General features: G+C 44.4%; 55 protein-coding genes, 1 tRNA gene and 1 pseudogene (1 of these 57 running past the window's edge). 20 read left to right on the top strand and 37 right to left on the bottom strand.

What is annotated here, in order from left to right; all coding sequences use genetic code 11:
• From apt to recR, 4 genes are all read left to right on the top strand, one after another.
• Positions 1–123 carry the 3' portion of an adenine phosphoribosyltransferase gene (gene apt / locus R7H07_RS08770; RefSeq protein WP_005380615.1) on the top strand. The gene continues 423 nt to the left of window position 1, outside the view, so 123 of the gene's 546 nt are visible here — the last part of the coding sequence; its start codon lies off the left edge, out of view; it ends in the stop codon at positions 121–123.
• Positions 124–131: 8 nt separating this feature from the next.
• Entirely contained in the window at positions 132–2,237 is a 2,106-nt protein-coding gene (gene dnaX, locus R7H07_RS08765; protein ID WP_206959619.1) for a DNA polymerase III subunit gamma/tau, read from the top strand.
• A gap of 82 nt (positions 2,238–2,319) precedes the next feature.
• Complete coding sequence (locus R7H07_RS08760) at positions 2,320–2,649, top strand: YbaB/EbfC family nucleoid-associated protein (protein ID WP_005380618.1); 330 nt, start codon at positions 2,320–2,322, stop codon at positions 2,647–2,649.
• A 30-nt stretch (positions 2,650–2,679) separates the two neighbouring features.
• Positions 2,680–3,279 carry a recombination mediator RecR gene (recR, locus tag R7H07_RS08755; RefSeq protein WP_005380619.1) on the top strand — a complete coding sequence of 200 codons (600 nt, stop codon included), beginning with the start codon at positions 2,680–2,682 and terminating at the stop codon, positions 3,277–3,279.
• 51 nt (positions 3,280–3,330) lie between these two features.
• Here the strand turns inward: recR and aqpZ are convergent, their stop codons facing one another.
• The 3 genes from aqpZ to R7H07_RS08740 form a co-directional block, all read right to left on the bottom strand.
• Positions 3,331–4,029 carry an aquaporin Z gene (gene aqpZ, locus R7H07_RS08750; RefSeq protein ID WP_130545937.1) on the bottom strand — a complete coding sequence of 233 codons (699 nt, stop codon included), beginning with the start codon at positions 4,027–4,029 and terminating at the stop codon, positions 3,331–3,333.
• A 229-nt stretch (positions 4,030–4,258) separates the two neighbouring features.
• Positions 4,259–4,507: a YkgJ family cysteine cluster protein gene (locus tag R7H07_RS08745; RefSeq protein ID WP_017820793.1), complete on the bottom strand. Its 249-nt coding sequence runs from the start codon at positions 4,505–4,507 to the stop codon at positions 4,259–4,261.
• 137 nt (positions 4,508–4,644) lie between these two features.
• On the bottom strand, positions 4,645–4,893 hold the full coding sequence (locus R7H07_RS08740; protein WP_005380625.1) for a GlsB/YeaQ/YmgE family stress response membrane protein: 249 nt from the start codon (positions 4,891–4,893) through the stop codon (positions 4,645–4,647).
• A 188-nt stretch (positions 4,894–5,081) separates the two neighbouring features.
• Here R7H07_RS08740 and R7H07_RS08735 point away from each other — a divergent pair, with 188 nt between their 5' ends.
• On the top strand, positions 5,082–5,522 hold the full coding sequence (locus R7H07_RS08735) for a YcgN family cysteine cluster protein (protein ID WP_206959622.1): 441 nt from the start codon (positions 5,082–5,084) through the stop codon (positions 5,520–5,522).
• 191 nt (positions 5,523–5,713) lie between these two features.
• Complete coding sequence (locus R7H07_RS08730; RefSeq protein ID WP_005380681.1) at positions 5,714–7,393, top strand: mechanosensitive ion channel family protein; 1,680 nt, start codon at positions 5,714–5,716, stop codon at positions 7,391–7,393.
• Between the two features lie 69 nt (positions 7,394–7,462).
• Here R7H07_RS08730 and R7H07_RS08725 read toward each other — a convergent pair whose 3' ends face one another.
• The 10 genes from R7H07_RS08725 to gap form a co-directional block, all read right to left on the bottom strand.
• Positions 7,463–7,747 (bottom strand): putative quinol monooxygenase, encoded by a 285-nt coding sequence (locus R7H07_RS08725; RefSeq protein ID WP_042522508.1) that lies wholly within the window; start codon positions 7,745–7,747, stop codon positions 7,463–7,465.
• A gap of 17 nt (positions 7,748–7,764) precedes the next feature.
• Positions 7,765–8,160, bottom strand: coding sequence for a VOC family protein (locus tag R7H07_RS08720; RefSeq protein ID WP_005380685.1), 396 nt, complete (start codon positions 8,158–8,160; stop codon positions 7,765–7,767).
• A gap of 140 nt (positions 8,161–8,300) precedes the next feature.
• Positions 8,301–8,600 carry a ribbon-helix-helix domain-containing protein gene (locus R7H07_RS08715; protein ID WP_005380686.1) on the bottom strand — a complete coding sequence of 100 codons (300 nt, stop codon included), beginning with the start codon at positions 8,598–8,600 and terminating at the stop codon, positions 8,301–8,303.
• A gap of 136 nt (positions 8,601–8,736) precedes the next feature.
• Positions 8,737–10,314 carry an alkaline phosphatase gene (locus R7H07_RS08710; RefSeq protein ID WP_025767190.1) on the bottom strand — a complete coding sequence of 526 codons (1,578 nt, stop codon included), beginning with the start codon at positions 10,312–10,314 and terminating at the stop codon, positions 8,737–8,739.
• A gap of 386 nt (positions 10,315–10,700) precedes the next feature.
• On the bottom strand, positions 10,701–11,060 hold the full coding sequence (locus R7H07_RS08705; RefSeq protein ID WP_005380688.1) for a hypothetical protein: 360 nt from the start codon (positions 11,058–11,060) through the stop codon (positions 10,701–10,703).
• Positions 11,061–11,315: 255 nt separating this feature from the next.
• Positions 11,316–12,263 (bottom strand): ChaN family lipoprotein, encoded by a 948-nt coding sequence (locus R7H07_RS08700; protein ID WP_064376892.1) that lies wholly within the window; start codon positions 12,261–12,263, stop codon positions 11,316–11,318.
• A gap of 98 nt (positions 12,264–12,361) precedes the next feature.
• Complete coding sequence (rlmA, locus tag R7H07_RS08695; RefSeq protein ID WP_206959624.1) at positions 12,362–13,189, bottom strand: 23S rRNA (guanine(745)-N(1))-methyltransferase; 828 nt, start codon at positions 13,187–13,189, stop codon at positions 12,362–12,364.
• A 96-nt stretch (positions 13,190–13,285) separates the two neighbouring features.
• Positions 13,286–15,322: a methyl-accepting chemotaxis protein gene (locus R7H07_RS08690; RefSeq protein ID WP_086046942.1), complete on the bottom strand. Its 2,037-nt coding sequence runs from the start codon at positions 15,320–15,322 to the stop codon at positions 13,286–13,288.
• Positions 15,323–15,522: 200 nt separating this feature from the next.
• On the bottom strand, positions 15,523–16,407 hold the full coding sequence (locus R7H07_RS08685) for a D-hexose-6-phosphate mutarotase (RefSeq protein ID WP_054576261.1): 885 nt from the start codon (positions 16,405–16,407) through the stop codon (positions 15,523–15,525).
• Positions 16,408–16,563: 156 nt separating this feature from the next.
• Positions 16,564–17,559, bottom strand: a complete 996-nt coding sequence (gap, locus tag R7H07_RS08680; RefSeq protein ID WP_005380697.1) for a type I glyceraldehyde-3-phosphate dehydrogenase — start codon at positions 17,557–17,559, stop codon at positions 16,564–16,566.
• A 337-nt stretch (positions 17,560–17,896) separates the two neighbouring features.
• Here gap and msrB point away from each other — a divergent pair, with 337 nt between their 5' ends.
• Entirely contained in the window at positions 17,897–18,304 is a 408-nt protein-coding gene (gene msrB / locus R7H07_RS08675; protein WP_005380698.1) for a peptide-methionine (R)-S-oxide reductase MsrB, read from the top strand.
• Positions 18,305–18,420: 116 nt separating this feature from the next.
• Here the strand turns inward: msrB and R7H07_RS08670 are convergent, their stop codons facing one another.
• Positions 18,421–19,242 (bottom strand): DUF2989 domain-containing protein, encoded by an 822-nt coding sequence (locus tag R7H07_RS08670; RefSeq protein WP_206959626.1) that lies wholly within the window; start codon positions 19,240–19,242, stop codon positions 18,421–18,423.
• A 101-nt stretch (positions 19,243–19,343) separates the two neighbouring features.
• Between R7H07_RS08670 and R7H07_RS08665 the strand changes: the two genes are divergently transcribed.
• Positions 19,344–19,628, top strand: coding sequence for a YeaC family protein (locus R7H07_RS08665; protein ID WP_005380700.1), 285 nt, complete (start codon positions 19,344–19,346; stop codon positions 19,626–19,628).
• 95 nt (positions 19,629–19,723) lie between these two features.
• Here the strand turns inward: R7H07_RS08665 and ansA are convergent, their stop codons facing one another.
• Both ansA and sppA read right to left on the bottom strand, forming a co-directional pair.
• On the bottom strand, positions 19,724–20,737 hold the full coding sequence (gene ansA, locus R7H07_RS08660; RefSeq protein ID WP_017635822.1) for an asparaginase: 1,014 nt from the start codon (positions 20,735–20,737) through the stop codon (positions 19,724–19,726).
• Positions 20,738–20,901: 164 nt separating this feature from the next.
• The gene (sppA, locus tag R7H07_RS08655; RefSeq protein ID WP_206959628.1) at positions 20,902–22,752 is read right to left on the bottom strand and encodes a signal peptide peptidase SppA; all 1,851 of its coding nucleotides are present in this window, start codon (positions 22,750–22,752) and stop codon (positions 20,902–20,904) included.
• A 224-nt stretch (positions 22,753–22,976) separates the two neighbouring features.
• Between sppA and R7H07_RS08650 the strand changes: the two genes are divergently transcribed.
• Positions 22,977–24,989 (top strand): NADPH-dependent 2,4-dienoyl-CoA reductase, encoded by a 2,013-nt coding sequence (locus tag R7H07_RS08650; RefSeq protein WP_005380708.1) that lies wholly within the window; start codon positions 22,977–22,979, stop codon positions 24,987–24,989.
• Between the two features lie 59 nt (positions 24,990–25,048).
• Here R7H07_RS08650 and R7H07_RS08645 read toward each other — a convergent pair whose 3' ends face one another.
• Positions 25,049–26,365: an MFS transporter gene (locus R7H07_RS08645; protein ID WP_025767195.1), complete on the bottom strand. Its 1,317-nt coding sequence runs from the start codon at positions 26,363–26,365 to the stop codon at positions 25,049–25,051.
• Between the two features lie 173 nt (positions 26,366–26,538).
• Here R7H07_RS08645 and R7H07_RS08640 point away from each other — a divergent pair, with 173 nt between their 5' ends.
• Complete coding sequence (locus R7H07_RS08640) at positions 26,539–27,087, top strand: NAD(P)H nitroreductase (RefSeq protein WP_005380711.1); 549 nt, start codon at positions 26,539–26,541, stop codon at positions 27,085–27,087.
• Positions 27,088–27,190: 103 nt separating this feature from the next.
• The gene (locus tag R7H07_RS08635; RefSeq protein ID WP_158156755.1) at positions 27,191–29,152 is read left to right on the top strand and encodes a DNA topoisomerase III; all 1,962 of its coding nucleotides are present in this window, start codon (positions 27,191–27,193) and stop codon (positions 29,150–29,152) included.
• A gap of 50 nt (positions 29,153–29,202) precedes the next feature.
• On the opposite strand, the gene R7H07_RS08630 is transcribed toward R7H07_RS08635, so the two are convergent.
• Both R7H07_RS08630 and R7H07_RS08625 read right to left on the bottom strand, forming a co-directional pair.
• Complete coding sequence (locus tag R7H07_RS08630) at positions 29,203–29,409, bottom strand: hypothetical protein (RefSeq protein WP_005380717.1); 207 nt, start codon at positions 29,407–29,409, stop codon at positions 29,203–29,205.
• Positions 29,410–29,592: 183 nt separating this feature from the next.
• A complete protein-coding gene (locus R7H07_RS08625; protein WP_206959630.1) occupies positions 29,593–30,282 on the bottom strand; it encodes an SDR family oxidoreductase in 690 nt (229 codons plus the stop codon).
• 271 nt (positions 30,283–30,553) lie between these two features.
• Here R7H07_RS08625 and R7H07_RS08620 point away from each other — a divergent pair, with 271 nt between their 5' ends.
• Entirely contained in the window at positions 30,554–31,477 is a 924-nt protein-coding gene (locus tag R7H07_RS08620; protein WP_025767197.1) for a histone deacetylase, read from the top strand.
• A 193-nt stretch (positions 31,478–31,670) separates the two neighbouring features.
• On the opposite strand, the gene R7H07_RS08615 is transcribed toward R7H07_RS08620, so the two are convergent.
• From R7H07_RS08615 to R7H07_RS08605, 3 genes are all read right to left on the bottom strand, one after another.
• Positions 31,671–31,761: transfer RNA gene (locus R7H07_RS08615), tRNA-Ser, on the bottom strand.
• Between the two features lie 154 nt (positions 31,762–31,915).
• Positions 31,916–33,724 carry a DUF3413 domain-containing protein gene (locus R7H07_RS08610; RefSeq protein WP_005380721.1) on the bottom strand — a complete coding sequence of 603 codons (1,809 nt, stop codon included), beginning with the start codon at positions 33,722–33,724 and terminating at the stop codon, positions 31,916–31,918.
• A gap of 22 nt (positions 33,725–33,746) precedes the next feature.
• Positions 33,747–33,974 (bottom strand): YejL family protein, encoded by a 228-nt coding sequence (locus R7H07_RS08605; RefSeq protein WP_005380722.1) that lies wholly within the window; start codon positions 33,972–33,974, stop codon positions 33,747–33,749.
• A gap of 85 nt (positions 33,975–34,059) precedes the next feature.
• On the opposite strand from R7H07_RS08605, the gene yejK reads away from it, so the two are divergent.
• The 3 genes from yejK to R7H07_RS08590 all read left to right on the top strand — a co-directional run bounded on the left by yejK (position 34,060) and on the right by R7H07_RS08590 (position 37,737).
• Entirely contained in the window at positions 34,060–35,058 is a 999-nt protein-coding gene (gene yejK, locus R7H07_RS08600; RefSeq protein ID WP_206959633.1) for a nucleoid-associated protein YejK, read from the top strand.
• A gap of 82 nt (positions 35,059–35,140) precedes the next feature.
• Positions 35,141–36,469, top strand: coding sequence for an Hpt domain-containing protein (locus R7H07_RS08595; RefSeq protein WP_158156753.1), 1,329 nt, complete (start codon positions 35,141–35,143; stop codon positions 36,467–36,469).
• Positions 36,470–36,573: 104 nt separating this feature from the next.
• Positions 36,574–37,737, top strand: coding sequence for a chemotaxis protein (locus R7H07_RS08590; RefSeq protein WP_158156751.1), 1,164 nt, complete (start codon positions 36,574–36,576; stop codon positions 37,735–37,737).
• A 90-nt stretch (positions 37,738–37,827) separates the two neighbouring features.
• Here R7H07_RS08590 and nhaC read toward each other — a convergent pair whose 3' ends face one another.
• A complete protein-coding gene (gene nhaC, locus R7H07_RS08585) occupies positions 37,828–39,261 on the bottom strand; it encodes a Na+/H+ antiporter NhaC (protein WP_206959635.1) in 1,434 nt (477 codons plus the stop codon).
• A 431-nt stretch (positions 39,262–39,692) separates the two neighbouring features.
• Between nhaC and asd the strand changes: the two genes are divergently transcribed.
• Positions 39,693–40,808 carry an aspartate-semialdehyde dehydrogenase gene (gene asd, locus R7H07_RS08580; RefSeq protein ID WP_005380727.1) on the top strand — a complete coding sequence of 372 codons (1,116 nt, stop codon included), beginning with the start codon at positions 39,693–39,695 and terminating at the stop codon, positions 40,806–40,808.
• 57 nt (positions 40,809–40,865) lie between these two features.
• Here asd and R7H07_RS08575 read toward each other — a convergent pair whose 3' ends face one another.
• Both R7H07_RS08575 and R7H07_RS08570 read right to left on the bottom strand, forming a co-directional pair.
• Entirely contained in the window at positions 40,866–41,729 is an 864-nt protein-coding gene (locus R7H07_RS08575) for an ion transporter (RefSeq protein ID WP_005380728.1), read from the bottom strand.
• Positions 41,730–41,764: 35 nt separating this feature from the next.
• A complete protein-coding gene (locus R7H07_RS08570) occupies positions 41,765–42,403 on the bottom strand; it encodes a YchE family NAAT transporter (RefSeq protein WP_104975506.1) in 639 nt (212 codons plus the stop codon).
• A gap of 650 nt (positions 42,404–43,053) precedes the next feature.
• Here R7H07_RS08570 and adhE point away from each other — a divergent pair.
• Positions 43,054–45,756, top strand: a complete 2,703-nt coding sequence (gene adhE / locus R7H07_RS08565) for a bifunctional acetaldehyde-CoA/alcohol dehydrogenase (protein WP_005380731.1) — start codon at positions 43,054–43,056, stop codon at positions 45,754–45,756.
• 143 nt (positions 45,757–45,899) lie between these two features.
• Here adhE and R7H07_RS08560 read toward each other — a convergent pair whose 3' ends face one another.
• The 3 genes from R7H07_RS08560 to sodB form a co-directional block, all read right to left on the bottom strand.
• Entirely contained in the window at positions 45,900–46,643 is a 744-nt protein-coding gene (locus R7H07_RS08560; protein ID WP_005380732.1) for an SDR family oxidoreductase, read from the bottom strand.
• A gap of 134 nt (positions 46,644–46,777) precedes the next feature.
• The gene (locus R7H07_RS08555) at positions 46,778–47,281 is read right to left on the bottom strand and encodes a VC2046/SO_2500 family protein (protein ID WP_206959637.1); all 504 of its coding nucleotides are present in this window, start codon (positions 47,279–47,281) and stop codon (positions 46,778–46,780) included.
• A 154-nt stretch (positions 47,282–47,435) separates the two neighbouring features.
• Entirely contained in the window at positions 47,436–48,020 is a 585-nt protein-coding gene (gene sodB / locus R7H07_RS08550) for a superoxide dismutase [Fe] (RefSeq protein WP_005396533.1), read from the bottom strand.
• A 285-nt stretch (positions 48,021–48,305) separates the two neighbouring features.
• Between sodB and R7H07_RS08545 the strand changes: the two genes are divergently transcribed.
• On the top strand, positions 48,306–48,641 hold the full coding sequence (locus tag R7H07_RS08545) for a Grx4 family monothiol glutaredoxin (RefSeq protein ID WP_017635833.1): 336 nt from the start codon (positions 48,306–48,308) through the stop codon (positions 48,639–48,641).
• A 74-nt stretch (positions 48,642–48,715) separates the two neighbouring features.
• On the top strand, positions 48,716–49,345 hold the full coding sequence (locus R7H07_RS08540; protein WP_017635834.1) for a DsbA family protein: 630 nt from the start codon (positions 48,716–48,718) through the stop codon (positions 49,343–49,345).
• A 77-nt stretch (positions 49,346–49,422) separates the two neighbouring features.
• On the opposite strand, the gene R7H07_RS08535 is transcribed toward R7H07_RS08540, so the two are convergent.
• Together R7H07_RS08535 and rnt are read right to left on the bottom strand one after the other, a co-directional pair.
• A complete protein-coding gene (locus R7H07_RS08535; protein ID WP_017821192.1) occupies positions 49,423–50,748 on the bottom strand; it encodes a Na+/H+ antiporter family protein in 1,326 nt (441 codons plus the stop codon).
• Positions 50,749–50,776: 28 nt separating this feature from the next.
• Entirely contained in the window at positions 50,777–51,421 is a 645-nt protein-coding gene (gene rnt / locus R7H07_RS08530) for a ribonuclease T (protein WP_005384888.1), read from the bottom strand.
• Positions 51,422–51,762: 341 nt separating this feature from the next.
• Here rnt and motY point away from each other — a divergent pair, with 341 nt between their 5' ends.
• Positions 51,763–52,644 (top strand): flagellar protein MotY, encoded by an 882-nt coding sequence (gene motY / locus R7H07_RS08525; RefSeq protein ID WP_005384887.1) that lies wholly within the window; start codon positions 51,763–51,765, stop codon positions 52,642–52,644.
• Between the two features lie 120 nt (positions 52,645–52,764).
• On the opposite strand, the gene R7H07_RS08520 is transcribed toward motY, so the two are convergent.
• The 7 genes and pseudogenes from R7H07_RS08520 to R7H07_RS08490 form a co-directional block, all read right to left on the bottom strand.
• Positions 52,765–53,199, bottom strand: a complete 435-nt coding sequence (locus R7H07_RS08520; RefSeq protein WP_005384886.1) for a DUF2753 domain-containing protein — start codon at positions 53,197–53,199, stop codon at positions 52,765–52,767.
• A 150-nt stretch (positions 53,200–53,349) separates the two neighbouring features.
• Entirely contained in the window at positions 53,350–53,766 is a 417-nt protein-coding gene (gene gloA, locus R7H07_RS08515) for a lactoylglutathione lyase (RefSeq protein WP_017635317.1), read from the bottom strand.
• 32 nt (positions 53,767–53,798) lie between these two features.
• A complete protein-coding gene (gene nth, locus R7H07_RS08510) occupies positions 53,799–54,440 on the bottom strand; it encodes an endonuclease III (protein WP_005380743.1) in 642 nt (213 codons plus the stop codon).
• Between the two features lie 64 nt (positions 54,441–54,504).
• The gene (locus tag R7H07_RS08505) at positions 54,505–55,197 is read right to left on the bottom strand and encodes an electron transport complex subunit E (protein ID WP_005380745.1); all 693 of its coding nucleotides are present in this window, start codon (positions 55,195–55,197) and stop codon (positions 54,505–54,507) included.
• Positions 55,197–55,829: an electron transport complex subunit RsxG gene (gene rsxG, locus R7H07_RS08500; RefSeq protein ID WP_047103464.1), complete on the bottom strand. Its 633-nt coding sequence runs from the start codon at positions 55,827–55,829 to the stop codon at positions 55,197–55,199. Before rsxG ends, R7H07_RS08505 begins: the two co-directional genes overlap by 1 nt.
• A 7-nt stretch (positions 55,830–55,836) precedes the next feature.
• Entirely contained in the window at positions 55,837–56,883 is a 1,047-nt protein-coding gene (gene rsxD / locus R7H07_RS08495; protein ID WP_033907336.1) for an electron transport complex subunit RsxD, read from the bottom strand.
• A pseudogene (locus R7H07_RS08490) lies at positions 56,883–57,278 on the bottom strand (electron transport complex subunit RsxC); the annotation flags it as partial. The gene rsxD and the pseudogene R7H07_RS08490, both read right to left, overlap by 1 nt.

The raw sequence follows: 57,278 nt of genomic DNA, 5'->3' as shown, positions 1-57,278 counted from the left end.
CAACTGGGTGGTGAAGTTGAGCACGCTGCGTTCGTTATCAACCTACCAGAAATCGGTGGCGATAAACGTTTAGAAGCACTAGGTCTAAACGTGTACAGCATCTGCGATTTTGAAGGACATTAATACATTCAATGAGTTATTTAGCTTTAGCGCGAAAATGGCGTCCTAATCAGTTTGACCAAGTTGTCGGACAAAAACATGTCCTGACGGCGTTGGAAAACGCACTGGCGCAAAACCGTTTACACCATGCTTATCTGTTCAGCGGGACTCGTGGTGTGGGTAAAACGAGTATCGGTAGGCTGTTTGCCAAAGGCTTGAACTGCGAAACCGGCATTACCGCGACACCTTGTGGTAAGTGTGATACTTGTCGTGAAATTGATGAAGGTCGCTTTGTCGATCTTCTTGAAATCGACGCAGCATCACGTACTAAAGTTGAAGACACTCGTGAACTGTTAGACAACGTTCAATACAAACCTGCTCGTGGACGTTTTAAAGTGTACCTCATCGATGAGGTGCACATGCTATCGCGTCACTCTTTCAATGCGTTGTTGAAAACCCTGGAAGAGCCGCCAGAGTATGTGAAGTTCTTACTCGCAACAACTGATCCACAAAAGCTGCCTGTCACTATATTGTCGCGTTGTCTTCAGTTTCATCTGAAACCAATCAGCGTTGATGAGATTCACCAGCAACTTGATTACATCCTAGGTCAAGAGCAAGTTTCAGCAGAGCCAAAAGCGTTGGGTATGATCTCACATGCTGCAGATGGCAGTATGCGTGATGCTCTTAGCTTGACTGATCAAGCAATTGCTTTAGGTAACGGTGCGGTGCAAGCCGATATTGTCAGCCACATGTTGGGGACGATTGATACCGACCAAGCGATTCACTTACTAGAGTCAATCAGCAGCAAGCAACCTCAACAAGCCATGGATAAAATCCAGCAATTAGCAGCAAATGGTGTTGAGTGGGATGGTTTGTTGCAGCAAGTCGCAACACAGCTTCATCGAATTGCGATGTATCAAGCGCTGCCAGCGTCGCTAGACCGAGCGCAGCCAGATGCAGAAAGAATCGAGTTGTTGAGTAAAGCACTAAGTCCGCAAGACGTTCAGCTTTACTACCAAATTGCATTGAAAGGTCGTGAAGATTTGACTCTCTCGCCAAATGGGCGAGTCGGTCTGGAAATGATTGTGCTGCGTATGATGGCGTTCCGCCCATCAAGTAACAGTGGGGCAAATGTTGTTTCCAGTAACTGCGAATCAGCTTCAGCCCCAGTTCAAAGTGCCAGTCAATCAAAGACTGCACCAGCTCGGACAGTAGCAGCTCCTCGAGCTCAGCAGCCGAGTCCAGCACAAAGCACACCACAAGTGGCGCCTCAACCTTCATCCAGTTCACAACCTGAGTATCAAGCGAGTGGATATGAGACGGTTCCACCACAGTATGATATGGCGCCGCCGATGAGTGAAAACCCAGCGCCGCAGCATGAAACGCCACCTCAGCAAATGCAAGAGAGCGTTTCAACACCAGCGCGCGGTGGTCTAAGCGGTTTACGTCACCAATTACGTTCTCAGCGTCAAGGCCTACAACAGAACACTCCTCAAAATGGTGGCTCAAAAAAGCCTAAAGCGGCATCTGCACAACCAGAATCGGTTATCGACCGAGTAGCGCAATTGCATGGCAATTCCGCGCAGGTGTCGCCAAACTCAGCTCCGAAGTCGACGGAGCCACAAGTTGAGGAAGCGTATCGCTGGCGTCCAAGCAAGCCTGTTGAGACAAAAGTAAATACAAAACTGACACCTACGCAGCTCAAGCAGGCACTTGAGCATGAGAAAACGCCTGAAATGGCACAAAAGCTCATCGATGAGTCATTAGAACATAATGAATGGGCGAAGCTCATCAGCTTAATGGAGATCCCTAAGCTGGTAGAGCAACTTGCGCTAAACTCTCATTATAGTAAGGAAGGAACAACCGTTTCGTTACTATTGAGAAGCAGCCAAGCTCATTTGAATACTGATAGAGCTCAAGCCGAATTGCTCAAAGCACTTAATACCGTGTTAGGTGAAGAGTGCCACATGAGCATCGAAATAGGGGAGAGTGGAGAAACACCACTTGAACTGAGAGATAGGCTCTACCAAGAGAAATTACAGCAAGCGCTGAACAGTTTAGAAAACGATCCAAATGTTCAATTTATTGAACGTCGTTTTGCTGCAGAGCTTGATAAAGATAGTGTGCGCCCTATCTAATAATCGAATGGAATGGGGTTGAAAACCCAAAGGTATAACCCCATTAATTGATGCAACACCTCATTAAACCAGAGAGATAAACATGTTTGGTAAAGGCGGTATGGGCAACCTAATGAAGCAAGCCCAGCAAATGCAAGATCGCATGCAAAAGCTTCAAGAAGAAATCGCGAATATGGAAGTAACTGGCGAGTCTGGTGCTGGCCTAGTTAAAGTTACTATCACTGGTAGTCACAGCGTACGTCGTGTTGACATCGATGAAAGTTTGATGGAAGACGACAAAGAAATGCTTGAAGATCTGATCGCTGCGGCGTTCAACGATGCAGCCCGTCGTGTTGAAGAAACTCAAAAAGAGAAAATGGCTTCTGTAACTGGCGGTATGCAACTACCACCAGGCATGAAAATGCCATTCTAATCTGCTGATATTTAATTAAGCGGACTTTTAATGCGTACCAGTCATATGCTGGAGCAATTGATGGAGGCCTTACGTTGTCTACCTGGGGTTGGCCCCAAGTCAGCGCAGCGTATGGCCTTTCATTTGTTACAGCGCGATAGAAAAGGCGGTTTGCAGCTTGCAGATGCGCTGAGTCAGGCAATGACAGAAATAGGTCATTGTACTGAGTGTCGAACCTTCACCGAAGAAGAAGTCTGTCACATTTGTACCAACCCAAAACGCCAAGAAAATGGTCAAATTTGTGTGGTAGAAAGCCCGGCAGACATCGCAGCCGTTGAAGCAACAGGCCAATATTCTGGTCGGTATTTTGTTCTTATGGGGCATTTGTCGCCATTAGATGGTATTGGTCCAAGTGATATTGGATTAGATGTCCTTGATTACCGCTTACGTCGCGGTGATATTACCGAAGTGATTTTGGCGACAAACCCAACAGTTGAAGGTGAAGCCACTGCCCACTACATCGCAGAGCTATGTAAAGAGCACCAAGTTGATGCCAGCCGCATCGCGCATGGTGTGCCTGTCGGTGGGGAGCTAGAGCTTGTTGATGGCACGACGTTGTCACATTCGCTATTAGGTCGACACAGAATTTAATAAAAAGCCGCTGAACTCAGCGGCTTTTTTGATCTTGGGAGTTGGGAACGATTAATCGTTCGATTCTTCACCAAGAAGGTTTTTGTAGATAACCGCACCAAGCACGCCACCCACAATAGGCGCAACCCAGAACAGCCATAGCTGAGAAACCGCCCAGTCACCCACATATACTGCGACTGCCGTGCTACGAGCAGGGTTTACTGACGTATTGGTGACAGGAATGCTGATCAGGTGAATGAGAGTCAAACACAGGCCAATTGCGATAGGTGCAAAGCCTTGTGGCGCACGTTTGTCTGTTGCACCCATAATGACAATCAGGAACATCATCGTCATGACAACTTCAGTCACAAGTGCAGCGATCATCGAGTATTGGCCTGGAGAGTGTTCACCATAACCATTGGCGGCAAAGCCAGAACCCACAACATCGAATCCTGCTTGTCCAGATGCAATAACGTAAAGCACACCACCTGCGATAAGCCCGCCGATAACCTGTGAGATGATGTAGGGAGCAACGTCTTTTGTCTCAAAACGACCGCCAGCCCAAAGGCCAACTGTCACTGCAGGGTTCAAGTGACAACCTGAAATATGACCGATAGCAAATGCCATCGTCAGAACGGTTAAACCGAATGCCAAAGAAACGCCCAACAGACCAATACCCACTTCAGGGAAACCCGCAGCCAACACCGCGCTACCACAGCCGCCTAACACTAGCCAGAACGTGCCAAAAGCCTCAGCCAAATACTTATTCATGTTCTTTCCTGATCTTTAATTAAATGACCCGCTGAACATAGTCGAGAATTGTCAATAAATTGTGAGGGAGATCGCGCGAAAACCGCAAATGGAACGCTATGTGGCAAGAGTTCTCAAGGGTGAGATAAAAAGCAGAGGGGGAAAGTGCTAAATCTTGAGTTTGCTTTGATTACTGCCTCGGAGAGAAACAACCGAGGTACTAACTTTAAACGTGTGGTCTAGAGTCGCATTACGTCAATTGTTCTAATTCAGTGATGTTGTCGAGTGCTTCTTGATTGGTGTTGCCGCATACAATCGGACACGGTTTAAAATCGTGACAGACTTTAGGGCGTTCAGGCTTACCAAATAGCTTGCACAAATTGTCGTCGTTGAGTTGCACACAACGAACACCTGCAGGTTTGCCCTTGGGCATTCCAGGTATTGGTGAAGAGATACTTGGCGCAATACAGCACGCTCCACATCCTAATCGACAATCCATAATGTAAACCTCTTAAAAATTAAGGGGGCAATTATGGTCATTTTGACGTGGATTGGAAGAGTGAAGAAAGAAAAAAATAAAAGGGCGCGCTTAACATTACGCTCCCTTTTTGGTTTTTTGCTTTTAAATCATCGTGATTATTTTAAGAAACGGTTATAAACAAACAACAGAATAAATGCGCCTAGTGTTGCGGTAATGATACTACCAATGTTGACGCCAGTGGCTCCGCCGAAACCGAGAATGCCGCCAAGGAAGCCACCTACAAATGCCCCTGCAATACCAAGTAACATTGTTGCAATCCAACCGCCCCCATCTTTTCCTGGCATGAGCCATTTAGCAAGTGCGCCGGCGATTAAGCCCAAAATAATCCAAGAAATAATACCCATGAAAACTCCTTAATGCCTTCTTGATCAATTGAGTAATGGAAACTTGTTTAAGGATAGAACAGTAAAACGAAAGTAGTTGAATATCTCCACCGTTATGTGGGAAGGATGCAAGATCTTCTCAAAACTTGAACTTTTGCGTTGAGAAGAGTATAAATCGCCCCCTAAATTCCCTTGGTGAGACCTGAAGTATGAGCACTCCATTTTGGCAAAGTAAATCGTTAGAGCAGATGACAGAAGAGGAATGGGAATCTCTCTGTGATGGTTGTGGCAAATGTTGTTTGCATAAGCTTATGGATGAAGATACCGATGAAATCTACTATACCAATGTGGCTTGTAGCTGGCTGAACAGTAAAACGTGTTCATGTAAGGATTACCCAAACCGTTTCACTTCGGGTGAAGAGTGCACCAAGCTGACCCGAGAAGACATCGACGATTTTACTTGGCTGCCACACACGTGCGCTTACCGTCTGTTGGCTGAAAAGCAGCCTTTACCAGAATGGCATCCGCTGATTACAGGCTCTAAGTCCGCAATGCATGCGGCAGGGGAAAGTGTCCGTAACAAAGTCGTTTACGAGATTGATGTGGTGGATTGGGAAGACCATATTTTAAATCATCCCAACCGTTCTTAGTCGAATACAATCAAGCCTTTCATTGATTAAATGAAAGGCTTGTTTGCTATTGGGGCTCCCAACTTTGACGTCTCGCTAACGAAATGCTGCTCAGTTTATTATTTAGTGTTGTAAACTTAGGAGTATGATTTCAACGCTTTACACTTCTATTCCTGATTGTTTTGATCAGGATTGTTTCCTATGAGGTAAACATGACGTTTCATTTCCCCCAGAAACTGCGCCTGACATCTTGGGTGACATTATTCGCACTTGCCGTCATTATGTTCTCCCCAATGGCTGTTCATGCGACTGCTACTGACGATATCCAAGAGCCTTCTGCTGCCGAAATCTCGATTGACAACTTGAACCGAGAGATTGTGGATTTATCCCAAAGCCTCTCGCAAGCGAGTGGCGACGAGCGTGATGCCCTTCAACTGCAACTATTCCAAAAGAATGAAGAATTAAGAAGCCAGTTAGCGTCAGCGATTGAACGTGAAACTATCTCTCGCGACAAGCTGATCTTGCTAGTTAAAAAACAAGAACAATACTCTGAGGACGCGACGAACTATCTATCGGAAAAAATAAAGAAAGTCGTCGAGGATTTAAATAAGGCTAAGGATGAAGAGAAGCTTGCTCTTGTTAATGATTATCGAGAGCTACAGCGTTATCTTGATGTGAGCTTCGATTCGAGCTGGCAAAATCTCGCTTGGTTGAAGGAGCTAGGGGCCCAAAACGAGCGCGCAGAAGCGGAACTAAAAGATAAAATTGATAAACGTATGCGCTTACTGTCTGCTTCAATTGAGTACTTGAGTCAGCAAAGTGAGATCATTGGCTCCCAACTTTCGTCTAGCCCAGAGTCGGAAAAAGCGTCGTTGCAACTTAGTCAGCTCATTACTAAACAAAGGCTAAATATTGCGACAGAAAGCTTACGCAACCTGATTTCAATTGGTGATAAAGTCGGTTTAGAAACGTCTGAATACAAACGCCAAATTTTTGAAGTGACGGGTAATATCACCCATGATTTACTGAATACCAAAGTTGTGTGGTCAATACTGAGTCACTGGTCCAACTCGGCACTGGATTGGTTTGCCGAGAATGCACCGCAGCATATCTTCCAGTTGTTTGTTTTTGCGCTGATTTTATTGATCGCTCGCGGACTAGCTAAGTTAACTCGCAAAGTCGTCCGTAAAGCAGTTGCATCGAAAAACTTAAAACTTTCCCACTTGATGCAGGACTTCTTTATCTCGATGTCCGGCAAATTCGTGTGGGTGATCGGTATCATGGTGGGCTTATCTCAGCTTGGTTTGAACCTAGCGCCAATCCTAACCGGTTTCGGTATTGCTGGTGTGATTATTGGTTTCGCGTTGCAAGACACGTTATCCAACTTCGCGGCGGGTATGATGCTGCTTATTTATCGCCCATTTGATGTTGGTGATTTTGTGTATGCTGGCGGTGTGGATGGCAAGGTAAGCCATATGAGTTTGGTGAACACCACAATCCGTACGTTTGATAACCAAATTATTATTGTGCCTAACAGCAAAATCTGGGGAGATGTTATTAAGAACGTCACGCATGAACGCATTCGCCGCGTGGATATGGTGTTTGGCATTGGCTATGCGGATGACCTCTTAAAAGCGGAGTCAGTATTGTCTGATATCATTACCTCTCACCCTTCGGTACTTCGCACTCCAGAGCCAATGATCAAAGTTCATACATTAAATACGTCTTCTGTAGATTTTATTGTGCGTCCTTGGGTAAAAACGGATGATTACTGGGATGTATACTGGGATGTGACAAAAGAGGTGAAACTACGCTTCGACCGAGAAGGTATTTCGATTCCTTTCCCACAACAAGATGTGCATTTGCATATGGTGGAGAAGCAAGACGCTTAATCACAGGTCCCAACTAGTGAAAGGCACTCTAGATAGAGTGCCTTTTTTGATCTTCGGTTAGCGCTATAGTTACAGTTCGTCGAAGAACACCAGTTTCGGCTCGCATTCTAACAAGTTGTCGATCTGGCTAATCAAAAGAGCAAAGTGTTCTGTTTTACCATGAAGCTCAAATGCTTGTTGGTTTTTAAATTGCTCCTGAAAAACGAAGTGGCATGTATTGTCTTTATCTTGGAACAATTGATAACGAACGCAACCTTCTTCATTGCGAGTAGGTTCAAGCGCTCGGGTAAGTACCTCTTTCAACTCTTGTTCTTTTCCCAGTTGTGCATGAAAGGTAGCCGTCAAGTGAATCATAATGTTTACTCTTTTTGTTATAGGTAACGCCCTTGGCGTTGCAGGAACTCAATTTTGTAACCATCAGGGTCGGTTACAAAAAAGAACGTTGCTAAATGCTTTTGTTGATGGTCAAAGGCTTTGATGTCACCAGTTTCAATGCCGAGAGATTTAATGCGTTTGTGGGCTTGTTCAATGTCCTCCACGCTGACGGCAAGGTGGCCGTAACCTGAGCCGTGAGTGTAGGGCTCACTTTGGTCGTGATTGTGCGTCAGTTCCAATTCAAAGCCAGTTTCTTGGTTGGCTAGATAGGTTAGAGAAAAGCCATCAAAGATGTATTGATCAGCGACTTCTAGTTCAAGTACGTCACAGTAAAATTGTAGAGAGCGGTCCAGATCACTTACTCGGATCATGGTGTGAATCATTTTTGTCATAGGTACTCCTTGATAGTCCGCACAGGTTAGCGATTTCAAAAGGAGTCTGGGTAGTACTCTAGTACGACAAATTAGAAGATGCTCAAGGGTTTATAATACGGATGCATAGCCTAGGATGGTTATTGCTCGGTTGGTTGCTATTAACTGTTAAGTTGCGCAAGTGCTTGACGAGTGGTCTCTTGAGGTTGGCGGGCGTAAGTGAGGCAAGCGCATCGAAGTAAGGAGGCAAAGTTGTTCACTTTACCATTGTATTCGAGTGCTTCTTGATAAACAGTGCTTATGAATTTAGGAACCGTCATGTTTTGAGCACTAGCGATTTCCTCAAGAATTGTCCAAAAGCTCGCTTCAAGTTTTACACTGGTCGCGTGACCATCAATACGGATAGAGCGGGTGATGAACTGATAGTTGTCTTGGGGTTGCTTAGCAAAGATTTCGCACATTTTCTTTATTCATATAATTAAAGACCCATAATTATTGTGGTGTACGATTTAAAACGTCAACTGTTTTCATGCATAAAAAAACGCTCCCTTGCGAGAGCGTTGAAACATCACGAGTTGTGAAGTAAGTGCAAGTTGATTATTTAATTTGTTGCTTCAAGTACTCGCCTAGTTGCGAGTGGTGCATGATTTTTGATACCGGAAGGATAGTTTCTGCAGGTCCCCAAGCAAATACGTTGACAGGAGTATGCGTATGAGTACCCGTCCCCCATACTGTGTTTTGCTTTGTTGCATGCTCACGCGCTAGCAAGTTGCCACGGTCGTTGTAAGGAAAGAAAGCATCAAAGTCATTGATTGTCGGAACGTTCTCTTCGCTTAAGTATTTGTGTCCAGCGAGTCGGTATGGATTTGGTTTACTTGCTAATACGCGTTCTGCTTGCTCAGGCGTAATCGAAAAATCGCTATTTGCGTTCACGACTTCCGCAAACTTCTCTGGAGTTTGCTCTTTCTTATCAAGCGCTTGGAATTCACTGATCATGCCGTAGTAACTTTTCTTTTGGTTGTATAAACCATCGAGGATCTCGAACTGACCAAAGTTGAAGTTTGGCGCGTAATCCTGATTTTTGAATGCTTCGCCGTCGCGTTTTTGTGGTTTAGGCAAGTTTGCTGATGAGTAGCTAAAGCCAAAAGAGCCGGTTTCGTGGTCAGCAGTAACAATGATCAGGGTATCATCACGGCCTTTTGCCCACTCATAAACTGAGTTTACCGCTTCATCGAATTTAAGCATTTCATGCAGCATCGTACCTGCATCGTTACTGTGGCCAGCCCAGTCAATTTGGCCGCCTTCAACCATCAAGAAAAAACCGTCTTTGTCTTTTGAAAGAATGTCGATTGCTTTGGTGGTCATTTCTTTCAGCGATGGCTGCGTGCGTTTTGGATCGTTTTTGCTTTGACTGTAGGCAATACCATCGTTCATGCCCGAGTAAGCAAAAAGTCCAAGTAATTTGTCACCTTTAGCTTGTGTGAGCATATCGCGGCTGAAAGCCAAGTTGTAACCTTGGTCTTGCGCCTCAGTAAGCAAGTTGCGTTCGTCTTTGCGTTTCGATTTTAGGTAGACATTTCCTTCAGTGAGCTTTTCAAGCTGCTCGTATGTCTCTCCCTTGTCGTTTGTCGACTTTGGAATCCAATGACGAAGTCCACCAGACATCATCACGTCTACGCCTGTTTCGAGCATATCCGCCGCAATACTGTTTTCTAGGGAGCGATGTGGTTGATGAGCGGCAAATGCTGCTGGCGTTGCGTGGGTCATACGCGTATCAGAGACGAGCCCAGTTGCTTTACCTTTACTTTTGGCTTTTTCTAAAATAGTTTCGACATGGTTGCCTTGGCTATCAATGCCAATGACTTCAGAAGCGGTAGGGATTCCTGTCGCTAGCATCGTAGCTGAGCACGCAGAGTCGACGACAATTGCGTCTTCTGGATTGGTCAGTGATGATCCAATCACACCTTCTTGAGCGAGTTTGTATAACGCTGTGCTTTCGCCTTTGTAAACCGAGTTAGGTGCGTGTTTTGCGTAGGTCTCGAGTAAACCAACTTGTTGAGGACCCATGCCGTCGCCGATCATCAAAATGACGTTTTTGATTTCAGCTGAGAGTGCATTGAAAGAGAGGGTAGATGCAGCCACTGCCGTAACGATTGGAGATACTAAGCGCTTCATTATATTTTCCTTGTTTATTGAAAGCGCAGGCATTAAAGCAATGATTTATGAAGGTTTTGTGTCGGTAATAAAAGTTTAACCAAATTGTCGTTTTTGTTTGGTTTTGCAGAAAAAATGAGTCGCTCTCTAACGTTCGTTAGTTTGGAAAGAAGAAAGCCCACAAACGTGGGCTTGGATTACGCTTAGGAGTTGAAAGCATGGACTAAAGTTATCCATTCAGTGCCTTCACAAGAAACCTAGTTTAGGGAGCAATAAACGAGCATGTATTATCGGGCCACAAGAGCGGTCGAATTCACTTACGTTTGCATCATATCGTTCTTTGGCTTATTAAATTATGGGCTGCAGTAAGTGTTTGGTTCAAATAGGATTTGTTGTCGTGACGATTATCAGACTAATGCCAATATGATGCCACCAACGGTAAGTGCCGCAGACAGGTATTGACCCGCAGAATATGAGCCATCCTCTTCTTTCTCGATTTTATCAGGGTGATCCATGCCAAGCGCACCATGCGTGAAAGATTCGACCTTTTCACCAACAGATTTATCTTCTGCTTCTATTTTCTTGCTGTCGTGCTCGATTTGTTGCAGAGCGGCAAGTAGCGCTTTGCCCTCGGTCGAAAGCGTCACCTTATTGTGTTCGACTTTCAGAGGCGAAGCACTAGTTTCTTCTTGTGCAATACTTGCTTGTTTAGAGGCGACAGATTGTTTGGCATAGCTATTAACAGAAGTGCTTCCTACTGGATTCATCGAATACTCCTTGGAACATCGACACTCGGTCACTGAGTGCGGGCAAAAAGCAGTTATATTTTTATCGGCGGCAAAGTTTATTTCTGAAGCTATTTGGATAAAAACAGGTCTGCTTTTGCCGCTTCTAGTTTCTATTGGTGATCATTAGCAAAAAATAGACCAGCAGGAAGCAGACCGTTGTCACCCTATGAACTCGGAGCGGTGTGATGATGCAACGCAACGCAACGCAAGGTAGTAACTTAAATTGAAGACCAGCTACTTACATTGAAGATCGTTATTGCGTTTAGTTAGATGTTGATATGCCGCCATGCGGTGAGCATCTTGTACATACCGTACTGGTGGTGCGAGAACCTCTAACTGATAGTCAGTATTATCGGAAAGCACGTTATCTGTTGGGCTAATTACAACCACTTTTAAGCTCGAGTTGCGGCTTAAGATTGATGCTGCCGTACCCAACCCTTGCTCGGTGTGAAACTTGCCTGCAACATGGACAACCTGAGCGCCTGGGTTGTCGTCTAGGTAGCTAACGATAGATTCCGCCATAGTTTCATCCCAAGTAACTTGAGCTGCAAACTGTTTTTCCGTCTGCTCTGGCTTACCGTGATGCATGGATGCCATGAACTTTTCTTTGTACGGACTACTACCAGTGTTGATGGCTTGTGCAATGAACATCCGCTGATCATCATCGAGCTTGTTAATGTAATCTAGCCCTTGTCGACCAATGCATCGGACAATGCTCTTTGGGGCATTTGCTGCAATGACCGGGAGATTTTTCTGCTTAGCAAACTCCACGAGAGGGCGATAGTCGCTTTCATAATTGGGCCAAGCGTTGGCTTGTTTCATTAAGTACTGTTCGCCGATCTCCCCACGTAGGTAAGCGTCAACAACAGGTTGTTTGTCGCGGGTAAATTGTTCCATAGATAACGCGAGTGAGCGGTCGTAGGACGTAAGTTGTTTGAGCATATCGGTTTGAAAGCGATGAACGCCGGCGTGTGTGTGCCATTCACCAATAAGAATGACATCTGCTTGTTGCAGCTCAATTGGCAGTTTGCTTAGAGCGATGTGCTCGCCAGAAGGGGTGTATAGTTGGTAGTCGTAAAAACTAGTGACTTCCGCTGAGGTTGCGTGAGAGTTGGTGTGCGTATATGAAGAGCAACCAGTAAGTAAGCCTGCAAAGAGCAAGCTCAAAGTAGAAAAGCGCATTGAAAAGCCTCCAAAAATGTCCGGATGATATTAATGGAGGCTGAGCAATGAATCAATATAAATGATAACTATTTGCGTTTGTTGTTTTTTTTGACTTATTAATTGAGTGTTTTTTTGCGATATACACGCAACATAAAATCAGCCTCACATTGGAAAAGTGTAGCGGATTTCAACTCTTCACGAAGAGCATCGGTTGCTTTCCATGCGAATGGCGTCATTTGCAATAAATCGATTGCGGCTCCGTTTTTCAAGTCCATAACATAGTTAAGATGCTGCTGGTGCTCTAATTCAAACCCTGCAATATGTTCTGGTTCTTCATTGTGAAGACGAACTTCTTGATAAATGCGCTCACGCAGTTGGTATAAGTGGCGGCTAGCAGGAGTAACCGTGACAACAACGCCGTCGTTTTTTACAACGCGCTGCAGCTCCTCAGCTTTACACGGGGCATAAATGCGCAAAATGGCATCTAAGGATTCATTTGCGAAGGGAAGTCGGTGACTAGAAGCCACACTAAAGTTGCAGTGCGTGTAACGCTTCGCCGCGTAACGAATGGCAACTTTGGAAATGTCTAAGCCATAAATCGTGGCATGGTTCGCTTGTGTTTCTATCGTCTTTTGTACTTGATCTGTGTAGTAACCTTCACCACAACCAATATCTAATAATTGATGGGTGCTCCCCTCAGTGTATGTTGCACACAGCTGCGCCACTTCTTGGCGCATTGGGTTGTAGTAATCTCCTTCAAGGAATCGACGACGAGCTTGCATCATCTCTTTGTTGTCACCAGGATCTTTAGAACGTTTGTGGTGCGCTGGCATCAAGTTAACGTAGCCTTCTTTTGCTAAGTCAAACTGATGATTGTTTTCGCACTTAAACGTTTTTTCATTTAACGCTAGAGCTTGGTGGCATAGAGGGCATTGATAGTTCATGACGATCTCGAACAGAAAGTAGGGCGGCAAATTCTATCAAAAAGCATGGTCTCAAGTGAAACAAAAAGAGCCGACTGGGTCGGCTCTTATTAAGTATTAGTGGAAGAAGTCGACTTGCTCTTTCAAGTTTCGTGCTTGTTGTTGAAGTTCAATGGCACTTTGCGAGGTTTTTGCGCTCGTGTTGCGGCTTTCTCGGTTAAGTTCACTGATAGAATGGGCATTTGCTGCAATTTCTTGTGAAACTTGAGCTTGTTCTTCTGAAGTCGCTGCAATGGCGTCGGCTTGAGAGGCTATCGACTGCACTTGTACTGCGATGGCTTCTAATGCTGTGCCCGCGTCTTGTGCTTTGTCCAAGACCTGGTTTGCACTGCGTTGGCTGTCTGTCATCATATTAACTGCATTATGAGTCGACCCTTTTAGTTTCTCGATAATTTCCACGACATCTTGAACTGAGCTTTGGGTTCGGTGCGCAAGTGTGCGCACTTCATCTGCTACAACTGCGAAGCCACGGCCTTGCTCACCTGCTCGTGCTGCTTCAATGGCGGCATTCAAGGCAAGTAAATTGGTTTGCTCAGCAATTTCATCAATCATTTTAGTGACGGTTTGAATACTCTCGCTATCGCGATTTACTTGCTCGATAGCCGTTGCTGATTGATCCAATTGATCGTTAAGTTGAGCAACGTCGATACATACGCCTTCAACAATCGCGAGACCAGATTGACTATCAGTATTTGCTGAGCGTACGTTTTCCGCAATGCTTTCGACTTGTTGTGCGACAGATTGAGCGGAAGAGGCCATTTCTTCAATCGCTGTCACAACTTGCTCGACTTCTTGTTGTTGTCGGTCGGCTTGGGTCAAATTGCTATGTGCATCGTTGGCAACGCTGGTGGAGTTGCTCTCCACTAAGTCGCTTGTTGAACGGATCTTACCAACGAGTTCATTGAGCTGACTTGCCATACTGGCGACACCCGAGCTCAGGTTCGTAATTTCATTCTTTGATGCTTTACGAGACGCTGGAATGTTCAAGCTGACTTCGCCGCCCGCTAAGCGAGTCATGTATGAGTTTAGAGTCGTGAGAGGTTGTAAGCTGCGATTCAAGAAAAGTGTCAGTACAACAAAAGTAATGATTGCCGCTACCGAAGAAATGATGGCAATGAGTGTGAGAAGCGTGTCGCTACCTTTTGTTACTTCTTTGATAAACGTACCACCTAGCAGTTTCCAGTTCCAACCTGGAACCTCTGTGTAGACAAGATACTTTTCGCCTACGTTACCTTGGTACTCGAAAGGGTAGCGAATTAATCCACTAGATTGTTCGAAAATCTGGCCAAAAGGCTTGTGACCATTGTAGTCGGCGACTTCTAGTATTGACGAATCTGAGCCGCTTTTTGCTGGATGAAGTAGGTATTTACCAAGATTGTTGTCGTCGTTATCAACGATAATGGTGTAACCAGTGTCGCCCCATTTTATCTCTTCGAGTGCATCGAACAAGGTTTGTGTCGCTTGGTCTACTGGTAAGCCAATAAACGATAGGCCTGCTACCTTTCCTGTCGCATCTTTGATTGGGGCATAGTAGGTAATGTAGCGCTCGCCATACAATTTAATTTGAGCGTAATACGGTTGTCCTGCTTTAAGTTGCTGATAACCAGGATGGTTGATGCCTAGCGTGGTTCCGACCGCTCGTTGACCTTGTGGATCTTTTAGGGAGGTGGACACCCGAATAAAGTCGTCACCCAATGGTGCGAATAGCGTTGCTATAGCGCCGGTATCACGAGTGAAACTGTCGACCAACTTGGTGTCATTAATTAAGCTTTCACTGTATTGAGTGATGTTTGGTACTTCATGTCCCATGAAGTCAACCGTGTAATTTTCGACATAGACACCGGCAAGGTAGCCATTGCGAAAAGTAGATTCGAGGACTTTAGCGGTGTGCAGGTAAGCATCGAATTGGCCAGCAATGGTTTTTGCCATTGATTCTACTTTAGATTGGTGTTCTTTCAGTGTGCTTTCCAATAGAACATCGGAAGCGTTGCGGTAAACAAGCGCTGCAATACTGCTGAAAGCAATGAATAGACACAAAGTGATCACCAGTTTCAACTGGAATCCGACACTTTGATTTCGGTATCTCTCTAACATAGACTAATTCCTGATATTTTTATTATTTATGAGTTTTGTATCGGTATGCTATCGGTTTATATGATCAATTTTTTTGATATTTATTAATGAAACCGTCAAAAGTGACCAGTAACCAATAAGTTAGTAAAGATAGGACCATCTAAGCAGAGCTTTTATTACAAAAAAAAGGCCGGGTATCCCCGGCCTTTATATGGTGATTCTTACTGCGCTGAAATGACAGTGACAAGTTCATGTGTCTCACCTGGTTGGAGCGTTTGACCTTGCTCAATACTTGGTGCATGAACAGCAGACTCCACACACAACATGGTTTGATAACCATCGTCAGCCATGTCACCCATGCTTTGCGCACCTTCTGCCCAAGGGTTCCATAATACTGCAGAGTTGTGGCCTTGGTTGTGTACGTTTAGCGTACGATCCAATACCGGGTCTTTTACCAAAATTTTCGCTTCTGGTTGCGTGTAAACGCGATCAATGGTGTCAGTTAGTTGTAGAACATTACCACCTTGGCATACCGCATCAGCTTTCAAGCTATCAATGTACTCGGCACCCATGCCTGTCGTTTGTGCTTGCTTAATGTCTCCAACGTTTAGGTAAGTATGTAATGCGCCAGAGAAGGTCCAAGCCTCGTCATCGATGTTCATGACTTTGAGCGTCACTTTTAGCTCATCGCCCACTTCAATCACCAAACGAGCGTCAAACATATGGGGCCAAATATCGTGGATTTCTTCTGTCGGGAACAGAGCAAGTTCAACAATCACACCGTTATGGTTCTCACGATGTTCAACCAACTCCCATTCTGCGGTGCGGGCAAAGCCGTGAGCTGGAGCAGCAATACGCCCAAACCAAGGCCAACAAATCGGAATACCACCGCGAAGAGCAGCTTTACCATCGAAGACAGCTTTTTCGCTCATCCAGATCAGATCTTCTTGACCTTCAGGCGTGAACGACACGACATGACCACCGTGTAGCGAGATGCCTGCCGTTGCTTTGTCATGAATCACGCGGACGATTTTTATCTGATCAACTTCAACGATAGTGACGTTATCAGATAGCACCGTTAGGGCTGGGAGAGTTTTTAAATCCATGTGTAGTTTCCTATCGCTGGGGGAGAGCTTTTAGACGCGCTTCGCACATTAAATGCAACATCGAGCCTGCATTCTCTCAAATTCCAGATACAAAAAAGGCGACTCTAGAGCCGCCTTTTCTTTAACGAAGTTATTCGCTAATTGCTAACTTTCTAATTACTTAGAGATGTGAGCGATTAGGTCTAGAACTTTGTTTGAGTAACCGATTTCGTTGTCGTACCAAGATACAACTTTAACGAATTTGTCAGTTAGCGCGATACCAGCTTTAGCATCGAATACTGAAGTGCAAACTTCGCCGATGAAGTCTTGAGATACAACTGCATCTTCAGTGTAGCCTAGAACGCCTTTTAGTTCGCCTTCAGAAGCTTCTTTCATCGCTTTACAGATGTCTTCGTAAGAAGCACCGTTAACTAGGTTAACAGTTAGGTCAACTACAGAAACGTTAGCAGTTGGTACACGGAAAGCCATACCAGTTAGTTTGCCGTTTACTTCTGGAAGTACAACGCCTACAGCTTTAGCAGCACCAGTTGAAGATGGGATGATGTTTTGAGAAGCACCACGACCACCGCGCCAGTCTTTAGCAGAAGGACCATCTACAGTTTTTTGAGTTGCTGTAGTTGCGTGAACTGTAGTCATAAGACCAGATTCGATACCGAACTTGTCGTTAAGAACTTTAGCGATAGGCGCTAGACAGTTAGTAGTACAAGAAGCGTTAGAAACGATGTCTTGACCAGCGTAAGTGTCGAAGTTTACGCCGTTAACGAACATTGGAGTAGCGTCTTTAGAAGGACCAGTTAGTACAACTTTTTTCGCGCCAGCAGTGATGTGCTTACGTGCAGTCTCGTCAGTTAGGAAAAGACCAGTTGCTTCAGCTACAACGTCAACACCGATTTCGTCCCATTTTAGGTCTTCAGGGTTGCGCTCTGCAGTAACACGTACAGTTTTACCGTTAACGATTAGGTTACCGCCTTCAACTTCAACAGTACCGTTGAAACGGCCGTGAGTTGAGTCATACTTAAGCATGTATGCCATGTAATCTACATCGATAAGGTCGTTAATACCTACTACTTCGATGTCGTTGCGCTCTTGCGCTGCACGGAATACGAAACGACCGATACGGCCAAAACCGTTAATACCTACTTTGATAGTCATTATAGTTGCTCCACAACTTAATTTCTGATTAAAGATAACTGGTAGTAAAATTACAGAATCCAGTAAACATCTGCAAGTGATAATCGGACTTAACTTGTTTAAAGTCAAAAAAAAGCGACGCTTTTTTTAACAATTCTTTGCAAATGTACGTTTTTTAAACTTTTAACTGATTCTTCTGTAGCCCAGTTGGCGTAATATAACTGGTGAGATAAGTGCTCTTATCAAATTAATTACGCATGGTGTCCTGGTGAGAAAGTATGTGCTACAACTGTTAAGAGAAGCAAGTTTTTTGCTAAAAAAGTCAATACCAAGAACAGTAAATAAGGAGCCGAAAGTCGTGGAACAAAGCGGGAAAAAAGTGACGAAGTCAGATGAACAGTGGCGTGAGCAACTGTCTGATGAAGAGTTCCGTGTTTGCCGAGAGCAAGGTACAGAGCCTCCTTTCAGCGGTAAGCTACTGCATAATAAGGAAACTGGTGTTTATGCTTGTACTTGTTGTAATGCCCCTCTCTTTGTCTCTGATAACAAGTATGACTCTGGCTGCGGATGGCCAAGTTTTGATGCGCCTATCAACGATCAAGCGGTGCGCTATTTAGAAGATCTAAGTCACGGAATGGTACGTACAGAGATTCGTTGTGCAACGTGTGATAGCCATCTAGGGCACGTTTTTGAAGATGGCCCACAGACCACAGGAGAGCGTTTTTGTGTTAATTCTGTGTCGTTAATTTTCAACAAATCAGAATAATAACGACAAAATTGTGCTCGAGATGTTTTATCCTTTCAGGATGATTCATGCTCAACGGTGATCTGAGTGTCGCTCGACTTAAATAAAAACTCCCGCTCATTGCGAGAGTTTTTCGTTTATATCTCACTGGGTATCATTGCTGGGGAATAGATACCTTTCTCTATGGCTTTCGCCACCGATTCGGCTAATTCATCCAACTGCTTATATCGCTCTGGATGACTGAAATTGAACATACGTTGGAGCTGCTTTTCATCAGCAAGCGGTACGTCGAATCTCTTCGCGACCATTGCCCATAGATACGCTTGCTCTTTGTCTCCAAGCCCTTGATGAATACTTGCCATTGACTTGAGAATGACCGGATTGATGTTGTCTTCATCAGATAAAGACAACGCGTTATTAAGAAGCTCCAGGGTTTTCTTGGTATCTCGGTTGGTATAAAAAGTGGCTAATGCATATTGCATCTCAGCATTATTTAATTGGGGAGACCCTTCCATTTGTAAAAATGCGCGACGAGCTTGAGTATCTCCCGTTTGAGACCATAAGAAATACAAAGTAGCCGGGTCTTCTGAGCCTTTTAATTCGTTTACAATGCGCTCTAGCTCATCAATACTGTGTATCAATGCATTAAAGCGTTGTCTTTTGAGAGCACTTTGATCAATAGGGGTGATCTGGGAGGCGAGTTCTAAACATTTCCTATATTCAGCGACCAGACCGTATTCGATGATTTGGTTGGCTTCCGATGGGTTTTTCAATTGCTCAAACCGATGCCAAACCAAATTTGTTCTTGGAATTCGACATTGGCCGTCATCCATATTGAGCTGCTCGCAACGCAGCTCTGGTGTTTTTTGGCACAACTCTTCGGTTGTCACGTTACCTTCAAAACAGCCCGATAGCACAAAACATGCGAGGCTGAGAAGTAACCAGTTTGTTCTTTTCATGGCTTTGCTTGTGATCCGTTACACCAATTCATTTTCGTATTCTTGACTCAGTTTCTTAACCCGTTATGTTCTGTAAATAGAATGTAATAAGAAGGTACACTATGGACGCAGAACAACTATTACAAGCGATGACTCCAGAAGTTTATGATCGCTTAGTCTATGCAGTAGAAACGGGAAGATGGCCTGAGGGTACAACACTTTCTAAAGAGCAGCGAGATTCGTGTATGCAAGCTGTGATGTTGTATCAATCAAAACATAATACTGATGCGCAGCATATGACGGTTGCAGCCGGTGGTGAAATCAGTTTTAAATCAAAACAAGAGCTTAAAAAACAATTCAGCGGAGAAGAGAGCGATATTGTTCGTGTCAATCCGAACATTGATTAATCCTTACGCCTTATTTCTCAAAATTTTATTATTTTGATTTTGAAAGAAAAAAGCCCAAATTGTATTGGGCTTTTTAGATCGTAGAAAGCTTGAACTTACAGGCTCATTTCACCACGCAGTACTTGTTGCATTCTCTCTTTTACTTCTTCGTAAGAAAGGTTTTGGCTTAGAAGGTAGTGTAGTTTTGCCAGCGCCGCTTCGGGCGTCATGTCAAAGCCACTGATAACACCAGAGTCTGCGAGCGCACAACCTGTGGCATATCCGCCCATATTCACTTTACCCGCCAAACACTGAGTCAGGTTGACAACAATAACGCCGCGCTCAGAGGCTTCTTTCAGGTGACCAAGCAGCTCAGGGTTCTGAGGAGCATTGCCGACACCAAAAGTCAGAAGAATCATCGCATTCACGGGCTGACGAAGCGTGTTGCGGATAACTTCGTGTGAAATACCAGGGTACATGGTGATCACACCGATTGGTTGTGGCGTGATGTTGTGAACCTTAAACTCACCTTCTGGTTGTGCACCAACGGTTACGCTGTTGCTAACTTGAATATTGATCCCAGCTTCCAATAGTGGAGGAAGGTTTGGTGAAGTAAAGGCATTAAAACCGTCTGCATGAGATTTTGTGCTGCGGTTACCACGCATCAATTGATTATTGAAGAACAAAGTTACTTCGTTGATCGGGTAGTTTGCCGCAATATGTAGCGCGTTTAATAGGTTTGCTTGGCCGTCAGAACGCAGCTCTGCGAGAGGGATTTGTGAACCCGTTACAATCACTGGCTTACCAAGGTTTTCAAGCATGAAAGACAATGCGGACGCTGTGTACGCCATGGTGTCAGTACCATGTAGGATAACGAAACCATCGTATTTGTCATAGTTGTCACGAATATCATTCGCAATCTGCTGCCAGTCAGCAGGTGTCATATCTGATGAGTCAATCAGAGGGTCGTATTCGTGGATGGTGTAATCCGGCATTTCAGGACGATGGAATTCGGGCATGCTTGCTAATTGCTTTTCCATAAAGCCAGCAACAGGCACATAGCCGTGGTCGGATTTTTGCATTCCGATGGTACCACCGGTGTAAGCGATGTAGATGTGTTTTCTAGTCATCGTTTTTTCTTTCGTGTAGGGGAACAGAGGCGGGGATTATATACCTAAATAACCTTGAGATGCGAGGCTATACGCACAGCATCAGAAAGTCATCTGAGGAGATGCAAAGCCTAATAAAAAGGGCACTTCAAGTAGAAGTGCCCTTTGTAATATTGATGGAAAAACTACTGCACTTGGCAGTTCAAACAAAATGCGTATTGACCTTTAGGATCGTTGAAGCTTTGGAGCAAGCTTGCGTCTTGTTCGAATTGTTGAGCTACGGGTTGAAGACTTTTTGGTAGCAAGCTTGTTGCATCAATACCTAGAGAGACTTTCACCTGTTTCATAAACTCTTGCAGAAATAGTTCAGTAGGTGAAAGAGGCTCTTCTACCCAGTAAATGCCGTAATCGGTCACGTTCGCTAGTTTCGCCGCTAGCTCTACAGCATCATCAAAGTCACCCATTTGATCGACAAGACCAAAGGATAGTGCATCTTGGCCAGTCCAAACTCGACCTTGAGCAACCTTGTCAACTTCCTCTAGAGACATATCGCGATTCTCGCCAACTAGAGAAATAAAGCGCTTGTAACCGTGTTCGATACCTAATTGGAACACTTGAGACGCGCCCTCAGAAAGGCCAGTGGTAATACCGTCACCTGAGAACGGCGATGTGCCAACGCCATCAGTGTTAATACCTAACTTGCTAAAGCCTTTTTCAAACGTGGTGATGACACTAAATATACCAATGGAGCCCGTCAGGGTTGTTGGCTGAGCAACGATTTTGTCTGCGCTCATTGAAATCCAATAACCACCAGAAGCAGCCAAACTCGACATGGATACAACAACCGGCTTACCTGCTTGCTTCAGAGCTTCTACTTCGTTACGAATCACTTCAGAAGCAAAGGCACTGCCTCCTGGACTATCTACTCGTAATACGACCGCTTTCACTTTTTCATCATTGCGTGCTTGACGCAGCAAGCTTGCGACTGTGTCACCACCAACAGTTCCGCGAGGTTGTTGACCGTCCATAATCGCGCCACTTGCTAGAACAACGGCGATGTCGTGCTGAGGTAGTGTGTAATCGGGACGAATCGTTGCAAGGTAGTCGTAGTAACCAATCGCGTTGTAGCTGTCTTTGCCGTCACTGCCAAACTGTTTTGCAAATAGAGTGCGAATGTCTTGGCGTGTCGCAAGTTCATCCACTAGCCCCAATTTGACTGCGAGCTGAGCAATATCGCCATTTACAGACTTCATCTCGTTAATCAGCTCATCCATGGTTGGATTAAGCACTTTCGCATCAATGTTTCGGTTTGTTGTTACGTCATCAACAAAAGCACTCCACAATTGAGTAACCCAACGTGTTGCTGACTCTTTCGCCGCATCGGACATGTCATCACGAATAAAAGGTTCGATAGCGGATTTATAAGTACCTACGCGAAAAACATGAGTAGAAACGTCAAGCTTTTCAAGTAACGTTTTGTAGTACATTGAGTAAGCGCTGTAACCTTTAATCAATACACCACCATCAGGTGCCAGATAAACTTTGTCAGCGTAACTTGCCAAGTAATATTGGCTTTGGTTGTAGAAATCACCTACGGCGTAAACGGGTTTGCCTGACGCTTTAAATTCGTTCAACGCTTTCGCGATGTAACGTAGTTTCGTGAGATTTGTTTCTGGCATGTCTCGTAGTGCTAGCACTAATCCAGACACTTTAGGATCGTCTTTCGCGTAGCGAATAGTATCAACGATATCGAAAAGGACGTTTTCTTTCGGTAGCTCATTACCCAAAAGGGAACCAGCAAAAGAGTCCATTGGGTTTACATAACGTTTTTGTTCGACAATTGGGCCTGAAAGGTTCATCACCAATGCCGATTCTTTTTCGACGACAGGTTGACCGTCTCCGGTATAAGTAAAGGCAAAGTAGAAAACGGCAATCATCAGCAAGAAAATTAGGTTTGCCAGTGCGAGTCTGATGAAAGTGATACTTTTCCATATCCCTTTAAATATCAAACCAATAAATTTGAAGAGTTTTTTCATCTTGTCTCCATAACGAGATAGTTACGCCGAGTCTAACAAAGTATGGGTTCTTATCTCTAAGATCTCAAAAGATAACATTTTTTTAGCTTATCACGACCACTCAACAATTGGCATATTTTCACACGAGATTGATCGGTGTTACAAAAATGTAAACGCTTGTTTGATTTTTTGGTTGAGCAGGCTTAATCTGGTCAGACCATGATAATAACAATGGATGTTAAGTGATGTCTGCCATGTACCCAAACCTATTAAAGCCACTGGACCTCGGTTTCACACAATTACGAAACCGAGTTCTGATGGGATCAATGCACACGGGCTTAGAAGAGCACAAAGAAGGATTACAGAAGCTCGCGGCTTTTTATGAAGAACGCGCGAAAGGCGGTGTCGGACTGATTGTAACCGGAGGTTTTTCTCCTAACTTACGCGGTCGTTTACACCCGTTGAGTGCTGAATTCAGCAAGCCAAAACATGCTAAAGCCCATAAAGTTGTGACAGAAGCGGTGCACAAGCACGGTGGTAAAATTGCGTTGCAAATTCTCCATGCTGGGCGTTATGCAATGCATCCATTCTCGCAAAGTGCATCTGGCATTAAAGCGCCAATTGCAAAGTTTGCTCCGAGTGAAATGAGCGACCGCCAGATAAAGAAAACCATCGACGCGTTTGCTAATAGTGCGGAGTTAGCACAGCTTGCTGGTTATGATGGCGTCGAGTTAATGGGCTCGGAAGGTTACTTGATAAACCAATTCTTATGTAAACGTACTAATATGCGTTACGACGAATGGGGTGGCAGCTATAAAAAACGTATGCGTTTTCCGCTAGAAATTGTTAAAGCGGTACGCAAGGCGGTAGGTGACAAGTTCATCATCATCTTCCGTCTTTCTATGCTGGATCTTGTCGAGCAGGGCAGCACTTTTGAAGACGTTATCGAATTGGCGAAAGCACTTGAAGAGGCTGGCGTCACGATTATTAATACGGGTATCGGTTGGCATGAGGCTCGAATTCCGACTATTGCGACTCAAGTACCACGCGGTGCGTTTACATGGGTTACGGAAAAAGTTAAACCTCACGTTTCGGTTCCTATTATCACTTGCAACCGTATAAATACGCCAGATGAAGCAGAACGTATTTTATCTTCCGGTCATGCCGACATGGTTTCGATGGCGCGCCCATTCTTGGCCGATCCTTACTTTGTTGCTAAAGCCGAACAGGAAAAAGCGCAGCTTATTAATACGTGTATTGGTTGTAATCAGGCGTGTCTAGATAACGTGTTTAAAGGTAAGCGCGCCAGTTGCTTAGTGAACCCTCTAGCGTGCTATGAAACCGAAATTGTTGTTGAACCAGCCTTTAAAAAGAAAAACATTGCAGTTGTTGGTGCTGGACCTGCGGGCTTGGCTTGTGCGACCACACTGGCTGAACGTGGCCATAAGGTTGATTTGTTCGAAAAGAACGACCGCATCGGTGGTCAGTTCCGTCTTGCGATGCAGATCCCTGGTAAGGAAGAGTTTCGAGAGACGATACGATATTTCGCTAACCGTATTGATGAAACAGGCGTGAATCTGCACTTATCGACGGAAGCGAACTATGACTTACTCACAGAATACGATGAGATAGTGATGGCATCGGGTGTTGAGCCACGTAAAGTCAATATTGATGGAATTGATAACCCAGAGAAAGTCGTCGACTATCAAACTCTCATTCGAGACAAAACGCCAGTCGGTGAGAAAGTGGCTATCGTTGGTGCTGGTGGCATTGGCGTAGATGTCGCGACCATGCTCACAGAGCCAGTTGGACAAACGTTGGATGACTGGTTGCATGAATGGGGAATCGACAAGGAGATGTCTCAGCCGGGTGGTTTATATCCTTACCCTGATGCAGTCAGCGATAAAGAAGTCTGGGTACTTCAGCGTCGTAAAGGTCGTGTAGGTAAAGGTCCGGGTAAAACGACAGGTTGGATCCATAAACGTACCCTTGAAAAACGGGGCGTACATTTAGTCGGTGGCGTGTCTTACGATAAAATTGATGATCAAGGTTTGCACATTCATGTAGACGGAAGCGCGCAGGTACTTAATGCAGACAAAGTGATCATTTGTGCTGGACAAGAGTCTGTACGTCCGTTTGAAGATAAATGGTCTGAACTTGGAGAGAAGATTCATATCATTGGCGGAGCTGACCATGCGGGTGAACTTGATGCTGTGCGTGCGATTCGTCAAGGTGTTAAATTGGCGGTAAAACTCTAGCCTTTTAATGTGTATTTACCATAAAAGCTGCGCTTTGAGCGCAGCTTTTTTGTATAGAACTAGTCACTGATATCTGGCAGTTGTTTGGCCATTACCACGCCAGCAAAAGTAATAAAAGAGAACACTAACACCACAGCTGAAAGGCTCAAGAAGTTCGACATAACACCAAGAGAGCTCATTAGAAGCAGCATTATCCCAACCACTGTGTTACTCACGGCTACATAGCTCGTCCGTTTGTCACCTTCTGCGATATCAACTAAATAGGTTTTTCGTCCGACTCGTATTCCGTCGTGGGCAATACAAACACAAAAGTAAAGCAGAGGAATCACGAATAGGAAGCTTTGGCTAGCGGTGACCCATGTATCGTAAACAAATAACACAACACCAAGTAGCGCGCTCATCATTGCGCCTATGACCATCACACTGCGGCTGGAGCGATCGGACATTCTTCCCCAGAAAGGACCTGACACAAAGGAGGCTAAGCCACTCGCAAACATAAAGAGAGCTAGCACCCAGAGCTGTCCACCCAGAGATTGCTGTGCCAGCACAACGTAGTACGGTGCACTCAGCGCAGAACATAAAAATAGTGTCCGCGTGATAACGAATCGACGAAAGGTCACGTCTGTCTTAAGTAACGCGAGTTGTTTAAATGCTTCGAGGACGCCATTTCGACCACCATCTACCTCACCGGCATACTCATTAATTCGCGCATATACGAATGCCGCGATGAGCCATATGACGCCCGCTAAGCCTAAACTCAGACCGTAAAAGCGCTCTGTCGGCTCTACGTCCCATAACCAGGCTAGTGCCAGAAGGCTAGCGAAAAGCAGCGTAACCAGGCCAGCAGCGCTTGAAGACCAGCCGTTGACTTGACCTCGTTGGTTTTTAGGGATGGTTTTGCCCAATACATCTTTTGATGCGACGGAATTTAAACCGCGTGAGAGGCTGAAGATCACAAGACATGCAATCACACCATAACCCGCAGCTGCTCCTGTTAGAGTTAATGCGACCAATCCGATTGCAAATATGGAAAGAGCCTGCAAGATGCTGCCAATTACCCAGACCCATTTTCTTACTGGAATGCGTCGGATGTAGTGCGCGATGCTAAGTTGTGGGATAAGGGATCCTGACTCACGAATAGGAACCAGCCAACCAATTAAGTAAACCGGAGCCCCGAGACTTTGTAGTATCCACGGCAACGTGACTTTAGGATTGATTAACGCATCGCCGACTTTCGTTAAAAACTGAGCGAGAATGATTTTAAGAAAGTTGCCGGGAACTTGATGACAAGCTGATTCAGGAATCGCCTTACAGGCACGGGCATCTTCGTCATTAACGATCTTTTCGTAAATGCTGTTTTGTTTGTCCTTGTTCATCAACCTGCCTATGTTCAACTTATTCATTTCGCGAATAAATTAACATTAAACCCAGATTGATGTTAAGTGAAGCACGTTATCAAGCCCACAGAAAACCGGTTGTTATTCGCAGGAGCAGATTGTGCTAAAGTGGCGTAAACAAAATAACAACGATATTCAATAAGGATTCTTTCATGGACGCTCTCGATCTTTTGCTCAATCGCCGATCTATCGCGAAGTTATCCGCGCCTGCACCAGAAGGTAAAGCACTTGAGAACATCATTCGTGCTGGCCTTCGTGCGCCTGACCATGCGGGATTAACCCCTTGGCGTTTCGTTATCGCACAGGGCGATGGTTTGAAAAAACTGTCAGATATATTGGTAAAAGCGGCAGAAGCTGAAAATAGTGATGAAGCGGTGGTCGAAAAGGTAAAGAATGCCCCATTTCGCGCACCAATGGTGATCACGGTGATTGCTAAAGTAACAGAACATGAGAAAGTACCAGCACTAGAGCAACACTTATCTGCGGGATGCGCTGTACAAGCGATGCAAATGGCAGCTGTAGCGCAAGGCTTTCAAGGGTTTTGGCGCTCAGGTAAGTGGATGTTCCATCCAGAAGTTCATCAAGCATTTGGTTTAGAGGGTGACGATGAGATTGTTGGTTTCTTGTACTTAGGCACGCCTGGTTGTACACCGATGAAAGTTCCTGAGCGTGACCTTTCTCAGTTTGTTGAATTCCTATAACTAAAAACTTAAATAAACTGACTGTTTATTTATACAGTTTTTCTTGATTTATTAGGGCTACATTCGATAATGTGGCCCTAATTATATTTATTTCCAAAACGTTATGTCTCGTCTGTTTATTGCTGAAAAACCAAGCTTAGGCCGTGCGATTGCCGCTGCACTGCCAAACCCTCAAAAGAAAGATCAAGGATTCATCCGCTGTGGGAACGGGGATATCGTTACTTGGTGTATCGGCCATTTGCTCGAACAAGTCGAACCTGACGCTTACGATGAGCGTTATAAGAAGTGGAATATGGCAGATTTACCAATTGTTCCGCAGCAATGGCAGCTCAGACCGAGGAAAAGCGCAAGTAAGCAATTAACAGTGATTCGTAAATTGCTCAAAGAAGCTAACGAAGTCATTCATGCAGGAGACCCAGATCGAGAGGGTCAGCTGTTAGTTGATGAAGTTCTGGACTATTGCAAGTTATCTAAAACCAAGAAGGAATCCACACAGCGTTTGCTGATTTCCGACTTGAACTTACCTGCGGTTAAACGCGCACTCAGTTCTATGCGCAGTAATCGCGAGTTTATCCCACTTTCAGTTTCTGCATTGGCCCGCTCTCGGGCTGATTGGCTGTATGGTATGAACATGTCTCGTGCTTATACCTTGCTTGGTCAAAAAGCAGGGTATCAAGGTGTTCTCTCGGTAGGGCGAGTGCAAACGCCAGTTCTTGGCTTAGTGGTGCGTCGTGATGAAGAAATCGAAAACTTTGTCCCGAAGGACTATTTTACCCTACATGCTCTGATCCCATATCAAGATGCCAATGGTACTTTTGATATTCGTGCTCGTTGGAAGCCAAGTGAGGCATGCAAGCCTTGGCAGGACGAAGAAGGTCGAGTATTAAACCGTAAGTTGGTAGAAAATGTTGCAAACCGTATTGCAAATCAACCCGCAAAAGTGACAGAGTCGGAACAAAAGCAAACCAAGCAATCAGCACCATTACCTTATTCGTTATCTGCTTTACAGATCGATGCCGCGAAGCGCTATGGTATGAGTGCGCAACAAGTACTAGATACTTGTCAGGCATTGTATGAAAAGCACAAGCTGATCACTTACCCGCGTTCAGATTGTCGCTATTTGCCGATGGAACACTACTCACAAGCAGGGACGGTGACAACTGCTATTGCGAATAACGCAAAAGAGTTGCAAGTTGCCGTTCAGGGAGCAGACTTAACATTAAAGTCCAAAGCCTGGAACGATAAAAAAGTGGATGCACACCATGCGATTATCCCTACACCGAAGCAAGCTAATGTGAATGCGCTTTCCGGCAATGAGATGAAAGTGTATCAATTGATTGCGCGCCAGTACCTCATGCAGTTCTATCCGGCGGCGGTTTACGCAGAAGCGAAATTGGTTTTCGATATCGCTAGTGGTACGTTTGTCGCGAAAGGTCGTCAGTTAGTTTCGCCGGGTTGGAAAGCGCTAATGGGCAAAACTGACAAGGAAGATGAAGGTATTGATGCCGTGCCACCGCTACCCGAAGGCACCGTGTTAACTTGTCGTGAAGGGGAAATAAAAGACCGAAAAACCGAGCCACCAAAGCATTTTACCGAGGCATCGCTGTTGCAAGCGATGACCGGGATCGCCCGTTATGTTGCGGATAAAGAACTGAAAAAAATCCTTCGTGACACTGATGGGCTAGGCACGGAAGCGACTCGCGCTGGTATTTTGGACACGCTGTTCAAACGCCAACTGCTTACGCGTCAAGGTAAGTCAATTCTCAGTTCTCCTGCGGGAAGAGGTCTCATTCATGCCTTGCCAGAAGATTCAACATACCCTGATATGACGGCTCATTGGGAGCACCAGTTACAAGGTATGGCAGAGAGAAATCAAGCATATCAGCCGTTCATGCAAGCACTGGAACAACGCATTGATAGCTTGATGGCACAAGTAAAAGCAGGGCCTATCCCTGATTCGTTACGTCATCTACCCAAGGTGGAACGTCCTGCGTTTAAACGTAAAAAGCGCAGTTATTCAAAGAATGGTGGCGCGACTAAATCTCGTTCAACCAAAGGTAAGTAGGCATAGGACAAGCGCGGCGTAATTAAACACCGCGCATGCTTGAAAATAGATTACTCGAACAGGTCACCGTGGTTTTGGATCGCGCCTCTTACTTCACCTTGAGTTAACACGCGTTTGTCCAGTACCTCTTTCACCTGGTTGCCCAAGTCAACTAATGTATCTCGATTCGCTTGAGTTTGGCGTTTACCAGCACTTCTCAAGCAGTAATTTAGTTCGTGCTCTTCGCTAAAATTAACCAAATCCCTATCTGCTGCCATCGAGCTTTCTCCTTATTTGTTCTACTTTTTCCTAAGTCTGGATTGGATGTAGATAAATTCAAGTTAGATTGCGCGAATTATGCTGGTGGATCACTGATGAACATTATGTTTGCCAACCAAGTCACGATTATGAAGCCTGGCTTTGATGGTATTTGGTTTAGTGATGGTTGTGTCTTAATGCTGCTACCAAGGTAACTCAGTACCATCGTAGTTAATAAATCGACCTGAAAGCTGCGGTGTGCTCAGCTCTATCACGTTCGCTAGGCCTTGCGCGGAGGTTTGCGTATCTATCAAAGCATTTGGCCCGCCCATCTCCGTTTTTACCCAACCAGGGTGAAGCGCTAAAACGGTAAATCCTTCAGGTGTTAAATCATTACTTAAGCTTTTCACAACCGAGTTAAGCGCCGCTTTCGATGAGCGATAAATATAACCGCCACCGGACGTATTTTCGGTCATGCTCCCCACTTTTGATGAGATACAAGCAATCTTTTTTATCTTGCCTTGTTGTAAGCGAGGGTAACAGTGCTCAACCAGTTTTAACGGTGCAATGGTGTTTACTTCGAAGGCTTTACGCCATTCTTCTACGTCAGTGTTTCCAAAGCCATATCCCTTGGGGCCGTAATATCCTGCATTATTGATGAGTAAGTCGATGGCAGGGAGTTTATCGGCAAGCTTAGCGACTTGTTCGTAGTGAGTGACATCCAGTTCGTGCAAAACCAGATTACTGAATTGTGAGGCTAGAGTTTGTAGTTCTGAACTGTTCTCTAAGGAACGGCTAGTAGCATGTACTTGGTGGCCTTGCTTCAGGTACAGCTCAGTTAAGCTAAGGCCAATGCCGCGATTTGCTCCGGTAATAAAGACGGTTTGACTCATACAAACACCTATGTTTTTTTGATTTCAGTTGAAAGTCATTGTGTTAGTTAAGCACAATAAAATCAACCAACCACCACGCACCAACAACAAGAGATGAAAATAGGGATAGGGCACAAAGAGAGCCAAACAGTGCGCCGAGAATAGCAAAGAAAGTAGAATTCATATGTATATTAAATCTAATTGATATTGAAAATCATTATCAATTAAATTGCGTTTTATTCAACCCTTTAAGTTGATACTATTTCGTTACCATTGTTATTAAGAATTTCTCATGCTGCCATTTATCTACCACCCGATTTATTCTCAACTTGAGTTGCCAGAGGGGCATCGTTACCCAATTATGAAATACCAGTACCTCTATGAATCGGTATTGGTGCATATGGAGAAAGATAACTGGAAAGAGCACACGCAGTTTTTCCAGCCCGAAGCATTAACTGTTGGGGAAGTAAAACGTGTTCATGACGAGGAATACGTCGAGTTACTTGTTAGTGGAAACATGCCAGCTGCGAAGATGCGCCGAATAGGTTTTCCTTGGAGTGAGTCTCTCATTACCAGAACGCTAACTTCAGCAGCGGGCACGGCTCTGACCGCAAAAAAGGCACTTGAGTACGGTGTGGCCATTCATTTGAGTGGTGGGTATCACCACGCACACAAAGAGTTTGGCAGTGGTTTTTGTTTATTTAATGACTTAGTGATCGCGGCCAGGCAAGCGCTCGAAGTCGAGCATGTCGATAAAGTATTGATCATTGATAGTGATGTTCACCATGGGGATGGAACAGCAACTTTATGTGACGATGAGCCAGATATCATCACGCTTTCTTTCCACTGTGATAAAAACTTCCCAGCGAGGAAGCCTCAGTCTGACCTCGATGTGCCTATGGTGCGAGGAACAGGTGATGAGGATTTTTTAATGGCGTTTAAAGAAGTGGTCGATATGGCACTTAATCTTCATCGCCCTGATTTGGTTATCTACGATGCTGGTGTCGATATACATCAAGACGATGAGCTTGGATATTTTGATGTGTCGACGCAAGGGATTTTAGAACGTGATAGATTTTTAATGCAAACAGTGAAATCTCGAGGTATCCCTGTCGCAGCTGTCGTTGGAGGTGGATATCGAACGAATCATGCTGACCTCGTCCCAATTCATTTGCAGCTTATCAATGCCGCTAAAGAAGTCTTTATTGATGAGTAGATACAACTAGATGTAAATATCAAATTGATTCAACACTGGAACGAAAGGAAAGGGCATTAATTTTTTGTGGGTTCTTTCGGAGTGTGGCGGAGTGCTTAGTTGCGTTCAAGAAGTGATAAGTGATTTGTACAAATCTTTTAAGTCTGGAGATGCGAAAAAGCCCGCTAATTTCTTAGCGGGCTTTTTCTAAAAGTGGCGGAGAGATAGGGATTTGAACCCTAGATACGCTATTAACGTATGCCGGTTTTCAAGACCGGTGCTTTCAACCACTCAGCCATCTCTCCGTTGTTGAGGCGCATAATATAAGGCTTTGAAAATGTTGTAAACCCCTAGTTGAACTGATTGGATGTTTACTGCGCAAATTTGTGGTTTGTGTTGTTTAAATAAACAAAAACTCCCCAAAAAGGGGAGTTTGAATAGTATATGGATTGCTAGGTATTAATCGTTTTTAGAATAAAAACGCTGTAACTCAGTTAAACCTTGCATCAAAACTGGCAACTTCGGTGCATCATCTCTAAGTCGTTTGTAGTTTTTGTCATACAGCTTGTAGTTGCCAAACTTATCGATCACTGTGGTTTGTGAGCTAGTAATTAAGGCAAGCTCGCGAGTATCGCCCGCCAAGATCCAGCGACGACGACTTTCATCGAATAGGTTGCGACCACTACTGTAATCATATGGGTTGGAAGATACGCCGAGCATATCTTGCAACAGTGTAACTGAGAGGTCCAAGTGACTTGTGCTGTGATTAAATTCGCCAGCCAGCATTCCAGGCCAATGGATCACCATCGGAACTTGTAATTGATAACGGCTGTAGTTGCTGTTTGCTCCCCAGCTGTTCGTATTGGTTTCGTTAAATTCACTACCGTGATTAGAAGTGATGATTACGATGGTGTTTGTCAGTTGTCCCGTCGTTTCTAGTTCATCAATAATACCGGCGATAGTTCTATCCGCCGACTTCACTGCATATTCATAAGCTTTTTTGAATCGCTCACTTGCGGGCATTTCTTCGTCATTATTTGAAGGAATCGATTCAAAATTATCAACGGTGGTGACTTCGATGTAACTAAACCATGGCTGACTTGCTTTCTCTGCTAACCATGTATTCCAGTTTGCGATAGATTGTTTATCGGTATGAGCTTGCGTGCCATCTAGGTCTTCCGCTAAGTTCAAGTCGCGGAAAATAATTTCTGAGTAGAGATCATCTTCAAACCCACTGCCACTGAATAAACCAAAGTTGTAGCCCTGATCTTTCAGTACATCGAGCAATACTGGGGAAGCACCTTGCGCCTTGATGCTTGATGCATAACTGGTCGGTAAGCCATAGAACAAACCAAAGGCCCCGTATGTATCATTACTTGAGCTGTAATGATTACGGAAGTTCTGATTGTTTTCAGCAAACTCATAGAGGTTAGGCATCTCTTCTTGGTTCAGCGCATCCGCTCGTAAATTGTTTATGCTGATCATCAACACATTGAGCTTATTAACTCGGCGGTTAAACTCAAGCTTTTCAAGAGGGTAGTTGACTAACTCTACGTTGCCTTCGTTTTCTGCTAAACGTTTTAGGTATTCCTCACGGTCAAGTAGACCATGTTTTTCCATAAAACTCTTCGCTGTCATCGGGTAAGACAACGGGAAGTTTGAACGCTGGCTAGTAATTGGGTTGTAAAAATACGCATCTGCCCAAATGTAAACCAAATGGCTGGTCATAAAGCTGAGGAAAAAGACGGCCGCGAGAGGGCGTCCTACGTGCTTATGAGATAGTTTGCGCTGTTTTCGCCATACCCATTCGGATAGTGCGAGTTGAATAAGGAAGATCAGCGGCATCACAACAAATAAATGTTGTAGGTCAGTGCTGAGTGCACTTTTGTCTTCGCTGAATAGTAACTCCCAGACAACGGGAGTTAAGTGCAAATTGATCGACTGATACGCTTGGGTATCAATTAATAATATGGTTTGCCCAACGGTTGCGAAAATCACTGCCACCAAACGGAACAATTTCCGCGATGGCAGGATAAACGTCAACGGGAATAGAACAAGCAAGTAAAGTGCGAAAACTAGAAAGCCAAAGTGACCAACCCAAGAAACCGCCAGATAAAACTGACCAAGTAACGTCTCGGGCCAAGGAGACTGAACAATGTAGCGTGTGCCTATCAACATCGATGCAACGATATTGAAGAATGCAAACCAGTGACCCCAACCAACTAGTCGAGATACACGTTCGCCGTATGAGTTTCCGCTGTCTACCATGTATGTGTTCTATTGTCCGTGATTAGTGTGTTTTTGGTGTTTCTAAAGAAGACATCAGCGCCTGAGCAAATTTTTCAGCAATCGCTTTGCGTTGTGAAGCAGCAACACGTTGATTTAAGACATTGGTTGCGATATTTCCGGCAATCATTAGCGTCAACTCAGGAGAAGCAGCGTGTTTTTCAAGAACTGTTGCTACTTCAGCAAGAATTTTTTCTACTTGCTCGTCAGTATATTTAGATGTAATCGGCATAAAGACTCTAATAATGATAGTAAAAGCGGCTTATGATAACCTACAATGCCCATCAACTAAAACCTTGTAGCAAGATAAAATCACTATGAGTCTTCATCTTTCAAACGTTATTCTGCATCAACTGTGCAAAAACGATCAGGACGAGCTGGTTGTAAACTTTCGTCTAGCATCATTAGAGAACGATGCATCTACAGAAAACTTAGTCGCGGAGCTTCACCGAGTATTCCATTCTAAAGCTGGTAAAGGTTTTGGCGCTTTCCAGTCAGACAGCGAATTTCAATTTTGGCTTCAAGAAATGCGCAAAGGAGAGCGAGATTTTTACGACTTCTCACAAATTAGTGCAAATCGCTTGAAAGAAGAGTTGATTAAGTACCCATTTGCGGATGAAGGTATCTTGGTTTTCGCTGAGTATCAGAGTTTAGCAACGGACTACTTGTTCATCGGTATCTTACCAATGAATCAAAGTTTAAAAGTGACCGAAGGTTTGGACATCAGTGCGACAGATTACTTAGATATCACCAAAATGGATATTGCCGCACGCATCGACCTGTCGAGCTACGAGACCGACAAGGAATCCAATCGTTATCTGCAATACATTAAAGGACGCGTTGGCCGTAAAGTGGCGGACTTCTTCCTAGATTTTCTGCAAGCGGATATTGGCTTAGATACTAAACAACAAAACTTAGTGTTGATGCAGGCGGTGGATGATTTTTGTGCTGACTCGAAGCTAGAAAAGCAAGAAGTGAACGAGTACAAGAAACAAGTTTACGACTACTGCAATGAGCAAATTAAATCCGGTGATGAAGTTCAAATCTCAGAACTTTCCGGAGAGCTTCCTCAAAGCCAAGATGGCACGAGCTTTATGGATTTCACCAAAGAGCAAGGGTACGAACTTGAAGAGTCTTTCCCAGGTGATCGTGCGACGGTTCGCAAACTGACTAAATTTGTTGGAGCTGGTGGTGGTTTGAATATTAGCTTCGATAGTCTCTTACTTGGCGAGCGTATTTTTTATGATCCAGAGACGGATACCTTAACGATTAAAGGGACGCCTCCAAATCTAAAAGATCAGTTAAGTCGCAATTAAAATCATATCGTTAAATAAAGAGAGCAAACGGCTCTCTTTTTTTATGTGAATAAGAAACATCCATAGTATATGCTTGTAATTAATGGAGATATGCGAGGGGCAAGTGTTGCTGAAGCCAAAAGAAGGAATACGGCGGTTTGTTTGGTTCTGGTTCGTTTTGTGGTGTGTTTTAGCACTTGGCATTTGGCTGCAAGCCAAACAAACGATTCAAACGATTTCGACTGTAAATGAGTTAGGAAGTAAAGTTGAAGAAGTCAGGCACTTTTTTAACTTCGATCTGCCTTACCGTGTTAAACACGTCGACCAAATTTCACTGAAACTTCAGTTGGCTTATGCAGTTCGCTTACAGCTTGAAAGTGAGTTTTCTGAAGGGAAAATCACACCAGACATCACTCAATTACTTTATACGACCGACCGATTTTTAGAAAGTGCTCGAGCTTTTGTAAGAAGTGACAGTGAATTGGTTTCGTTAGCAGAACAGTTACGAAGCAGCCGTGCTCGAACAGAAAACTCTGAGCAAATTCAGGCAATGTACTATCGCTTAGGTGCGCTTGTTTTTGAGTCTGTCTTTAGTGACTCTGCAACGAATAGCGATACTTACCGTGACTTAGACCGACTTTTTATTGAATCAGAGACGCTCTCTCCCGAAGAGCGAAGTGCTCTTCAGCGCCAGCTTGCTCAAACCTCAAGCGCACTATCTGCTCAGGCACAGGGCAGTTATTTATCCAATCACCTGCTTAATCCAGATTTCCCGAACCAGTTAACTTCGATAAATGATCAGTTGGAACAGAAGCTAATGACTTTTATTGTTTGGTTGTCTGTAATCAGTGGTTTGCTCCTTTTCCTCATTTCATGGGGAGCCTTCTCCCCAAAAACGATTCAACCGATACCACTACCCAGAACCGATGATAAAAAGTCAGAGCAAGTTGGCGATGATGAAAATGGAGCTAACGCTGTTCCCTCAGCTCAGTCAGAAAATTTTCAAAACGTCCAAATGAACGAAGAAAGTTGTAATGAGGTGAATTCATCACAAGTGGAAGTAGTGGAACGTGAGCCGTACATAGATATCAATAAAATGTTAGATTCTCTATCTGGTGACGAGGGCGCTGTGCGGATGTTACTGGAGGTCTTTATTCAGGATCACTCTGGCGATGGCACTAAAATGTATCAGCTGTTAGAAGAGGATAAAGAGCAAGCGCAAAGAGCCGCACACAGTCTTAAAGGGGTCTCAGGGAGTTTAGGTGCAATGCCATTGCACTGTATTTCGGGTGATATTGAACTGTTGATTAAACAAGGGCAAAAAGTGCCGGAAGAGAAGTTGGCATGTTTAGATGATGTCCTAAAACAAACCATACTTTTTGCTAATAATGTTCTCAATAGTGAAAAGATAACAGAAGCGCTAACAGATTGATATTGCTCTGACTTAATGTCATAAAAGTTGAGGTAATAAAGGCTCGAACTATATGACTTAGTTCGCTTTATTCCTGTTCTATACAATTTGTTAAAGGTGTTTTCATGTCCGTTCGCCGAATGTCTTCAATGATGTTGATAGGGCTGGTTATGATGCTTTCAGGGTGCTCCCTGCTCGAAGTCAAGATCGAGAGTCAAACCGTCCCCCTTACCAAACAAGAGCTCAATATGCGTCTTTTGACTCGTGAGTATGCGCAGCAGTTTTTTGCTCAGGTTGAGCAAGCAGCAGACGCACTACACGAACAATATGAGCCTCATGATAAAGTTCATCAATCTTATATTTTACTTTGGAAGATAAATGCTGAAGAAGGCATCCAAGCTTCTGCATACCAAGTGTCCCCAATGGCTGCACTGATTGATACATGGACTTTCACGCTACAAATGGAACAGTTCTTTACTACCGCTTCTGGTAATGAGCTCTTTGCGTCTGATGAGGCTAAGTTAGTTTCCGTTTATTTAGCGAAAGAGGTAGATAAACTGGCTCAATCTTTATTGAAGAAAGAAGCATACATCAAGACAAAAACGTTTGTTGCAGAGTTCGCCAAGCAGCATCCATTCGCTGATCTAAGCATGATTAGGACTCCGGCTTACCGTAGGTGGTTAGATGCAAACCAAATTAGCGAAGAGGAAGCCGTTACAACGCTAGGCACGATGCCAGAAGCACTCGGGGATGTCTCTGATCGTCTAAGTCTGGTATCAGAGCAGACACCAAAAATTATGACGTGGAAAGCGCAGTTGTTGGCCTTGAATAGCTCTGCCAGTATCGAAAAAGTCAATGCGGCGCTCAATAGTTTGCAAGTTACCGCTGATTCGATGAGGGATTTTATCGATAACAACCCAGAGTACATGCGTTATTTGGCAGAACAAATGGCGCTGGAGTTACAACCTTTGGTTGACGATATCGATCAAAGGACGGAGGCGCGTTTATCTCAGTTGGGTGAAGAACGCCAAGCTATAGAGCTGATGGTTGCCAGAGAGCGCCAAGAAATCGCACAGATCATTACCCATGAGCGCGAGAAGTTTGCTCAAGATATGGATCGAGTGTCGCAAGAGGTTGTGAATCTCGCCATGACTAAGCTGATTGAACTTGTCAAAAGTACCATCATCTACTTTATTCTGTTCATTGCCGTTATATTCTTTGCACCGCTTGGATTGGGCTATTGGTTTGGGAAGCGTGCAGCCGTGAAAGCGCCAGTCAAACAAAGCTAACGATTTGTTTTGGAAATAAAAAAAGAGCGCTTTAAAGCGCTCTTTTTTAGTATTGAATTCGGAAGGGAGGTTCTTCCTATCTCTGCGAAGTTAAGCGGTTTGCTGCTTTAATTCGCCTTCAGCTTCTTCAACTGCTTCTGCTGTTGGTTCGCACTTATCAACAAACCAACCCATGTAAGAAGTGAAGATCGTTACGATGATACATACAAAACTCAGCCACATGAACGGGGCATAAGACAGTGTAGCAACACCCAAAATACTGGCCATGTAGATACCGTTGTCACTCCAAGGGACCATACCTGAGGTTAGCGTGCCGCCAAATTCTGCGTTACGAGACAAATTCTTACGTTTGTAGCCTAGACGGTCATAGTTCTTCGCACAGATTTTTGGGGTCAGAATAAGTGAAACGTACATCGCTGAACCAAATACGTTGCCCATAAAGGCCGTACCAATTGTGCTTGTTGCCAATGAACCTGCACTTTGAACGCGTTTTTCAAACAGCTTCGCGATAGTCTCTAGCACGCCTACTTTATCTAGTAGACCGCCAAAACCAAGGCCGAATACGATAACCGCTACCGACCCAAGCATTGAAGACATGCCGCCACGGTTAAGGATTGAGTCAATGAAATCTACGCCAGATGAGATTGCAAACGGAGCCCAAGCCGTGTTGAACGCAGTTAGGAAATCGACATCTTGGATCATCACTGCCCAAATAATACCTAGCAGAGAACCAAAACTGATCACTGGGAATGAAGGTATACGCATCGCTAGAAGTGACAATACGATGATCACAGGAACAAATGAGTAAGGGGTGATGTAGAACTGCTGTTCCATCGCTTTAATGACAGAGTCTACCTGGCTCATGTCAACTTGACCTGCGTAGTGGAAGCCAAATGCAGTAAACATAATGCCTGTAATAATGTAGCTAATGAGTGCTATCGGCAACATGCCTTTAATATGTTCCATCACTTCAACGTTAGACATAGATGAAGCAAGGATTACTGAATCCGATAGAGGCGACATTTTGTCACCAAAGTAACAGCCTGAAAGTACGGCACCTGCAGTGATTGGCGCAGGAACACCAAGACCTTGACCGATACCCATCATTGCAATACCTGCCGTGCCAGCCGCACCCCAAGATGTGCCAGTCGCTAGCGCAGTCAATGAACAGATGATCATGGTCGCGAGCAAAAAGATGGAAGGGTGGATTGCTTTAAGGCCGTAGTAAATAATGGTTGGAACAATACCACCAGAGATCCAAGTACCTACAAGCGCGCCAACGGCCAAAAGGATTAAAACGGCTCCAAGTCCATTGGAAATGCCATTTAGTGCTGCTTTTTCCAGATCTTTATACTGATGGCCAAGCTTTATGCCCAATATCATGACAATGAACCAACCGATGTATAGCGCTAGCTGAATCGGTAGGTCTAGCTTGGCTGTGAACGAAAATGCCAGCAGGAGAAATAAACCGAGCGAGATAAATACCTGTATCAAGCTTGGTAGGCGTGGTGTAACTTGCTTCATATGTGCCTCTGTCAATCTTGGAGCAATAGAGGAAGGCGCTCCTTGTTGTAATCGCGCATAACATACATTAACAAAAATTATATTTCGAACATTTGGTGTTTTATCTTGATGTTCGTCGGTAAAAACGTTTGCTTGTGAAATTAACTGTTAGTTTGTTTTAACTTTTTTGGTTTTAAATGTTGTGTAATGTGAAATTATTGTGCTTCATGTGTTATTTTCTCATTGAGTGGTAAGACCAATTAGGGGACTAAAGTGCTTTCCCTACTTGAAAAATGGTTAAAACCGCAAACCAAACACTAAAAAATCTCGTGTAACCCGGTTTTTCAGAGGAAAAGGTTAAAAAACGCGCTTATTTACAAAATAGGGGTTGAGATTTTGCTGTGAAAAATTAACTATGGGGTAGGTTTTTTAATACATGGAGAGTTAATACGATGAGAGTTGGTTTAGTTGGTTGGCGCGGTATGGTTGGTTCAGTCCTTATGCAGCGTATGGTTGAAGAGAAAGACTTCGACCTAATCGAACCAGTATTCTACAGTACTTCTCAAGTTGGTATTCCTGCTCCTAACTTAGGAAAAGACGCAGGCTTACTGCAAGACGCGTATGATATTGAAAGCTTAAAACAGCTTGATGCGGTAATCACCTGTCAAGGTGGTAGCTACACAGAAAAAGTTTTCCCTGCACTTCGTCAGGCTGGTTGGAAAGGCTACTGGATTGACGCGGCCTCTACGCTACGTATGGCTGAAGATTCGATCATCACACTTGATCCAGTGAACTTAAAGCAAATCCAACAAGGCATCCACGGTGGCACGAACACATTTGTCGGTGGTAACTGTACGGTTAGTTTAATGCTAATGGGGCTAGGTGGTCTATTTGAGAAAGGCCTTGTTGAGTGGACAAGCGCAATGACTTATCAAGCCGCATCTGGTGCTGGTGCGCAAAATATGCGTGAGTTGATCTCGCAAATGGGCGTTATCAATGACTCTGTGAGCTCTGAACTTGCAAACCCATCAAGCTCTATCCTAGATATTGATAAGAAAGTTGCGGATACAATGCGCAGCGGCTCTTTCCCTACAGATAAATTCGGTGTGCCACTAGCTGGTTCGTTGATCCCATGGATCGATGTGAAGCGCGATAATGGTCAGAGTAAAGAAGAGTGGAAAGCGGGCGCTGAGGCGAATAAAATTTTGGGTTCTCAAAGTTCACCTGTTCCAATTGACGGTACTTGTGTGCGTATTGGCGCGATGCGTTGTCACTCTCAAGCACTTACTATCAAGCTTAAACAAAATGTACCAATGGACGAAATCGAAGAAATCATCGCCACTCATAACGATTGGGTGAAAGTGATTCCTAACGACCGTGACATCACTGCTCAAGAGCTAACGCCGGCAAAAGTTACGGGCACAATGTCTGTACCAGTGGGTCGTCTACGTAAGATGGCAATGGGTGATGATTTCCTAAATGCTTTCACTGTTGGTGACCAACTGCTTTGGGGTGCTGCGGAGCCATTGCGTCGTACTCTGCGAATTATTTTGTCTGAGAAAGCATAATCACATCAATCCTTTATTTGATGACAAAATAAAAGAGCTCCTTAGGGAGCTCTTTTTTCATGCGTCGTCTTCCGTTCGAACGACTCTTTTGTCTGGATCGGCCAGTTCACTACCACAATGTTTACAGTAAATTGCGTCAGAGTCGTGCCCTGCGTGGGAGCAGTTTGGGCATTTCACCAATACTTTGTGCGATTGCATCTCTTGGTGCAGTTCGGCAGTGAAAATACCTGTAGGTACCGCCAAAATGGAATAACCCAGTAACATGGTGAGTGATGCAAGCCCTTTACCTAGGTCTGTTTGAGGGACCAAGTCACCATAACCAACCGTTGTGATGGTCACGATCGCCCAATAAATACTTTTAGGAATGCTAGTAAATCCGTTTTCAGGTCCTTCAATGATAAAAATCAATGAGCCGAAAATCGTTACCATAATGGCGACGGAACTAAAGAAGATAAAAATCTTTCTGCGCGCCATAAGCAGTGAACGTAAGAGGATATTGGACTCTTGGAGGTATCGGACTAACTTGAGTATGCGGAATATTCGCATCACTCGCAGCGCCCTGATCACACCCATAAACGAAGCGGATGGGAAGAAGAGTGCTAAATAGGTGGGCAAAATCGCAAGTAAATCGACGACACCATAAAAACTCTTTGCGTAGGCGGCAGGTTTAGGAGAGCAATAAAGCCTTAGAAGGTATTCAATCGTGAATAGGCCAGTAAATGTGTATTCAATAAACTTCAGCTCTTTTTCCCACTCGGCCCGAACGGAGGGTATCGAATCTAACACCAGTACGATTAACGAACTGATGATCGCGATAATGAGAGCAATATCGAACGTTTTACCAGCTTTGGTATGAGTACCAAAAATGGTGACATATAGAGTATGTTTAAGAGAGTCAGTCGTCATGACAAAGCGATCCATTGTTGAATCGCTCTATCATACAATTTTATAGAAACTCAGGCTAATCCTGGAAATAAGTTGCGTAAGCCATTCGCAATGAACTCTATGCCAAGCGCGCCCAATATCAAACCCATGATACGAGTAATGACGTTGATTCCAGTTTGACCTAAAAATCGTACGATCAATGGGGCAGAACGGAATAATAGCCATGAACAAAGGCAGAACAAACCAATCGTAATACTAATGCCCACGGTATCGAACATGCTTGGGTAGCGTGCACCATAAACAATAGTCGAACTGATTGCACCAGGACCTGCCATTAAAGGCATTGCAAGAGGGACCACACCAATCTGTTCACGACTGACGTATTCCGTTTTCTCTTGTTTGTTCTGCTTATCTTCCCCCAGTTTACCGCTCATCATCGAGAATGCGATGCTAAGTAATAGCAACCCGCCAGCGACACGAAACGAATCCAGAGAAATACTGAACATGTCTAACAGTAACTGACCAGCAAAAAGCGAAATGATCAGGATGACCGCAACAGCCACATTTGCTGTTGTTGCCGTATTGCGCTTTTCGTCTGGTGTCATATGCCCGGTTAGTGACACAAACACAGGCATGATACCAACAGGGTTTACTGCGGCGACCAAACCGAGAAAAAACTGCAAGAAGATAGCAAGTTCAAAAGTTTGCATGTTGCGTACTCATCAAAGTTCACATTAGTGAAAAGGAGAAGGGGTAATTTGGGCGTAATGTAAGGCAAAAGTTAGGTTGTAAGAAATGAAAAAAACTAACGCATTCCCTGCCATTTAAGTGAGAAAAACTAATTCTTTAATAAACTGTATCTAATCTGGAAAGGAAATGTTACGTATAAAGTTGCTGATAAATCGCACTGTTTTACATAAACGTTAACATTCGCACATTTTTGATAAAAACCAAGGTGGTTTGTAGAGAGATGTATTCGGTTCGATATACTCTCAGTAGCACAAAGAATTGGGCCTACATGTAATTTTGTTGGTCAAAAATGAAACTTTTTTACAGGTTGTTGTAGTTTCTTTTATTTATTTGTCCATTTGCTTCTTTTTTACTCAATAAAAAATGAGAGTTAATTTATTTGTTTATCAGTGATTTATGTCATTTTGGTGTGATGAGGCACCACTTTGGTAGTATTTAGGTGGTGAGAACTGATCCAAGTCAATTTTTTTCACACTCTGAAATATTATACTCAGTCCTGAAAGCAATTTACTAAGACGTTTGTTTTCTAAGTGACTGATAAACAGTAAAAACGATAAGTAATAGCCTTAGTAAAAAGTTTTTAATATTTGTTAATTTTAGGAGATTCCCTATGCCTGTAACTAATATGGCTGAACTAGATGCAATGGTTGCTCGCGTTAAGAAAGCGCAAGAAGAGTTCGCTACTTACTCTCAAGAGCAAGTAGATAAAATCTTTCGTGCAGCATCGCTTGCAGCTAACCAGGCCCGTATCCCGCTAGCTCAACAAGCGGTAGAAGAATCTGGTATGGGTATTGTTGAAGATAAAGTAATCAAGAACCACTTTGCTTCTGAGTTTATCTACAACAAATACAAAGACGAACAAACGTGTGGCATCTTAGAAGAGGATGACAACCTAGGTACTATGACTATCGCTGAGCCTGTAGGCATCATCTGCGGTATCGTACCAACGACTAACCCAACTTCTACAGCGATCTTCAAATCTCTAATCTCTTTGAAGACTCGTAACGGTATCATCTTCTCACCACACCCACGTGCGAAAAACTCAACTAACGATGCAGCTAAACTCGTTCTAGATGCAGCAGTAGCAGCAGGCGCACCAAAAGACATCATCGGTTGGATCGACCAGCCTTCTGTTGAGCTTTCAAACGCTCTAATGAAACACGATGACATCGCTCTTATCCTTGCAACTGGTGGTCCAGGCATGGTTAAAGCCGCTTACTCTTCTGGTAAGCCAGCAATCGGTGTAGGTGCAGGTAACGTTCCTGTTGTTATCGATGAAACAGCAGACATCAAACGTGCTGTTGCTTCTATCCTTATGTCTAAGACTTTCGACAACGGTGTAGTATGTGCTTCTGAGCAGGCTGCAATCGTAGTTGACGAAGTATACGACGAAGTGAAAGAGCGTTTTGCTTCTCACAAAGCGTATGTCCTAAGCAAAGCAGAAGCTGATAAAGTTCGTAAAGTTCTTCTTATCGATGGCGCGCTAAACGCGAAAATCGTAGGTCAGCCAGCAGCAGCAATCGCTGAAATGGCAGGCGTTAAAGTTCCAGCAGACACTAAAGTTCTTGTTGGTGAAGGTCTGGGTAAAGTATCTCACGATGACGCATTCGCTCACGAGAAACTATCTCCAACTCTAGGTCTATTCCGTGCTGACAACTTCGAAGACGCGGTTGCTCAAGCGGTAACTATGGTTGAGATTGGTGGTATCGGCCACACATCTGGTCTTTACACTAACCAAGATACTAACGCTGATCGTATCCGTTACTTCGGTGACAAGATGAAGACAGCTCGTATCCTAATCAACATCCCGACTACTCACGGTGGTATCGGTGACTTGTACAACTTCAACGTTGCGCCATCTCTAACGCTAGGTTGTGGTTCTTGGGGTGGTAACTCTATCTCTGAGAACGTAGGTCCTAAACACCTAATCAACAAGAAAACTGTAGCGAAGCGAGCTGAAAACATGTTGTGGCATAAACTACCTAAGTCAATCTACTTCCGTCGTGGTAGCCTTCCAATCGCGCTGGGCGACCTAGAAGGTAAGAAACGTGCATTCCTAGTAACTGACCGTTTCCTATTCAACAACGGTTACGCAGATGACGTAGTAAGCCTACTAAAAGCTCAAGGCATGGAAGTTCAAACATTCTTCGATGTTGAAGCTGACCCAACACTGTCTGTAGTAGAAAAAGGTGCGGCTCAAATGGCTAGCTACCAACCTGACGTTATCCTAGCGCTAGGCGGTGGTTCACCAATGGATGCAGCGAAAATCATGTGGGTAATGTACGAACACCCAGAAACTCACTTTGAAGAACTAGCAATGCGCTTTATGGACATCCGTAAACGTATCTACAAGTTCCCTAAAATGGGTAAAAAAGCTGAGCTTGTATGTATCACTACAACTTCAGGTACTGGCTCAGAAGTTACTCCATTCGCGGTTGTTACTGACGACAAGACTGGTGCGAAATACCCACTAGCTGACTACGAAATCACGCCAAACATGGCAATCGTTGATGCGAACCTAGTAATGAACATGCCTAAGTCTCTGACAGCATTTGGTGGTTACGATGCAGTAACTCACGCTCTAGAAGCTTACGTATCAGTTCTTGCTAACGAATACTCAGATGGCCAAGCTCTTCAAGCACTTAAGATGCTAAAAGAGTACCTACCATCAAGCTATGCGAACGGTGCAAATGACCCAATCGCTCGTGAGAAAGTACACAACGCAGCTACTATCGCTGGTGTTGCATTTGCGAACGCATTCCTAGGTGTTTGTCACTCAATGGCTCACAAACTGGGTGCTGAGTTCCACTTGCCACACGGCCTAGCTAACGCACTACTTATCTCTAACGTGGTACGTTACAACGCGAACGACAATCCAACTAAACAAACTGCGTTCTCTCAATACGACCGTCCACAAGCACGTCGTCGTTACGCTGAAGTTGCTGACCACCTAGGCCTAAGCCAAGAAGGTGACCGTACTGCTCAGAAGATTGAACGTCTACTAGCATGGTTGGATGAACTAAAAGTTAACCTAGACATCCCAATGTCTATCCAAGCGGCAGGTGTTGCTGAATCAGATTTCGTAGCGAAACTGGATGAGCTAGCGGTAGAAGCGTTCGATGACCAATGTACTGGTGCGAACCCACGTTACCCTCTAATCAGCGAACTTAAAGATGTGTTGATGGCTTCTTACTACGGTAAAGCATTTGTTGAAGGCGAAACTTTCGAAGGTACAACTGTTATCAAGAAGAAAGCAGACCAAGAAGCAGCAAAAGCAGCACCTAAAGCAAAGAAAGAAAAAGCTGACGCGTAATTAAAAAATCGAGTGAGCAAGGTTTTCGCTAGCACGGAACCTTAATCGGGAAAAGGTTAAAGCCCCAGTCAAATGACTGGGGCTTTTTTTATTTTGGTGCAGGAGTTACATCTGGCTTGGGAAAACAGAGTTGCTGTGTATGCTTACACTTCGGTCGCAACTACTCGGCCACTGAAGTATTCATTCGCGACGATGTATGCTGTGTTGCGGACTAGTTCGTCTTGGATCTCAGCCCAGTGTCTCTCGTTGAGCTCTTCTTTTGTATGATTTACCGAGGGAATAACGCCGCCCACTCGAATGTTGAATGGTGTGAGTTCTTTTGCCCAGCTGTGAGTAAAACCTGACACCAACGCCGCCATGCTTTCAACTCCCGTAAAGTCTTCATGGTTGTCATGAGAAATGACGTTAACAATGACGCCTTTCTTGTTTCTGGCTCGAAAGCGCTCTGCTCCTACTTGGCCGTAGGTATAAAGGAAGCGTGCCGCAGACGACAAGTGATCAATGTAAGTACTCATTGGTTCTGGCGCCATTAAGCCAGGCATAGGAGAGCTGGTCCAGCAATTAACAATCACATCTGGTGTCGCACGTAGCTGTGATTCTATCTGGTCAAACAATAAGTTAATGGACGTTGTGTTATCACTACACACATTCATCGCATACACTTTGTCAGTGAAAGCGCTGATTTGCTCATAGCTCGCTCTCAAAGCGCTAGAATTTTGGTCACAAAGAATCAACGTTGCTCCAAGGTGAGCAAAGTGATTTGCACAGGTTCTTCCTATAACCGAACCTGCAGACGTGACGAGAATAATTGATTCTTTGATATCCATAGCACCTTCACTGTATCCATATGTGAAAAACAATACACCAGTGGTTTGTGCTAATAGCATGGTTGAAATTCGTTGGGTTCAGTGTGAAAGGCTTCAAACTAACGCTTTCGAGTGAGGACTATTGTGCGGTAATTTGTAAGATGTCACATTTCTGACGTGTAGGTATTGCAAGCTATTGGATAAAAAGCGGATCTCTATGCTTTAGCTTGAATTTGATGCTGACGTTGAGCCGTCACTAGCTGATTATATAGCCCAGCATCTGGGATCAGTTGTTTGTTGCGTTCGCCCAATCTGCGTCGCTCATGACCAGATAGGTTGTGATAAACCTCCTCTGGTAGGTTGAATGTGTCTTCAGGCAGGTAAGTCAGCGCATCTGGTTTTAGGTAATGGCTCAGCTTTGCGGAAGGCAATCCTGCATCGTGAAACTGTTTCGCTTGTTCAGCTGCGAGTTCATAGCTGCTGCTATCAGAACGAAGAGCTTGAGGTTGCGATAAACCCAATTGTTGGCGAAGAATACTGTCACTGGTGATGACTTCCTGGACCTCTTCAACCGGGACTACATCGCGAACATCATTAGAGAACATAGACAGAATCAGCGAGAAATCCGCACGACGACCTTCGTGTACGGCATGGTTAATACCATTACCGAACTGAAGTTCGTTGATAATTGCAGCTTGGTCTAACGTATGAATTTGCATGATGTTCCTCGCTCGATGCTCTTTTAACGGCGTGGATAAGAAGAACTTTAGTAAAAGAGGGAATTATTTAAAGGTGCTAGGGAAGGCGAAACAAAAAAGCCCGCTAAATAGCGAGCTTTTGAATAAGACTAAATTGAACTTAGGGGGAAGTATATTACTTCGCTAGGTTCTCAGCTACGAAGTCCCAGTTTACTAGAGCCCAGAAGCCGTTCATGTAATCAGGACGTACGTTGCGGTAATCGATGTAGTACGCGTGTTCCCATAGGTCAACAGTTAGAAGTGGTGTTGTACCTTCTTCTGTTAGAGGAGTAGCAGCGTTAGAAGTGTTAACGATCTCTAGAGAACCGTCAGCTTTCTTAACAAGCCAAGTCCATGAAGAACCGAAGTTGTTGATTGCTGAATCAGTAAACTTCGCTTTGAATTCTTCAAAAGAACCGAATGCTGCGTTGATAGCGTCTGCAACTGCGCCAGTTGGCTCGCCGCCCGCATTTGGAGCAAGACAGTGCCAGTAGAACGTGTGGTTCCAGATTTGCGCTGCGTTGTTGAATACGCCACCAGTAGAAGTCTTGATGATCTCTTCTAGAGTTTTGCCTTCGAACTCAGTACCAGGGATAAGACCGTTAAGCTTAACAACGTAAGTGTTGTGGTGCTTACCGTGGTGGTAGTCTAGAGTCTCTGCTGAGATGTGTGGTTCTAGTGCGTCTTTCGCGTAAGGAAGAGCTGGTAGTTCAAATGCCATTACTCGATTCTCCATTGATTTGAAAGGATGACCTTTCGATTGCTTCCAGTGTTTTTTTATAGCTATGTCGCCTTTAAGGCTGACTTGCTAAGTATTTTAGCAAGTTTTTACTTTATTAAAACCCCGATATGAAAATATTTTAAGAGGTTAGCAGTGGTGAAGTGCTGCATTGCTCGCCAATGAGCAATCTAAAATTAAGCCTTATTAATTATATGGTTTTTATTCTGTCGTTATTGAGTAGAATGTGGCAAATAAATAAAGTTCAAACCCATGAATGAGGAAGCGATGGAAACTATCGACAAAATCAAACAGCAGATCTCTGAAAACTCAATCCTGCTGTACATGAAAGGATCACCGAAACTACCTAGCTGTGGTTTCTCTTCTCAAGCGTCACAGGCACTAATGGCATGTGGTGAGAAGTTCGCTTACGTAGACATTCTGCAAAACCCAGATATCCGTGCTGAGTTACCAAAGTACGCGCAATGGCCAACTTTCCCTCAACTATGGGTTGAAGGCGAGCTTATCGGCGGTTGTGACATTATTCTAGAAATGTTCCAAAAAGGTGAACTGCAGCCTCTAATCAAAGAAGCAGCAGCGCGCGCTGAAGATCAAGCTGAGTAATTCGTAAATACTCACGTTTAGCGATAGAATACGAAGGAGCCGTACTGGCTCCTTTTTCTTTTTAGGTTAGTGGAATGAACATAAAGCTTTACTACGTGCATGACCCAATGTGCAGTTGGTGTTGGGGTTACAAACCAACGCTGGATAAACTAAAACAGCAACTGCCAGGTGTGATTCAGTTTGAGTATGTGGTTGGTGGTCTTGCGCCAGATACTAATTTACCGATGCCGCCCGAGATGCAACAAAAACTCGAAGGTATTTGGAAGCAGATTGAGCGCCAGTTAGGCACTAAGTTTAACTACGATTTCTGGAAGCTTTGTACACCAGTAAGAAGCACTTACCAATCTTGTCGTGCGGTTATTGCAGCGGGCTTTCAAGATTCTTATGAGCAGATGCTAGAAGCGATTCAGCATGCGTATTACTTACGTGCGATGCCTCCTCATGAAGAAGCCACTCACTTGCAATTAGCGAGAGAAATTGGCTTGAATGTTCAGCAATTCAAGAATGACATGGATGGCTCTTTCTTAGAAGGTGTGTTCGAAGATCAATTGAGCCTTGCAAAGAGCCTAGGTGTGAACTCTTACCCTAGCTTGGTTCTAAAAATTAACGACGCTTATTTTCCGATTGCCGTCGATTACCTGTCGACAGAACCAACCTTGAAGCTGATTCGTGAGCGTATTATTGACAATATGCCAGCGCAATAACCACAGTTATGAATAACAAAAAGCCGCTCATTGAGCGGCTTTTTCGTAACTAATGTATATCCATCCAAACAATAGTATTAAAGCACCATTGCTGCAATCCAACCAAAGATGATTAGAGGGATATTGTAATGGATAAAGGTTGGAACGACTGTTTCCCAAATGTGCTCATGTTGACCGTCGGCATTTAGACCAGATGTAGGGCCTAATGTAGAGTCAGAAGCTGGAGAGCCTGCATCACCTAACGCCGCCGCAGTACCTACCAGTGCAATCGTTGCCATCGGCGAGAAGCCAAATGCTAGCGCAAGAGGCACATAGATAGTTGCAAGAATTGGAATCGTAGAGAACGATGAACCAATGCCCATTGTTACCAACAGACCAACGATCAGCATCAGTAGTGCAGCTAAAGGCTTATTGTCACCGATGCTGGTTGATAGCGATTGTACTAGTGTTTCAACACCGCCAGTTTGCTTCATTACTGCTGCAAAACCTGCCGCTGCAATCATGATGAAGCCAATCATTGCCATCATGTGTACACCTTTAGTGAACACGTCGTGCGTCTCTTTCCATGCAATAACGCCGCCGAAAGTAAACACCATAAAGCCAGCTAGAGCACCGATAATCATTGAACCCGTGTAAAGCTGAACACCCAATGCAGCGACAATACCAAGTGCCGCAACCAAGATGTGCTTTTTATTGATGACATGATCGGTTTCGTCAACGACAGTCAACTCAGTTTCTTTGTAGACACGCGGTTTACGATAGCTAACAAAGATAGCCAGTAATAGACCAAACAGCATACCTGCACCAGGCAGTAACATGGCGGTTGGGACTTGGCTTGCAACCACATTCTCCAAACCGTTGTCATGTAGGTTCTTTAACAGAATGTTGTTTAAGAAAATACCGCCGAAACCAACAGGCAAGATCATGTAAGGTGTGATCAAACCGAAGGTAAGAACACACGCGACCAAACGTCGATCGAGCTTAAGTTTCGCAAATACGCCCAAAAGAGGTGGAATCAAAATTGGAATAAAGGCGATATGGACCGGAATTACGTTCTGAGATGACATAGTGACAAGAACGAGCGCGACTAACACCGCGTACTTTAACCCGGTAGTTGACGCCGAGTTTTCTTTACCATTTAAGCGCTTGATAACACTTTTGGCCAGTAGATCCGTGATGCCTGATTTCGAGATGGCAACAGCGAAAGTACCTAACATGGCGTAGCTTAGCGCAATAGTTGCACCGCCACCTAGACCACTTTCAAATGCGGCAACCGTATCCCCAAGGCTCATGCCTGCGACTAGGCCGCCTACGATGGCACTAAACGTGAGGGCAACCACCACGTTTACGCGCATCAATGCTAACACGAGCATGACGCACACTGATATAACGACAGGATTCATACTTTTCCTAATATGTTGTGTTTACTTATTATTCTTCGTCGACAAGCGGCCAACCGCCGAGGGCCTTCCATTTGTTGACAATACCGCAGAATAATTCTGCTGTTTTTTGTGTATCGTAAAGCGCAGAGTGTGCTTCACGGTTATCAAATTCCATCCCGGCTGTTTTGCATGCTTTAGCGAGAACTGTTTGGCCATAAGCAAGGCCACTTAATGTAGCCGTATCAAAAGTAGCAAAGGGATGAAAAGGGACTCTTTTTAGTTTACAGCGTTCATTTGCTGCATTTACAAAACCCAAGTCGAATGCTGCGTTATGAGCAACCATAATTGCACGTGAGCAATCTGCGGCTTTTTGTTCTTTGCGAATAAGCTTATAAATTTCCTTTAGCGCCTCTTGCTCAGAAACAGCACCACGAAGAGGGCTGAAAGGGTCACGAATACCATTGAATTCAAGCGCTTCTTTTTCTAAGTTAGCGCCTTCAAATGGTTCCACATGAAAATGAATGGTGGAGGCCGGATGCAACACGCCATGTTCGTCCATTTTCAACGTAACGGCACAGATTTCTAAAAGTGCATCAGTTTGAGCATTGAAACCAGCGGTCTCAACGTCTACTACCACAGGGAAATAACCACGAAAGCGTTTTTTCAAGGTTAGAGCTTCATTTTCTAGTGTCATGTTGGCTTATTTTTGTGTGACGAAGGCTGCATTATTGCAGATTATACCGATGAGAAAAACCGCAATTTAAGAGAAAACCGGAATTCTATTTTGCATCCAATCAATAAGTTTGTATTGCATATTATGTAGACGTTTATTCGCCATACTTTGCATCATGTAAACCGATAAAACATGAGGAAGTAAAACGCTAAGTGGCGGTTAAGGTGATTGTAACACGGTGGCTCACATTAATGGCAGTGTGACAGGTAATCCTATATTGGCGAGATTTTTGCATGCCGGTTGAAGTGGTTTTATTGATGCAAATTGACGGCAACAGACTGCCGTTTAAGAGACAGTATTAGATGAAGAAATGGCTGATTACCAGTGGTGTTGTATTTTCGTTGTTTAGCACAAGCAGCTTCGCTTTGATGGGCAAACGTTATGCTGCGACTCCACAGCAATCTCAATGGGAAATGGTGGTCAATACACCATTAGAATGTCAGCTTGTACACCCCATTCCAAGCTTTGGAGATGCGGTATTTTCATCTCGTGCGAATAAAAAAATCAATTTAGACTTTGAGTTAAAAATGCGTCGCCCGATGGGAGAAACACGTAACGTCAGTCTCATTTCTATGCCGCCACCTTGGCGACCAGGTGAACACGCCGATCGAATTACAAACCTAAAGTTTTTTAAACAGTTTGATGGTTATGTCGGAGGGCAAACAGCATGGGGCATTTTGTCTGAGCTGGAAAAAGGCCGTTATCCGACTTTTAGCTACCAAGATTGGCAGAGCCGAGATCAGAGAATTGAAGTCGCATTGTCATCAGTACTATTTCAAAACAAGTACAACGCGTTTAGCGACTGTATTTCCAACTTATTGAAATACAGTTTCGAGGACATTGCTTTTACGATTTTGCACTACGAAAGACAAGGTGATCAGTTAACCAAGGCTTCTAAAAAGCGTTTATCACAAATTGCAGATTATATCCGACATAATCAAGATATCGATCTCGTGCTGGTGGCGACGTACACAGATTCAACCGATGGTAAAAGTGCGAGTCAAAGTTTATCAGAGCGACGTGCAGAGTCACTTCGTGATTACTTTCAGTCTCTAGGGCTACCGGAAGATCGAATTCAAGTGCAAGGGTACGGCAAGCGTCGTCCTATTGCAGATAACGGTTCGCCAATAGGAAAAGACAAAAACCGCCGAGTCGTGATATCTCTAGGGCGAACCCAAGTGTGATGCTTATAAAAACGCCGAAGCTGAAAGCTTCGGCGTTTTTGATTTACTGACGTTGTTAATAATATTTTAGTGGTATTTTGCCAAGTACCTTTCGGTGATTCCTACTGTATAATTTGAATGTTAGTTTAAGCGGAATTTGGCAATGACTTCGCAATTGGTTGCGGTATCTATTTTTTCAACCTGTTTGGCAATAGCCGGATTAGGGTGACGCTTCATAAAGTCTATCAACGCCTTAGTACAGCATCCTATCGAGTCGATAAAGCTTGCACACTCTTTATTTGGGCATTGTGGGATAAGTGTTAAGACTTTCTCAGAGGCCAGTTGAAGGTATTTGAGTTCATAGTCAGTATCTCCAGCCCAACGCCAGAACTGAGCTAAGTTATGACAAGAAATCACAGAAATTAATAATCGCTCGTCCGCCTCAATTTCCACACATTCGCTGATATCTTCACTCAGGCTTAGGGCTTGCTGGTAATGAAGAATGCTGCGAACAGGGTCATCTAGTTGAAGTGCCGTATCGGCTAGAAGTGTGTGTTTTTCCCATTCACTGATCATTATCGTAATCCCGCATATCGAAGTTGCGGATAAATCTAAACGATAACTATTATCAAGTAAAGGGTTTTGTTTATAAAAGGACAGGCAGATCGCAGACCTGCCTGTAATCGGAGTTCAACTTGCAGTACAAGTGATTATTAGAAGTGCCGCTTAGCCTTCAAGACCTGATGAAGCTTGCTTGTTTTGAATAAGCTCAATCATATAACCATCTGGGTCTTTTACGAATGCAATGTGCGTGCTTCCGCCTTTTACTGGACCTGGCTCACGCGTCACATTACCGCCCGCCGCTTTGATAGCGTCGCAAGTTGTGTAGATATCATCAACACCAATGGCGATATGACCAAAAGCAGTACCTAGGTCATACTCAGTTTTACCCCAGTTGTAAGTCAGTTCGATCACTGCACCTTGGGATTCGTCACCATAACCAAGAAACGCTAGCGTGTATTCGTACTCTTTATTTTCGTTAGTACGAAGCAGCTGCATGCCCATAACTTCAGTGTAAAACTTGATGGATTTGTCTAGATCACCTACGCGAAGCATAGTGTGGAGAATTCGACCGTTTGACATTTTTTGCTCCTAGCTTTGATTTACAAATAGCATTAGCTATCTGGGTATACTTTCTCTTTATATTCGCACAAATCTTCGATAATACAGCTACCGCAGCGAGGCTTTCTTGCTACGCACGTATAACGACCATGAAGAATGAGCCAGTGGTGCACATCGAGTTTGAACTCTTTTGGCACAACTTTTAATAGCTTCTGCTCGACATCATCAACCGTTTTTCCCATCGCAAATTTAGTGCGATTCGACACGCGATAAATGTGCGTATCGACGGCAATAGTTGGCCAACCAAAAGCGGTGTTGAGCACGACGTTTGCGGTCTTGCGACCTACGCCTGGTAGCGCTTCTAACGCGGCACGATCTTCAGGAACTTCACCATTGTGTTTTTCCAACAAGATCTTACAAGTCTTGATTGTGTTTTCTGCCTTTGAGTTAAACAAACCGATGGTCTTTATGTATTCTTTTAAGCCATCGACTCCCAAATCAAGAATGCTTTGAGGTGTATTCGCTACAGGGAAAAGCTTGTCGGTGGCTTTATTGACGCTTACATCGGTTGCTTGAGCTGATAGTAATACAGCGATTAGCAGCTCAAAAGGGGAGCTCCAGTTAAGCTCAGTTTGAGGATTCGGATTGTTTTCTCGTAATCGCTCAAGAATCTCGATTCTTTTTATTTTGTTCATTGCTGACTTCCAATACCGTCTCTGCGGTTTATGAAAAAGGCTCCTATGACAGAGCCTTATCTTGTTATGCGTTAGTGACGCGAGCACGTTCTATGGTTGGTTTTTCTTCTTTTGGTTGACGTGCCTGAATTGAATTATCTATGACATTTTTGAGCGCTATCAACAGCCCAACACCGATAAATGCACCAGGTGGGAGAAGCGCTAACAGGAAGCTATTGTCAAATTGGAAAACTTGAATCCGTAGAGCTGAAGCCCAGTCTCCTAGGAGAAGGTCTGCTCCGTCGAATAGTGTGCCATTACCAATCAATTCGCGCATGGCACCTAAAACAACCAAGACGCTCGTCATACCAAGGCCCATCCACAAACCATCTAGCGCAGCGGGTGCAACATCATTTTTTGACGCGTAAGCTTCTGCTCGGCCAATAATAATGCAGTTCGTTACAATCAGAGGAATAAAGATACCTAGAGACAGGTACAAACCGTACGCATAGGCATTCATTAACAACTGAACGCAGGTAACGAGTGAGGCAATGATCATAACGAATACAGGTATACGGATCTCTTTTGGCACATAGTTACGAATAAGAGAAACTGTTACGTTGGATCCAACTAGCACGAGTAAGGTTGCAATACCAAGACCTAATGCATTGGTTATCGTGGAAGAAACCGCTAGCAGTGGACATAAGCCCAGCAGTTGTACGAGAGCGGGGTTGTTACTCCACATACCGTTTTTCATCAGTAATTTATTCTCATTCATTACTGCTCTCCTTCACAGCCTAACGGCTGGTTAAGAATGTCTTCACGAGATTGGTTTACGTAGTTAACGGTATTTCGCACCACTTTTACGACGGCTCTTGGCGTGATCGTTGCACCAGTAAATTGATCGAAATCGCCGCCATCTTTACGAACTTTCCACGAATTCCAATTGTTTTCCGTGACTTGTTTTCCTGTAAAGCTCAGGATCCAGTCGGTGACACGAAGATCGATTTTATCGCCCAGACCAGGGGTTTCTTGGTGGTTTAGGACGCGTGTCCCCAAAATATTGCCCTGATTATCAATCCCAGTAATCACTTTTATCTCACCATTGTAGCCATCTGGCGCGATAGATTCTATTGCGATTGCTGTTGGTTCACCATTCTTCGTGGCGAGGTAGGCTGGCATCGCACGTAATGTCCCCAGATCTGGAGACGTGACCATTGTACAAGCTTGCGTGAGTGCGTTGTCATGCATGTTTTCTGGAATGACTTGATTCAAAACAGAAAGTAATTGTTTTTGCTCTTGTACCTTGATTTGGTCTTTTGTTAGGTACTGAGTAAGGGCGACTAATCCGGTTGTTGCACATGCAAATATCGCGAGTGTCAGACCATTTTTTCTAATAGCGGTTAACATGTTTACCTCAGTGACCGTAAGTTCTAGGTTTGGTGTAGTAATCGATCAGTGGCACACACATATTTGCAAGCAACACTGCAAATGCAACACCATCTGGGAAACCGCCCCAACTGCGAATGATAAAAACCAAAGCACCAATAAGCGCACCGAAGATTAAACGTCCTTTGACGGTGGTAGACGCCGAAACGGGATCGGTTGCAATAAAGAATGCGCCAAGCATGGTTGCACCAGATAACAAGTGTAAAATTGGCGACGCAGTTTCCCCTGGCGTCAGCAACGTGAACACTAGGCTAAACAGAGTCAGACTCGCAAGGAAACCTGCTGGAATATACCATTGGATGATACGCTTTTTGATCATGACTATGCCGCCAAGAAGGTAAGCAAGGTTTACCCATTGCCAACCAATACCACCTAAGCCATCAAATATCGGCTGCGACATTACTTCGCTTGGAGTGGCACCTGTAAGAATGCCAGTCTTAAATGCATCAAGTGGTGTCGCCATTGTCACACCGTCAACACCTGAGCGAACTTGCTGAAGTGATAAGCCGTCGTAATCATAGCCCGTAAAAATTAAAGAGAGTGTATCTGCAAAATTTACATGATCAGGTATGAGTGATGTCGGTGCACTCCAACTCGTCATTTGTACTGGGAAAGAGATCAACAAGACCACATAAGCGACCATTGCAGGGTTGAATAAGTTTTGTCCAAGGCCACCATAGAGGTGTTTAGCGATTACTATCGCAAAAATAAGCCCGATCACCATAATCCACCACGGAGACCATGGTGGTATAGCAACGGCTAACAACCAAGCGGTAACTATTGCACTGTTATCACGTAGCGCTCTCATTGGTGAGCGTTTACGACAGATCATGACTAAGGCTTCAAGGGATACAGCGACTGCAATGGCAAAAATCAGCTGAATCAGCGTACCCCAGCCAAAGAAGTAGGTTTGAGCTACTAAACCTGGAAGTGCGCAAAGTGCCACCCATTTCATTAAGTCTGGCGTATTACGACGACTGTGGGTATGCGGTGAACTGGCAATAAAAAACGACACTACTCGTTCTCCTCAGTATTATTTTTATTAGCTTCTTGTTGCGCTTTGCGTGCCTTCGCGCGCGCAATTGCTGCGGCAACCGCGGCTTTCTTCGGATCCACTTCTGGTTCTTCAGAAGTTGCGTCTTCAACAGGCTCAGTTTGCGTTTCTTGCTTCGCTTTACGTGCTTTGGCACGTGCAATGGCAGCTGCCACGGCGGCTTTTTTCGGATCTTCGGTTTGCTCGGCAGGTGCTTCAGCTTCTTCCGCTTCAGCTGAGTCTGCTTGCTTCGCTTTACGAGCCTTCGCGCGCGCAATTGCTGCGGCAACCGCGGCTTTTTTCGGATCCACTTCTGGTTCTTCAGAAGTTGCGTCTTCAACAGGCTCAGTTTGCGTTTCTTGCTTCGCTTTACGTGC

This window comes from Vibrio sp. Vb1127, from assembly GCF_033338735.1.
Taxonomy (GTDB): domain Bacteria; phylum Pseudomonadota; class Gammaproteobacteria; order Enterobacterales; family Vibrionaceae; genus Vibrio; species Vibrio alginolyticus.
This window is presented reverse-complemented; position numbering and strand designations above follow the sequence as displayed.

Coding starts and splice junctions, on each gene's coding strand:
- R7H07_RS08690 (WP_086046942.1), bottom strand. CDS start 15,322: ATGTTAGAGAGATACCGAAATCAAAGTGTCGGATTCCAGTTGAAACTG.
- R7H07_RS08635 (WP_158156755.1), top strand. CDS start 27,191: ATGTCTCGTCTGTTTATTGCTGAAAAACCAAGCTTAGGCCGTGCGATT.
- R7H07_RS08645 (WP_025767195.1), bottom strand. CDS start 26,365: ATGAACAAGGACAAACAAAACAGCATTTACGAAAAGATCGTTAATGAC.
- R7H07_RS08710 (WP_025767190.1), bottom strand. CDS start 10,314: ATGAAGCGCTTAGTATCTCCAATCGTTACGGCAGTGGCTGCATCTACC.
- R7H07_RS08570 (WP_104975506.1), bottom strand. CDS start 42,403: ATGCAAACTTTTGAACTTGCTATCTTCTTGCAGTTTTTTCTCGGTTTG.
- gap (WP_005380697.1), bottom strand. CDS start 17,559: ATGACTATCAAAGTAGGTATTAACGGTTTTGGCCGTATCGGTCGTTTC.
- rsxG (WP_047103464.1), bottom strand. CDS start 55,829: ATGTTAACCGCTATTAGAAAAAATGGTCTGACACTCGCGATATTTGCA.
- rlmA (WP_206959624.1), bottom strand. CDS start 13,189: ATGAACTATCAATGCCCTCTATGCCACCAAGCTCTAGCGTTAAATGAA.
- nth (WP_005380743.1), bottom strand. CDS start 54,440: ATGAACAAAATAAAAAGAATCGAGATTCTTGAGCGATTACGAGAAAAC.
- R7H07_RS08650 (WP_005380708.1), top strand. CDS start 22,977: ATGTCTGCCATGTACCCAAACCTATTAAAGCCACTGGACCTCGGTTTC.
- R7H07_RS08590 (WP_158156751.1), top strand. CDS start 36,574: ATGTCCGTTCGCCGAATGTCTTCAATGATGTTGATAGGGCTGGTTATG.
- R7H07_RS08505 (WP_005380745.1), bottom strand. CDS start 55,197: ATGAATGAGAATAAATTACTGATGAAAAACGGTATGTGGAGTAACAAC.
- adhE (WP_005380731.1), top strand. CDS start 43,054: ATGCCTGTAACTAATATGGCTGAACTAGATGCAATGGTTGCTCGCGTT.
- R7H07_RS08735 (WP_206959622.1), top strand. CDS start 5,082: ATGAGCACTCCATTTTGGCAAAGTAAATCGTTAGAGCAGATGACAGAA.
- R7H07_RS08560 (WP_005380732.1), bottom strand. CDS start 46,643: ATGCTATTAGCACAAACCACTGGTGTATTGTTTTTCACATATGGATAC.
- R7H07_RS08555 (WP_206959637.1), bottom strand. CDS start 47,281: ATGCAAATTCATACGTTAGACCAAGCTGCAATTATCAACGAACTTCAG.
- R7H07_RS08760 (WP_005380618.1), top strand. CDS start 2,320: ATGTTTGGTAAAGGCGGTATGGGCAACCTAATGAAGCAAGCCCAGCAA.
- R7H07_RS08640 (WP_005380711.1), top strand. CDS start 26,539: ATGGACGCTCTCGATCTTTTGCTCAATCGCCGATCTATCGCGAAGTTA.
- R7H07_RS08730 (WP_005380681.1), top strand. CDS start 5,714: ATGACGTTTCATTTCCCCCAGAAACTGCGCCTGACATCTTGGGTGACA.
- motY (WP_005384887.1), top strand. CDS start 51,763: ATGAAGAAATGGCTGATTACCAGTGGTGTTGTATTTTCGTTGTTTAGC.
- aqpZ (WP_130545937.1), bottom strand. CDS start 4,029: ATGAATAAGTATTTGGCTGAGGCTTTTGGCACGTTCTGGCTAGTGTTA.
- recR (WP_005380619.1), top strand. CDS start 2,680: ATGCGTACCAGTCATATGCTGGAGCAATTGATGGAGGCCTTACGTTGT.
- R7H07_RS08575 (WP_005380728.1), bottom strand. CDS start 41,729: ATGGATCGCTTTGTCATGACGACTGACTCTCTTAAACATACTCTATAT.
- R7H07_RS08715 (WP_005380686.1), bottom strand. CDS start 8,600: ATGTGCGAAATCTTTGCTAAGCAACCCCAAGACAACTATCAGTTCATC.
- gloA (WP_017635317.1), bottom strand. CDS start 53,766: ATGTCAAACGGTCGAATTCTCCACACTATGCTTCGCGTAGGTGATCTA.
- R7H07_RS08610 (WP_005380721.1), bottom strand. CDS start 33,724: ATGGTAGACAGCGGAAACTCATACGGCGAACGTGTATCTCGACTAGTT.
- R7H07_RS08725 (WP_042522508.1), bottom strand. CDS start 7,747: ATGATTCACTTGACGGCTACCTTTCATGCACAACTGGGAAAAGAACAA.
- R7H07_RS08700 (WP_064376892.1), bottom strand. CDS start 12,263: ATGCGCTTTTCTACTTTGAGCTTGCTCTTTGCAGGCTTACTTACTGGT.
- R7H07_RS08685 (WP_054576261.1), bottom strand. CDS start 16,407: ATGGATTTAAAAACTCTCCCAGCCCTAACGGTGCTATCTGATAACGTC.
- rnt (WP_005384888.1), bottom strand. CDS start 51,421: ATGACACTAGAAAATGAAGCTCTAACCTTGAAAAAACGCTTTCGTGGT.
- R7H07_RS08595 (WP_158156753.1), top strand. CDS start 35,141: ATGGAGATATGCGAGGGGCAAGTGTTGCTGAAGCCAAAAGAAGGAATA.
- R7H07_RS08720 (WP_005380685.1), bottom strand. CDS start 8,160: ATGACAAAAATGATTCACACCATGATCCGAGTAAGTGATCTGGACCGC.
- R7H07_RS08540 (WP_017635834.1), top strand. CDS start 48,716: ATGAACATAAAGCTTTACTACGTGCATGACCCAATGTGCAGTTGGTGT.
- R7H07_RS08665 (WP_005380700.1), top strand. CDS start 19,344: ATGGACGCAGAACAACTATTACAAGCGATGACTCCAGAAGTTTATGAT.
- asd (WP_005380727.1), top strand. CDS start 39,693: ATGAGAGTTGGTTTAGTTGGTTGGCGCGGTATGGTTGGTTCAGTCCTT.
- R7H07_RS08535 (WP_017821192.1), bottom strand. CDS start 50,748: ATGAATCCTGTCGTTATATCAGTGTGCGTCATGCTCGTGTTAGCATTG.
- R7H07_RS08520 (WP_005384886.1), bottom strand. CDS start 53,199: ATGATCAGTGAATGGGAAAAACACACACTTCTAGCCGATACGGCACTT.
- R7H07_RS08670 (WP_206959626.1), bottom strand. CDS start 19,242: ATGAAAAGAACAAACTGGTTACTTCTCAGCCTCGCATGTTTTGTGCTA.
- ansA (WP_017635822.1), bottom strand. CDS start 20,737: ATGACTAGAAAACACATCTACATCGCTTACACCGGTGGTACCATCGGA.
- R7H07_RS08625 (WP_206959630.1), bottom strand. CDS start 30,282: ATGAGTCAAACCGTCTTTATTACCGGAGCAAATCGCGGCATTGGCCTT.
- R7H07_RS08705 (WP_005380688.1), bottom strand. CDS start 11,060: ATGAATCCAGTAGGAAGCACTTCTGTTAATAGCTATGCCAAACAATCT.
- R7H07_RS08745 (WP_017820793.1), bottom strand. CDS start 4,507: ATGGATTGTCGATTAGGATGTGGAGCGTGCTGTATTGCGCCAAGTATC.
- R7H07_RS08630 (WP_005380717.1), bottom strand. CDS start 29,409: ATGGCAGCAGATAGGGATTTGGTTAATTTTAGCGAAGAGCACGAACTA.
- yejK (WP_206959633.1), top strand. CDS start 34,060: ATGAGTCTTCATCTTTCAAACGTTATTCTGCATCAACTGTGCAAAAAC.
- dnaX (WP_206959619.1), top strand. CDS start 132: ATGAGTTATTTAGCTTTAGCGCGAAAATGGCGTCCTAATCAGTTTGAC.
- nhaC (WP_206959635.1), bottom strand. CDS start 39,261: ATGAAGCAAGTTACACCACGCCTACCAAGCTTGATACAGGTATTTATC.
- R7H07_RS08740 (WP_005380625.1), bottom strand. CDS start 4,893: ATGGGTATTATTTCTTGGATTATTTTGGGCTTAATCGCCGGCGCACTT.
- sppA (WP_206959628.1), bottom strand. CDS start 22,752: ATGAAAAAACTCTTCAAATTTATTGGTTTGATATTTAAAGGGATATGG.
- R7H07_RS08545 (WP_017635833.1), top strand. CDS start 48,306: ATGGAAACTATCGACAAAATCAAACAGCAGATCTCTGAAAACTCAATC.
- R7H07_RS08605 (WP_005380722.1), bottom strand. CDS start 33,974: ATGCCGATTACATCTAAATATACTGACGAGCAAGTAGAAAAAATTCTT.
- R7H07_RS08620 (WP_025767197.1), top strand. CDS start 30,554: ATGCTGCCATTTATCTACCACCCGATTTATTCTCAACTTGAGTTGCCA.
- sodB (WP_005396533.1), bottom strand. CDS start 48,020: ATGGCATTTGAACTACCAGCTCTTCCTTACGCGAAAGACGCACTAGAA.